The following is a 56323-nucleotide window of genomic DNA, read 5'->3' on the forward strand; positions in this document are numbered from 1 at the left end:
GGGATCGCACAGGAGTCGAATCCCTCTATGACCAGCCCCTCCCGCCGCCCGTCGCGCCGCGCCACCCGCACCGGCCGCACTCACCGCGCCTTCACCGCGGTCCTCGCGACGCTGGGGGCGACCTCGATCGCTCTGGGCGCCCTCATCGGTTCGCTCGGCAGTGCTCCCGCAGCGTCGGCCGCGGCCGATCCCGCCGCGAGCGGCGACATCGTCTTCACACTCGCGCCCGCCGCCGGGGGGATCGTGACGAGCGGATCGGCGCTGGCCCTCACCGTGTCCGCCTACAACCCGACCCTCGCGGATCTGGGCGGCGGCAGCGTGCGCGTGACGACCTCCGCCACCCCCCTCGCCGATCGCACCGCCACGCGGGCGTGGCTGGCAGGGGAGGTCACCGACGACTCCCGCACGGAGACCACGCTCGCCGAGACCACTCTCCCCGCCGTGGCCGGCCGCGCCACGACCACCGCGACGATGTCGGTGGACTCGTCACCCCTCGCCGCGTGGCCCGCGGGCGTCTACCCGATCCGCGCCGACTACTCCTCCACCGCCGGCCCGACGACATCGCGGAGCGTCCTCGTGGTCCCCGCGGCCTCCGCCGGTGGCGGCGTGGCCGTCGTCGTCCCGGTGACGGCGCCCGCCCGCACGACGGGCCTCCTCACGGCCGACGAGCTGACGAAGCTCACCGCCACCGGCGGGGAGCTCCGCGACACGCTCGACGCGGTCGCCGGCACGAACGCCGCCCTCGCCGTCGACCCCGCGATCGTCGCGGCGATCCGGGTGCTCGGCTCCTCGGCTCCGGCGAGCGCGACGCAGTGGCTCGCGGACCTCATGTCCCTTCCGAACGCCCGATTCGCCCTGCAGTTCGGTGATGCGGATCTCGCCACCCAGATCGCCGCTGGTCTCAGCGCCCCCCTCGAGCCTCTGCCCCTGACCCCGTATCTCCAGACGCGCGACTTCCCGTCCGCCACGGGGACCCCCACCCCGACACCGACGACCGGCACCACCGATGCCCCCGGCGGCACAGATCCCGCCGACGCCCCGAACACGGACACGGACACGTCGACCGAGGCGGCGACACCAGCGCCGTCGCCCTCGCTCCCGACCACGCCGACGTTCCCCACGCTCGCCGAGCTCACCGACGTCGGATCCTCACTCGGGGCGGTCTTCTGGCCCGCATCCGGCAGCGCGGGCGATGCCACCGTCGCGGCCCTCGCGGCGGCATCCGGCCTCACGCTCCTCGACTCGCGCGCCGTGAGCGACGCGCGAGCGCCCTCCTCAGCCTCGGCGAACGGCGGGCGCCTTCTCGTCTACGACGCCGACACGTCCGCCGCCCTCGGCATCGCGGCATCCAGTGCGGGCGCCCCCGCGCGGGACGCGGCGCTGGCGGCGGCATCCGCCTACGGACAGTTCGCCTCGGCCGACGCCGGCGAGGCGCCCGTCCTCGTCGCCGTCGACCGGGCGAGCAGCTTCCCGTCCCTCCGTCCGGCCCTGCAGGCGGCCTCCGCGCTCGCGGGGCGCGCGGCCGTGGGCATCGGCGCACTCACCGCAGCGGAGCCCGCCGCGGTCACCCTGAATGCCGTGCCCGACGATGCGGAGCGGACCGCTCGCCTGCACGCGCTCCTGAGCGACGAGGGCGACCTGGAGAGCTTCTCGTCGATCCTGCAGGACCCGCTCGTGCTCACCTCGCCGGAGCGGGCGGCGGTCCTCCAGCTCACCGGCAACGGATGGCGGTCGGCGACCGAGGATGCCGCGCAGAAGGCCGTCGATGATCATCGTGCGCAGACACGCGACACGCTCGGCGCGGTCTCGATCACGCCGCCGAGCGACATCACCCTCGCCGCGACGAGCGCCCCACTGGCCTTCTCGGTGCGCAACGACCTGCGCTGGCCGGTGACCGTCATCCTGTACGCCACCCGCAACGACCCTCGACTGATCGTCCAGAACACGACGACCGTCGAGGCGGGACCCGCGCAGAACACGCGGGTGCAGGTGCCGGTGCAGGCGCGGGTGGGCAGCGGTGACTCGACGCTGGACCTGCAGCTGCGCAGCATCACGGGAGTCCCGATCGGCGACCAGGTGCCGGTCAACGTCGCCGTCCGCGCCGAGTGGGAGTCGGTCGGCCTCGTGGTCATGCTCACGATCGTCGCGCTGCTGCTGATCCTCGGCGTCGTGCGCACCGTCCGGAAGCTCCGCCGCCGAGGCGCCCCGGCGCAGATTCCCGACGACCTGGAGGATGCCGATGGCTAGCCTCGGGCGCGCGAGCGCCATCATCGGCGCGGGAACGATGTTCTCGCGGGTGACCGGTCTCATCCGGTCGATCGTCCTCGTCGCGGTCATCGGCTCCTACAGCAGCCGCGCGGCGGATGCCTTCACGGTAGCGGCGACCCTCCCGACGAACGTGTACGAGCTTCTCGCCGCGGGCGTCATCACGGGCATCATCGTGCCGCAGATCGTGAAGGCCGCCGCACACACCGACGGCGGCTCGCGCTATGTCTCCAAGCTCCTGACCCTGGGAACGGTCGTCCTCATCGCCGCGACGGCGGTGATGATGGCGCTTGCGCCGGTCCTGGTCTGGATCTACGCCCCGGATTGGGAACCCGAGCAGCGCGCGCTCTCGATCGCGTTCGCCTACTGGCTGCTGCCGCAGCTGCTGTTCTACGGGATCTTCGCGCTCCTGGGCGAGGTGCTCAACGCGCGCAAGGTGTTCGGCCCCTACAGCTGGGCGCCGACCGTCAACAACCTCATCTCCATCGTCGGTTTCGGAGCGTTCCTCGCCGTTTTCGGCGGGCCGTTCACGGAACTCTCCGACTGGGATGCGCCGAAGATCGCCCTCCTCGGCGGAACGGCGACCCTCGGGATCGCGATGCAGACGGTCGTCCTGCTGTTCTTCTGGAAGCGCACGAAGCTCCACGTGCGCCCCGACTTCCGCTGGCGGGGCATCGGCCTCCGGCACATCGGGACCCTCGCCTGGTGGACCTTCCTCGCGGTGGTCGTCGGCCAGCTCGCCGGCATCGTGCAGTCCCAGGTCGTGACGCGGGCCTCCGGCGAGGCGAGCGTCACGGTCATGGTCTACGCGTGGCTCATCTTCATGCTGCCGCACTCGATCGTCGCGATGTCGATCTCGACGACCTACTTCACCCGGCTCGCCGAGGATGTCGCGGCGGGACGGCTCGACCGGGTCGGTCCGAACCTCGACGAATCGATCCGGGCGATCGCGGTGTTCGGCTTCGGCTTCACCGCCGCGATCGCCGCGGCATCCGTCCCCATCACGCGCGTCTTCACCGCCAGTGCGGAGGGCGCGGTCGCGATGGCGTGGGTGCTGTGCGCGTACCTTCTGGCCCTCGTGCCCTTCGGGGTCCTCGTGGTCCTCCGCCGCGGGTTCTTCGCGTTCCAGGACACCCGCACGCCGTTCATCTTCTCGTTCGTGCAGGCCACCCTCGCGGCGCTCGGTGCGGTCATCGCCGTCGTCGCGGTGAACCTGGGCGCCCTCCCGCTCGGATTCCTCGCCGCAGCGGTCGCCCTTGCGCAGTCCCTGTCGACCTATGTGCAGCTGCCCCTCGCACTGCGGCTGCTGCGCCGCCACACCGACACGCGCGCGCTGCACGCCACCTGGCGCGCGCTCGGCCGCTTCGCACTCGCCGCGGTGCCCGCGTTCGCCGCCGGCTGGGGCGTCTTCCTCCTCCTCGGCGGCGTGGACGGGTGGACGACGAGCGACCGGTTCCTCGGCATCGCGGGCGGAGCCCTCGTCGGCGGGGCCTCGCTCCTCGTCTACGCGGGTGCGCTCGCTCTGCTGCGCGCCCCCGAGCTGTCGATCGCCACGGGCGTCGTCCGCCGGGTCCTCGGACGCTGACGCTGACGCGGACGCCGGGCTCGCCTCCCCCCGAGGGCGCCGACGCGCAGCGCTGCGAAGAGTGCAGCCGCGCCACCGCGGAGCATGAACGCGGAATGCCCCGCGGCTAGCATGGGTTCTACGCTTCAGGGCCCGGATTCGGGCCGTGGGGAAAGCCACGAGATCGCCTCAGAAAGGCAGCGCAGTGCGACAGGTCATCATCATCGGTTCGGGACCGGCGGGTTTCACCGCCGCGATCTATGCGGCGCGCGCCAACCTCTCCCCGCTCCTCGTGGCGAGCTCGGTCGAGACCGGCGGCGAGCTCATGAACACCACCGAGGTGGAGAACTTCCCCGGCTTCCCGGAGGGTGTCATGGGCCCCGAGCTCATGGCCAAGATGCAGGAGCAGGCGGAGAAGTTCGGCACCGAGGTGCTCTACCAGGACGTGACCGAGCTCGACCTCGACGGCGATGTCAAGCGGGTGATCCTCGGCAACGGCGATGTGCACGAAGCCGAGTCGATCATCTTCGCGACGGGGTCCGCCCCGCGCAAAATGGGCATCGAGGGTGAGCAGCGGCTGTCCGGCCACGGGGTCTCCTACTGCGCGACGTGCGACGGGTTCTTCTTCCGCCAGCAGGAGATCGCGGTGATCGGCGGCGGCGACTCCGCGATGGAGGAGGCGACGTTCCTCACGAAGTTCGCCTCGAAGGTCTACATCGTGCACCGTCGCGACGAGCTGCGCGCCTCCAAGATCATGCAGGACCGCGCCTTCGCGAACGAGAAGATCGAGTTCGTCTGGAACAGCGAGGTCGCCGACGTGCTCGGCGGTGACGCCGTCACCGGGCTCCTCCTCCGCGACACGGTCGACGGATCGACGCGCGAGCTCCCCGTCACCGGCGTGTTCGTCGCGATCGGCAACGACCCGCGCACGCACCTCGTGCACGACAAGCTGCGCCTCACCGAGCACGGCACCGTGTGGGTGGACGGCCGCTCGTCGCACACCTCGGTTCCGGGCGTCTTCGCGGCGGGGGACGTCGTCGACCACATCTACCGTCAGGCCGTCACGGCCGCCGGCTCCGGCACGACGGCGGCCCTCGATGTCGAGCACTACCTCGCGGCGCGCGGCGACGCCGGCCTCCCCGAGGTGCACGCCTCCGAGATCGACGGTCTCGCCGACGTCGCTGAGGACGCCGCGTAGGCGTCGGGAACAACCGAGACGCATCCGGCGTTCTCTGCAGAGACACGAACGTGTCGTACATCTAAGGAGTTGGACATGACCGCGAAGGCCACGAGCGAGAGCACCTGGCAGCAGGACGTCATCGACGCGGAAGGCCCCGTGCTGGTGGACTTCTGGGCCGAGTGGTGCGGCCCGTGTCGCATGGTCGGGCCGATCCTCGACGAGATCCAGTCGGAGAACGGCGACAAGCTCACCGTCCTCAAGCTGAACGTCGACGAGAACCCGAACCTCGCGATGGAGTATCAGATCACCTCGATCCCCGCGATGAAGGTGTTCAAGGGGGGCCAGGTCGAGACGACCATCATCGGCGCGAAGCCGAAGGTCGCTCTCGAGAAGGATCTCGCCGCCTACATCCGGTGAGGTTCGCCGTCGGCGTCGTCAGGATGCCTCGACGCGCACCGATGCGTCCCACGTGCGGTGTGGCTCGCTGCCCAGCAGCCGCCACACCGCGCGGGTAAGGGCCGGGTAGTCCAGCGAGATCTGTCGCAGCACGCGGTAGTTGCGGGCCGCCGTCGGGCGGTTCCCTCCGTCGGCGGCGATGTTCTCCGCGCGCAGCGTCAGGACGACCAGTTCGTCCACGGACGGCAGGTCCTCCATGAAGTCCCACGGGTCTTCGCCGACGCGGATGCGCTCCTCGATCAGCACCGACAGCTCGTCGGATGCCTCGGCGCGCAGCACCTCGAGACTCGCTCGGCGCGGGAGGGGTGGGCGATCGGACACCCCTCCAGCCTACGCGCCCGTCGTGTCGCCGTACCCGGTTTCGCCGATCTCGGCCAGGACCCGGTTGAGGTCCTGGATGGTCGCGAAATCGATGATGATCTGGCCTTTTCTCGATGAGAGAGCGATCCTCACCTTGGTGTTGAGTCGATCTCCGAGGCGTTCGGCGACGTCGTCCAGGTGAGCGCGTCGCGCGCCGGCCTTCGGCGCCGGAGTGCGGTGCAGAGCTGCCTCCGCCCCCTTCGCGGCGGCCTCGGCGGCACGCACGGAGAGGTCCTCGTTGACGATCTTGTCCGAGAGGCGCTGCATGGCGTCGACATCGTCGAGCGAGAGAATCGCGCGCGCGTGGCCGGCGCTGAGCACACCCGCGGCAACGCGCTGCTGCACCGGCACCGGGAGCTTCAACAGACGGATCGTGTTGCTGATCTGCGGACGCGAGCGGCCGATGCGCGTCGCGAGCTGTTCCTGCGTGATCCCGAAGTCCTCGAGGAGCTGCTGGTAGGCGGAGGCCTCTTCGAGCGGGTTGAGCTGCGACCGGTGCAGGTTCTCGAGGAGCGCGTCGCGGAGCAGATCCTCGTCCGCGGTCTCGCGGACGATCACGGGGATCGAGCTCAGGCCGGCCTCGCGCGCCGCACGGGTGCGTCGCTCACCCATGATGAGCTCGTACGCGCCCTCCTCGTTGCGGCGCACGACCACGGGCTGGAGCACGCCGAACTCGCGGACGCTGTGGACGAGTTCCGCCAGGTCGTCGGCGTCGAAGTTGGTGCGGGGCTGTCGAGGATTCGGGACGATCTCATTCGGGTCGATGGAGATGAGCCGTGCGCCCGGGACCGCGAGCAGGTCGGGCTGGTCGGACTCCGCCGCGGCATCCGCCGGCGACGAGACCTCATCCGTCCGAGTGGCTCCAACCGCGGTGCTCTCCGCGTCGGTGGCGTCCGACGGGGACACATCCGACGGCGAGTCGGCGCCGGAGCGCGAGGGGGCGAGGGATGCCCCGGGGAAGAACACATCGACGGGTCGTGCCTCGGTGCCCTCCGTCGTCGGAATGAGTGCGCCGATCCCCCGGCCCAATCCCGTGCGCTTCGCCATCAGTTGCCTTCCTCGTTGGTCTTCGCCCGCTGTCTGAGCACCAGCTCGACCGCGGCTTCGCGGTACGAGACGGCGCCGACGGACTGGGGATCGTACGCGATCACGGTCTGACCGAAGCTCGGAGCCTCGGAGACACGGACGGTTCGTGGGATCACCGTACGGAGCACCTCCTGTGGGAAGTGCGCGCGCACCTCCTCCGCCACCTGTTGCGCCAGGCGCGTCCGGCCGTCGTACATCGTCAGCAGGATTGTGGACAGGTGCAGGGCGGGATTCAGGTGCTTCTGGATCATCCGGATGCTGCCCAAGAGCTGGCTCAGCCCCTCCAACGCGTAGTACTCGCACTGGATCGGGATCATCAACTCATTGGCGGCTGTGAACGCGTTGATCGTCAGGAGGCCCAGGGACGGCGGGCAGTCGATGAGGACGAAGTCCAGGCGCTCCTCGGATGCCGCGAGGTAGTCCTCGAGGGCGGTGCGGAGGCGGTGTTCACGTGCGACCTGGGAGACGAGCTCGATCTCTGCACCCGCCAGATGGATGGTGCTCGGAGCGCACAGCAGGTTCGGGGATTCCGGGCTCGTCTGGATGATGTCCGCGAGGGGGAACTCGTCGATGAGGACGTCGTAGATGCTGGGGATATCGGCGGTATGGGGCACACCGAGCGCGGTGGAGGCGTTTCCTTGCGGGTCCAGGTCGATGACGAGAACGCGCGCGCCGAGTGTGGCAAGCGCCGCCGCCGTGTTGACGGTGGTGGTGGTCTTGCCGACGCCGCCCTTCTGGTTGGAGATCGTCAGAATTCGGGTATCCCCGTGGAATTCCAGCGACACCGCGTCCAATGCCCGGCGACGCGACGTGAGGTCGGCCAGCTCGCGAGCGATGGGACTGTCGTCGATGGAGAAGGGGGCGGGAGCGGTCGTTTTCTCCGATTCCTGCACCTCAGACTCCGATCGTTGGGGGACTGTTCCACTGTAGTCGAGCGATCAGACACTGGAGTCCGCCGTGTTTCACGTGAAACACGATGACTTTCTCCCCGCACGCATGCCTGGGAGCCGCGACGCCACCCGTCCACGCGGGACGGTGCCCCTCTTGCGGGAGATCCACCCCCGGTACACGTGTCCCGCCGGGCCCACTTCATCACAGAGATCGGCGGCAAAGTCACGCGCTCCGGACAGCCCGTCGAGGGAGACAGCCTGTGAATGCTGATGGTCTCTTCAGTTGCTGCCGGCAGATGCGCTCCTTTCCGCGACGTTTCACGTGAAACACACGCAGCGGGACGGGGCCGATGCTCCTTGATTTGATGACGCGCCTGAAATCGTGCCGCCGTGCGCAGCTGATGCCCCTTCTTGGAGATGTTTCACGTGAAACGTCGCCGACGACGGCGAAGAGCTCGGTTCTCCGGCGTACCAGCGAAGTTGTGGAGCGGCCCCGGCTTTCACTGTCGTGGCTGGGCCTCGTGTGGGCACCAGGACATGTTTCACGTGAAACGGCCCAGACCAGGGCCGCACGCGGGTCGGTCTCTCATCGACCAGTCCAATGGTGTGGATATCTGCACCGGATCTCACCGGTCGCGCTCCAGCTCAGCGGTACCTGGATGGATGTTTCACGTGAAACACACCTCGACGGCGAGACCGCTACTCGTCATCTCGTGGGAGCGACGCCCCCGGTCGACCTCCACGGCTTGACCCGCTCTCGCACTTGCTGTTTCGGACGGGGTCATCCTGGTCTAGAGGCACCTGACGGGCGAGTTCGATCCTCGCCACGCCGGGGTCGGGTGTCCGCGGCGCGTCTCGTCGGAGCAGAGGTGAGCTGTGCCGTCGACGATGTTTCACGTGAAACACTAAGCCCGTGACCGCGGCCCCGGCTGTTGTCCGTGTGTGGATGGTCCGCGAACCAATAGTTGCTGCGATGACCGGACGCCGTGCACCTTCGACGATTCCCGAGCCCCCTGACCCTGACGTCGCGGCCCGCCCGAGGAGTGCGAGCACTCGCGCCCGGCGGCAAACGTGCGTTGTCCTCCATGCACGGAGAGACAAGCACGCCGCCCCAACGTATGTTTCACGTGAAACCTACGCAGACGACCGCATGAGTCACCACGCACACACTCCGCACGAGCCGTGCGCAGCCACGGCGATCCCGCCCTGTACGTGCCTCGCTTCGCTCGGTATGCGCGCGGACAGTGCTACACCACAAGCATCAAATGCCTGATGGGGCGCTGTTTCATACGGATCGCTTCACAATCGTGTGGGCATGAGCGTCTCTAGCGACCCAGGGGAGACCCCCGCCGGCGCCGTCCCCTCGAGGGACGAGCCACCGCGCCCGACGCGACCCGCACCACCCTGCAGCACGCCACCGCAGAGAGGCCGGAGATGTCCTCATGTCATGCGTCACACGACGCCCGGCATCGGTCTCCGCGGATGAGGCCGATCAGCACGAGTGCGTCAGTTCTTCCGCCCCCGGATCACCCAGGTCGGGTCGGAGATGACGCCGTCACCAACGACCTCCACGCGCACGTCGCGCAATCCGTGCTTCCGAATGACCTTCTCCGCGGCACCGATCTCATTCTGCGCGTTCGCCCCCTTGAGGAGGATGAGCTCGCCCCCCGGGCGCAGCAGGGGCGCGGTGATCGGGATCAGCGTGCGCAAGGCGCTCACGGCCCGAGCCGTCACCGCATCGAGGGTGGGCCCGCGATCCCAGTCCTCCGCACGCGCACGAACGATCTCCACATTCTCCAGCCGGAGCGCATCCGCCTGCTCCTGCAACCAGGCGACCCTGCGCTCCATGGGTTCGATCAGCACCCACTGCACATCCGGGCGCGCGATTGCGAGCACGATCCCGGGCAGGCCGGCTCCGGACCCCACGTCCCCCACGACGGCGCTGGGGGGGAACAACGGAGCTGCGACAGCAGAGTTCAGGATGTGTCGCGTCCACAGACGGGCCGGTTCGAGCGGGCCGATCAGCCCCCGCTCCTCGCCATGAACGCCCAGCGCTTCCGCGAAGCCGCGCGCGCGATCGATCTGCGCACCGAAAAGGGGCGCCGCCTCAGCGGGTTCGGTCTCGACCATGGTGATGTTTCACGTGAAACGCGCGCGTCAGCCGCGGCGGATCACCGTGTGACGATCGGCGCCGTCACCGTAGGACTCCGACACGAGTCCGCGTTCGGCGACGATGTCGTGGATCAGCTTGCGTTCGTAGCTCGACATCGCCGGCAAGGACGCCTGAGACGCCCCCTCATCCAGCCGTGCGATCGCCCGGTCGACGAGCTTCGCGAGCTGGCGCTGCCGGGCGTCGCGGGAACCGCCGACATCGAGGATCAAGCGCGAGAAGCGACCGGTCTGCGTCTGCACGGCGATGCGGGTGAGCTCCTGGAGAGCCTGCACGGTGTCCGGGTCGGAGATGAGCGCGAGCGCGGCGTCATCCTCGTTCTCCACAGACACGTAGGCGCGGCCGCTACGGACGTCCAGCGCGAGGTCTCCGTCGATATCGGCGATGTCGAGCAGGCCTTCGAGATAGTCCGCGGCGATGTCGCCCTCCTGCTCCAGCTGCTCGGTGCTGGGCGCAACGCCGGTGGTCGTGTGGTCAGCGGTGTTCGTCATCATCGTCTCCGGGCTTCCTCAGGACTCGCCGTTCGGGCTTTTCTTCTGCGCCTGCTTCTTGGCGCGCTGCTTGTTGACCGGCTGCTGACGCTTCGGGGTCTCGGCCTTCGCCTTCTGAGCCTCCTCGAAGAGACGCTGCTGCTCGGCCTGGTACTTCTCCATCGGGATCACCTTGCCCGTGGCATCCAGCGCCTTGCCCTTGCGAGCGAGGCGCTCTTCGCGTGCCTTGGCCGCGTCCGACCCCGGTGTGGGCAGGTTCCGGATGACGAGGAACTGCTGCACCATCGTCCAGATGTTGGACGTGAACCAGTACAGGACGACGCCAAGGGGGAAGAAGACACCCGAGAAGATGAATGCCAGCGGCAGGATGTAGAGCATGATGCGCTGCATCTGGTACGCCTGGCCGGTCTTGGCCTCGGGGGAGAGGTTCTTCGAGATGCTCTGCAGCTGGGTGATGAACTGCGACGCGATCATGAGGACCACGAGGATCACGAGGATCGTGACCGTCGCCTCCCACCCGTCCGGCTTCGTGCTGACCGCCTCGGTGAGGCTCGTGTGCAGCGGCGCGACGCCGAAGAGCTTCGCCTCATAGAACTGGAACGTCAGCTCCTTGTTCAGCAGGCCCACGCCGCCCATGCCCCACTCGGCATGCTTCTTGACGTCGGAGAGCGTGTAGAACATGCCGAGAAGGATCGGCATCTGCACAAGGAGAGGGAGACAGCTCGAAACCGGGGTTGTCCCGTGCTTCTTATACAGCGCCATCGTCTCGCGACTCATCGCCTCGCGGGAGAGCTGATCCTTCTTCCCTCGATACTTCTCCTGGACTTTTCGCAGTTCAGGCGCGATTTCCATCATCTTGCGCTGGCTCTTGATCTGCCGCACGAAGAGGGGGATGAGAGCGGAGCGGACGACGATGACGAGGCCCATGATCGAGAGCACCCAGGTGAGGCCCGCATCGGCCGGAAGTCCCACCGCGGTGAAGATCCAGTGCCAGAAGACCAGGATCGCCTCGACGATCCACTTGAACGGCCACATGATCGCGCTGAAGAAGTCCAGGCTGGTGCCCGGCATCGGCGTCGTCGGCGTCGGCACCACCGGAGTCGGCGTGGCGGCGGCAGCACGGTACAGAAGATCCAGCACGGATCAGTCCTTTCTGGGCGACGGGCTCGAAAGCTCGTCGTCGGTGGATGGCACGACGAAGCCGTGCCGGGTCAGCTCATGGCGGAAGCTCCGGTGCAGCGGAACGTCATCGACGCCGCCTCGGGCCCACGGGTGACAGCGGGCGAGTCGCGCGGCCGTCAACGCGGACCCCTTGACGAGCCCGTGCTGCTGGACGGCACCGACGGCATATGCCGAGCACGACGGATAGTACTTGCAGACGTCGCCGTAGAGATGCGAGATCGTGGCCCGATATCCGTGCAGAAGAGTCAGCCCCGCGTTGCGCGGAAGAAGCGGGATCGCGGCGGAGAGCTGTCGTGCGGAGAGGCTGCCGGTCCCGAGGGAATACGAGGGCAGTGTCGTCACGCTCACGCGGCCGCTCGCCGTTCGAGGCAGCGGACGACATCCGAGCGCAGTTGCGAGGAATCGGCGGTCGCTGCGGACGGGAGCGCGCGGATGACGACATCGGCGCCCGAGCGGACGCCGGGCAGAGCCTCCGCGCACGCGGCCTTGAGCCGGCGTCGCACGGTGTTGCGGGTCACGGCGGTCCCCACCTGCTTGCTCACGATGAACCCGAATCGGGCCGGACGGTCCTCTGTCGTGGTGACGACGTACGTCACCGTGTGTGCACTGGCACAGCGAGAGCCCCCGCGGACGACGGCTCTGTACTCCGCCCCGCGCGTGATGCGATTCCCGCGCGCCAGCACCGTGAGAGGATCAGGCCGAGAGCTCGGTGCGACCCTTGGCGCGGCGCGCCGACAGGATCGAACGACCGGCACGCGTACGCATGCGGGCGCGGAAGCCGTGCTTCTTGGCGCGGCGGCGGTTGTTGGGCTGGAACGTGCGCTTGCTCATGTGGATCACTCCGGATCGGCGGGGTCACCCGAACGCTCTAGACCGGGGACTCAGGTACAGGGACTGCCCAAGTGGGCATAAGTCAACCTACTGAGGATACGTCGAGTAGCCCCAGACCTCAAACCGAGGTACACGGATCGATTATTATCCACCGCCTGTGGATGATCACTGGCAGGGACACGCGGGCCGGATCTACAGTGGATTTTGCCCTCGACGGGGTCGCTGGCTACCGTGGCACGGTTAGTTATCCACAGGGGGTTCCATGTCTCAGCACGACGTTCCGGATGTTCCGGTCTGGACCGCCGTGCTCGCACAGCTGGACGCCGACGAGCGGGTGACGCCGCAGATGCAGGGCTTCCTGAACCTCGCCGTCGCGCAGGGCGTGATGAGCGGAACCCTCTACCTCGACGTTCCCAACGATCTCACCGCAGCGCAGCTGAACAAGCGGCTGCGGGCTCCGATCATGGAGGCACTGGCGGTGGTGGATGCCGAGCCCGGCGCGATCTCGTTCCGGGTGGTCGTCAACCCCGAGCTCGCCGACGCGCACCTCACCGCGCCGATCCCCGTCCAATCGGCCGGCGCTCCGCTGTCGAGCCCGCCGATCTCACGACCGCCGATCGACGACGTCCCCGATGTCGCCCCCGGCGCCTCGCGCAGCGACACCCGCCTGAACCCGAAGTACTCCTTCGACAACTTCGTCATCGGGCAGTCCAACCGCTTCGCGCATGCGGCGGCGGTCGCCGTCGCCGAAGCGCCGGCGAAGGCCTACAACCCGCTGTTCATCTACGGCGACTCGGGTCTCGGCAAGACGCACCTCCTGCACGCCATCGGCGACTACGCGCTGAGTCTCTACGGCGGCATCCGCGTGCGATACGTGTCCAGCGAGGAATTCACCAACGACTTCATCAACTCGATCGCGAACAACCGGGGGTCCGCCTTCCAGGCGCGCTACCGCGACGTCGACATCCTGATGATCGATGACATCCAGTTCCTCCAGGGCAAGGCGGAGACGCAGGAGGCGTTCTTCCACACCTTCAACACGCTCCACGATCACGACAAGCAGGTCGTGATCACGAGCGATGTCCCACCGCGCCACCTCACCGGCTTCGAGGACCGCATGCGCAGCCGCTTCGAGTGGGGCCTCATCACCGATGTCCAGGCGCCAGACCTCGAGACCCGCATCGCGATCCTCCGCAAGAAGGCGCAGTCCGAGCGCCTGCTGGTCCCCGACGAGGTGCTCGAGTACATCGCGACGAAGGTCTCGAGCAACATCCGCGAACTCGAGGGCGCTCTCATCCGGGTCTCCGCGTTCGCGAGTCTCAACCGCTCCACCCTCGACATCGCCCTCGCGCAGACGGTCCTGCGCGACATCGTCGACACCGACGACGCCAACGTCATCCTCCCGACCGACATCATCGCTGCGACAGCGCAGTACTTCCGGCTCTCCGTCGACGATCTGTACGGCTCGAGCCGCTCGCAGTCGGTCGCCACGGCGCGCCAGATCGCGATGTACCTGTGCCGCGAGCGCACGAATCTCTCGCTGCCGAAGATCGGCCAGCTCTTCGGCAACCGCGATCACACCACGGTCATGTACGCGTGCAAGAAGATCGCGGAGCTCATGAAGGAGCGCCGCTCGATCTACAACCAGGTCTCGGAGATCACGACGCAGCTCGGCCGCGTCTCGCGCTGACGTCGCGCTCGACCCTTCCATACGACGCACCCGCTTGACAGCGGGTGCCGGTTTCCCCCATCATGCGCGTTCTGCACAGTGTGGAGAGCCTGTGGATAACTGTGCAGTGAAACACCTTCGCTGTGGGCGGATCCGGCGCTCCTGTGGATGACGGCCGACGCAGGGGCGTCGCCCCCGAGGCGCGTCATCACAGGCATCCGCAGCTCGCTCACAACTTACAACCGTGTGGTTCTCGCTCCACGAGCGGGATCGGCCGAGTTATCCACAGTTTCCACAGCTGTTAACACCATGACAGAGATACACCTCAGAGAATCCGATTCGATCACCAGAGCGGGGACCGGCTGGGATCGGGGGGCCCTGCGAGAATCACACGACCGGGCACTAGCATGGAGACGCCCAAGCCGACCTCTAGGGAGCCCCAGTGAAGTTCCACGTGAATCGCGACGTGTTCAGCGAGGCCGTGTCATTCGTCGTCAAGCTCCTGCCGCAGCGCAACCCGCAGCCGATCCTGGCCGGTGTGCTGATCGAGGCATCCGATGAAGGACTCTCGCTGGCGGCGTTCGACTACGAGGCGTCGGCGCGCACGACGATCGAGGCCACGGTCGACGAGCCGGGCACGATCCTCGTCCACGGACGACTGCTCTCCGAGATCGCGAGCCGCCTCCCGAACGCTCCCATCCAGATCGAGGTCACCGACGACGGTGGCATCCTCCTCACCTGCGGCTCCGCGCGGTTCACCCTCGCATCGATGCCGGTGCAGGAATATCCCGCGATCCCCGAGGTGTCGGGCGAGTCCGGCCTCGTCCCGGCCGACGATTTCGCCACGGCCATCGCTCAGGTGGCGTTCGCCGCCTCGCGCGACGACGTGACACCCGTCCTCACCGGCGTCCAGCTCGAAGTGGCCGGCACATCCCTGAGCCTCGTGGCCACCGACCGCTACCGGGTCGCGCTGCGCGACGTGCCGTGGGATGGCGGGTCGGTCGCCGGCGACGAGTCCACCACGGCGCTCGTCCCCGCCCGCACCCTGACCGAAGTCGGCAAGACCTTCGCCCACACCGGCGACATCCAGGTGTCGTTCTCCGGCTCGGGCGACCGCGAGATCATCGCCTTCACCTCGGGGAACAAGACCGTCACCTCGCTCCTGATCAAGGGCAACTTCCCGCCCGTGCGCCGCCTGTTCCCCGAGCAGACCGACCACTACGCCGTCGTGAACACCGCCGATCTGCAGGAGGCCGTCCGCCGCGTCGCGCTCGTGCTCGACCGGTCCGCGCCGCTGCGGTTCACCTTCACAGAGGACGGCGTATCGATGGATGCCGCCGGCACCGAGCAGGCGCGCGCCACCGAGTCGGTGGATGCGACCCTCGCCGGCGATGACGTGACCCTCGGACTCAACCCGCAGTACCTCCTCGAGGCGCTCGGCGCGGTCAAGAGCGAGTTCGCCCGCATCACCTTCACGTCGAGCGACAACGCGAACAAGCTGAGCCCCGTGCTCATCACGCCGCAGACCTCGGGCACTCCCGAGAGCTTCAAGTACCTCCTGCAGCCCAACCTCCTGCTGCGCTGACCTCGGCATCCCGCGCGCCCCGGCCCGCGCCGGTGGTCTCGTCTCCACCCCGCCGAGTGTCCAGGACACGCGGAGTGAGAAGCCCCGGCATCCGCGTGTCCTGGACACTCGCGGGCGGGTCGGTGGCGCGACGTAGGGTGGAGCGGTGATCGTGGAGCAGCTGAGCCTCGTCGACTTCCGCAATTATGCGGTCGCCGATGTGAGCCTCGCGGCGGGCGCGAACGTCTTCGTCGGCCGGAACGGTCAAGGCAAGACGAACCTCGCCGAAGCGATCGGCTACTTCGCGACCCTCGGCTCGCACCGGGTGTCGCAGGACGCGCCGATGGTGCGCGATGGGGCGGATGCCGCGATCGTGCGCATGCGTCTCGCTTACGGCGACCGCCGGGTGCAGCTCGAGTCGCAGCTCAACCGGTCGGGCAGCAACAAGGCGCGCGTCAACGGGGCGCCGGTGAAGACGACGGAGCTACCGCGCTACGCGCAGGTCGTGCTCTTCGCACCGGAGGACCTGCAGATCGTGCGGGCGGACCCGTTGTCGCGGCGCAGGTTCGCCGATCAGCTGCTCATACAGCGCGCGCCCCGCATGGCCGGCGTCCTCGCCGACTACGACCGCGTGCTTAAGCAGCGCACGGCGCTCCTCAAATCCGCGCGCGCCCGCGGCATCCGCGGGGACGCGCTCTCGACGCTTGAGGTCTGGGACGACAAGCTCGTCGCCCTGGGCACCGACATCATCCGTGCGCGCCTCGTCCTGGCGAACGATCTGGCCGGGCCGGTCACCGACGCCTACGCCGCGATCGCGGGCGAGGATCACCGTCCCGAGATCTCGTGGGCCCTGTCGATCGGCGGATCCGACCCCGAGGACGACCGCGACGCACCTTCACCCGCGACGCCGCCGCTCGGCTCCACCGCCGCCGCTCGGCTCGACGAAGGGGTGCCCGTTCCCCCCTCGGAGGTGGTCCAGCAGCAGTTCCGCGCCGCCCTCGCTGCCCGTCGTACGCAGGAGCTCGACCGCGGCCTCACGCTCGTCGGGCCGCATCGCGACGACCTCGTCCTGCGTGTGCGTGGACTCCCCGTGAAGGGCTACGCCTCGCACGGGGAGTCGTGGTCGGTCGCACTGTCGCTCCGCCTGGCATCCGCTGAGCTGCTGCGTGCCCAGTCTCAGCTGGGAGATCCGATCCTGATCCTCGACGACGTGTTCGCCGAGCTCGACGCCGACAGACGCGCACGCCTCGCGCTGCTCGTCGAGGGCTACGAGCAGGTGGTGGTCACGGCCGCTGTGGAGGAGGATGTGCCGACGGCGCTCCGTGCGCGGACGGTCCGCGTCGTCGCCGGCACGATCGTCCCGGAGCCGAAGCCCGAGCCCCAGCGCGAATCCGAGCCCGGGCCCAGTGAGGAAGACGCGACGCATGGCTGATGATGCCTCGACGGAACCGGTCCCCGAGACCGTCGGCACGTACCTGCGCCTGCGCGGCCTCGCCCCGTCGGCACGTGCCGCGCGCAGACGTCGGCGACGCGCGGTCGATGACGAGGACAAGCAGCCGTTCGCCCCCGGACGCGACCCCAAGGGACTCGGCGACGCACTGGCCGACCTCACGCGACAGGCCGGCTGGGAGCCTCAGCTGGCCCGCGAGGACCTCGTCCTGCAGTGGGAGGAGGTGACGGGGGCCGAGACCGCGCGCCACGCAGATCCGGTCGCGCTGGAGGGCGGCATCCTCACCGTGCAGTGCGACTCGACGGCATGGGCGAAGAACCTGCAGCTCATGCGTGCGGAGATCGTCACGCAGCTCATGCGCCGCTTCCCGGAGGCGGGGGTCCAGAACGTCCGTTTCGTCGGGCCGGACGTCCCCTCATGGAAATGGGGCCCCAGAGCCGTTCCAGGGCGGGGCCCTCGCGATACCTACGGGTGAGGGACGTCCATCGCCCTCCGGATCGATTTCGCGGCGCCACAGGGCCGTCCAGCGACGAAACACCGCGCGGACCCGATAGAATGGAGCATCCCCTGATTCCCGACCGGATGTGATCCAGGAGCGCTCGAAACCTATGACATCAGATACTCCCGACAGCGTTCCCGAGGACCTTCCCGCGAAGCTTCCCCAGCCGGCCAGAAGGGTCGAGAACGAGTACGGGGCCGATGCCATCCAGGTGCTCGAAGGCCTCGAGGCCGTCCGCAAGCGCCCCGGCATGTACATCGGCTCGACCGGTGAGCGCGGCCTGCACCACCTCGTCTACGAGATCGTCGACAACTCCGTCGACGAAGCCCTCGCCGGCCACAACGATCTCGTCGATGTCACGATCCTCGAGGACGGTGCCGTCCGCGTGATCGACCGCGGGCGCGGCATCCCGGTCGATCCACACGCCTCCGACCCGACGAAGTCGACCGTCGAGGTCGTCCTCACCGTCCTCCACGCCGGCGGCAAGTTCGGCGGCGGCGGCTACGCCGTGTCCGGCGGTCTGCACGGTGTCGGCTCGTCGGTCGTCAACGCTCTCTCGACCCGCTTCGAGGTCGAGATCCGCCGCCAGGGCTACGTCTGGCGTCAGACGTTTGCCGGCGGCGGCAAGCCCCAGGGTGCGCTGCAGAAGGGCGAGACGACGGAGGAGACCGGCACGGTCATCACCTTCTGGCCGGATGACACGATCTTCGAGACCGTCGACTTCGACTACGACACGCTCCGGACCCGCTTCCAGCAGACCGCCTTCCTGAACAAGGGTCTGCGGATCACGCTGAGGGATCTGCGTCCGGCATCCGCCTACATCGCCGACGGCGAGGACGGCCAGTCGGTCGAGAAGCAGCCGTTCGACGATTTCCACTACGAGCGCGGTCTCGTCGACTACGTCGAGTACCTCAACAAGATCCGCAAGGCCGAGGTCGTCAACGACGACATCATCGAGGTCGAGTCGGAGGACACCGAGCGGCACATCTCGCTCGAGCTCGCGATGCAGTGGACGACCAGCTACACCGAGAACGTCTTCACCTTCGCGAACACGATCAACACGCACGAGGGCGGAACGCACGAAGAGGGGTTCCGCGCTGCGCTCACGACCTTGATCAACAAGTACGCGCGCTCGAACAACCTCCTCAAGGAGAAGGACGACAACCTCACCGGCGAGGACATCCGCGAAGGTCTCACCGCGGTCATCTCGGTGAAGCTGTCGGAACCCCAGTTCGAGGGTCAGACGAAGACAAAGCTCGGCAACACCGAGGCGAAGGCGTTCGTCCAGAAGATCGTCGGCGACCAGCTCACCGACTGGCTCGACCGCAACCCGGGCCAGGCCAAGCGCGTCATCACGAAGGCGATCGATGCGGCCACCGCGCGCCTCGCGGCGCGCAAGGCGCGCGAGACCGCCCGCCGCAAGAGTGTCTTCGAATCCTTCTCGATGCCCGAGAAGCTCAAGGACTGCACGAGCAAGGATCCCTCGATCTCCGAGATCTTCCTCGTCGAGGGTGACTCCGCCGGCGGCTCGGCCGTCTCCGGTCGCGACCCCGAGCGCCAGGCGATCCTGTCGCTGCGCGGCAAGATCCTCAACGTCGAGAAGGCGCGCCTGGACCGGGCCCTCGGCAACGCGGAGATCCAGGCGATGATCTCCGCATTCGGCACGGGCATCGGCGAGGACTTCGATGTGTCGAAGGCCCGCTATCACAAGATCGTCCTGATGGCGGATGCCGACGTGGATGGCCAGCACATCACGACGCTGCTGCTGACGCTGCTCTTCCGCTACATGCGCGGTCTCATCGAGGCGGGATACGTCTACCTCGCGATGCCGCCGCTGTTCCGCCTGAAGTGGTCGAACTCGCCCCACGAATACGTGTACAGCGATCGGGAGCGCGACGCGCTCCTTCAGGCGGGCCTCGCGGAGGGCAAGCGCATCCCGAAGGACAACGGCGTGCAGCGCTACAAGGGCCTCGGCGAGATGAACGCCAAGGAGCTCTGGGAGACCACGATGGACCCCGACACCCGGACGCTCCGCCAGGTCACGATCGACGACGCGGCCGCCGCCGATGAGATCTTCTCCATCCTCATGGGCGAGGACGTCGAATCGCGGCGCGGGTTCATCCAGCGCAATGCCAAAGACGTCCGCTTCCTCGACATCTAATCCGGTGCACACCGCACCCGCGCCCCCGCGCGCTCTGTAGCACCGGAACGAAGGACTGAAATGACTGACGAAGAACGCCCCGACCCGAACGCCGGATACAACCACGGCAACATCGACCAGGTCGACCTTCAGGTCGAGATGCAGCGCAGCTACCTCGACTATGCGATGAGCGTCATCGTGGGGCGCGCGCTGCCCGACGTGCGCGATGGCCTCAAGCCGGTGCACCGCCGCGTCATCTACGGCATGTACGACGGCGGCTACCGCCCCGACAAGGGGTTCAACAAGTGCGCCCGCATCGTCGGCGATGTGATGGGTCAGTACCACCCGCACGGCGACTCGGCGATCTACGATGCGCTCGTCCGCCTCGTGCAGCCCTGGTCCCTGCGCTACCCGCTCGCCGACGGTCAGGGCAACTTCGGCACGCCCGGCAACATGGGCGCCGCCGCGTCCCGCTACACCGAGACCAAGATGTCGCCCCTGGCGATGGAGATGGTCCGCGACATCGACGAGGACACCGTCGACTTCGAGGACAACTACGACGGCAAGACGCAGGAGCCGCGGGTCCTTCCGGCCCGATTCCCGAACCTCCTGGTGAACGGATCGGTGGGCATCGCGGTCGGCATGGCCACGAACATCCCGCCGCACAACATGCGCGAGGTCGCCGAAGGTGCGCTGTGGGCCCTCGAGCACCCGGATGCCACGCGCGAGGAGCTCCTCGAGGCGCTGATGAGCCGCATCCACGGCCCCGACTTCCCCACCGGCGCGCAGATCCTCGGGACGAAGGGCATCCGCGAGGCCCAGCGCACGGGGCGCGGCTCGATCACGATGCGCGCGGTCGTGAACGTCGAGGAGATCCACGGGCGTACGTGCCTCGTGGTCACCGAGCTGCCCTACCAGGTGAACCCCGACAACGTCGCCGCGAAGATCCGCGACCTCGCCCGAGACGGCAAGCTGCAGGGCATCGCCGACATCCGTGACGAGACGAGCGACCGGACGGGTCAGCGTCTCGTGATCGTCCTCAAGCGCGATGCCGTCGCGAAGGTCGTCCTGAACAATCTGTACAAGCACACGCAGCTGCAGGAGAACTTCGGCGCGAACATGCTCGCGATCGTCGACGGGGTGCCGCGCACGCTCGCCCTCGACGGCTTCGTCTCGTACTGGGTCGAGCACCAGGTCGAGGTCATCGTCCGCCGCACGCAGTACCGCCTGCGCAAGGCCGAGGAGGATGCGCACATCCAGCGCGGCTACGCGCTCGCGCTCGACGCCCTCGATGAGGTCATCGCGCTCATCCGCCGCTCCCCCGATGTGGATGCGGCCCGCCAGGGCCTCATGGAGCTGCTCGGCGTCGACGAGGTCCAGGCTGACGCGATCCTCGCGATGCAGCTGCGCCGGCTCGCGGCCCTCGAGCGTCAGAAGATCCTCGACAAGCTCGCCGAGCTCGAGCGTCAGATCGCCGAGTACCAGGCGATCCTCGCCGACCCGGCCCGCCAGCGCACGATCATCGCCGAGGAGCTCACCGGGATCGTCGAGAAGTTCGGCGATGAGCGTCGCACGCACATCCTGCACGGCTTCGACGGGGACATGTCGATGGAGGACCTCATCCCCGAGGAGGAGGTCGTCGTCACGGTCACCCGCGACGGCTACATCAAGCGCACCCGCAGCGATAACTACCGCTCGCAGCACCGCGGCGGCAAGGGCGTCAAGGGCGCGCAGCTGCGCGCCGACGACGTCGTCGAGCATTTCTTCGTCACGACGACGCACCACTGGCTGCTGTTCTTCACCTCGAAGGGGCGCGTGTACCGCGCGAAGGGGTACGAGCTGCCCGAGGCGGGTCGGGATGCCAAGGGCCAGCACGTCGCGAACCTCCTCGCCCTCCAGCCCGGCGAGGAGATCGCCCAGATCCTCGACATCCGCGACTACCGTGTGGCGACCCACCTCGTGCTCGCGACCCGCGACGGCAAGGTCAAGAAGACCTTCCTGAGCGAGTACGACACGAACCGTCAGGGCGGCATCATCGCGATCCGCCTGCGCGGGCAGGATGAGGAGGACGGGGACGAGGTCGTGAGCGCGCTGCTCGTCAACGACACCGACGACGTCCTCCTGATCTCGCGGGGCGGGATGTCCCTGCGCTTCACCGCCACCGACGAGTCGCTGCGCCCGATGGGCCGTGCGACCGAGGGTGTGAAGGGCATGAGCTTCCGCGACGATGACAGTCTGCTCTCGGCATCCGTCGCTCGCGACGACGCCTACGTCTTCGTCGTGACCGAAGGCGGGTACGCGAAGCGCACCGCGGTGAGCGAATACCGCCTGCAGGGCCGAGGCGGTCTGGGCATCAAGGTGGCCAAGCTCAACGACGATCGGGGGCGTCTGGCGGGCGGTCTGATCGTCTCCGAGGACGACGAGGTCTTGGTGGTTCTTGCCAGCGGCAAGGTGGTACGCTCTGCCGTGGCCGAGGTCCCCGCGAAGGGTCGCGACACCATGGGTGTCGTGTTCGCCCGCCCCGACGACGACGATCGCATCCTTGCGATCGCACGCAACTCGGAGCGCACCCTGGGCACCGCCGAGGAGGCTGAGAGCCCCGCGGACGAGACCACGCCCTCGACCCCTGAAGAGAGTGACACTGACGTATGAGCACGGTAGCCGACAAGCTGGCGAAGAAGTCCTCCAGCAAGACCAGCGCGAAGCAGGTGCGTCTGCGCCTCGTCTACGTCGACTTCTGGTCGGCTGTGAAGCTGTCGTTCCTCGCATCGGTCGCGCTCGCGATCATCACCATCGTGGGGGCGTTCCTCATCTTCATGGTGCTGCAGACGACGACGATGCTCACGAAGCTCGACGACCTGTTCAAGGCGTTCGACGACAGCTTCGTGCTGAGCGACTACGTCGGTCTGCCGCAGGTGATGGCGTTCGCCGCGATCGTCGCCATCCTCAACCTGATCGTGTTCACCGTGCTCGGCGCCGTCGTCGCGGGGATCTACAACCTGATGGTGAAGGTGACCGGCGGCCTGCTCGTCGGCTTCACCTCGAACTGATCCGATTTTCGGATTGCCCGCGAGTCGGGTAAAGTCTTGGAGGTTGACGGCGGCGACGCCGGTCTCCAGACGGGGCTATAGCTCAGGCGGTTAGAGCGCTTCACTGATAATGAAGAGGTCCCAGGTTCAAGTCCTGGTAGCCCCACCACCCCGTTGTTTTTCCCGGGGGCCTTAGCTCAGTTGGTAGAGCGCCTGCTTTGCAAGCAGGATGTCGGGAGTTCGAATCTCCCAGGCTCCACACTTCCCTCCGCCGGAGCCCTCTCGGGCTCGTCAGACCCCCGCCGTAGTCTGACGGCATGGACACCGCAGATGCCGCACAGACCCTCCGCCGGCTCGCCACGGTCATCGACGCGCACCGCTGGGACGCCATCGCAGAACTCCTCGCCGAGGACTTCGTCTGCCGGCTCGTGCACACCGGTGAGGAGTTCGACGGACCGTCGTGGATCCGCTTCAACGCCGACTACCCCGGGTTCCAGTCGATGACCCTCGAAGACCTCGTCGGGGACGGTGAGCGGGCGGCGGCTCGAGCTCACGTCGTCGGGGTCACCGACGGGCGAGAGGAGCACTTCGCGCTCGCGCAGTTCGCGACGTCGCGCGGTGCACGACTCGTCGAGCTGGTCGAGATCTGGACCGGACTCGACCAGGCGGCACCGGCGGGAACGCGCGCACCGGGAGTGATCGTCGGCTGAGCCCGCCTGGGTAGGGTGAGCAGATGGACCTGCGTGTCGCGGCGTACGCCGTGATCTTCGATGAGCGGCGGGGTGGGTTGCTGCTCGCACACTGGCACGAGGCACGACGCGGCGCGTGGACGCTGCCGGGGGGCGGGCTGGAGCCCGGCGAGGACCCCGAAGACGCCGTCCGGCGCGAGGTCCAGGAGGAGACCGGGTATCGAGCTGAGGTGGACGAGCTGCTCGGCATCCATTCACGTGTCATCCCGGCGCGTCAGCGGCTGCGCGGCGACGGGAAGACACCCCTGCACACCCTGCGCATCGTGTACCGCGCGCACATCGTCGCGGGCGACCTCACCGACGAGCAGGATGGATCGACGGATCGCGCAGCGTGGTTCCCCCGTCCACAGGTCGAGACCCTGCACCGGGTCACCCTGGTCGATGTCGCGCTGGAGATGGCCGACCGGCACACCGCTGCGTGAGGTCAGCGCGGCGACGCCGGCTGGGAGATGTCGGCGACCGTCGCGCCGTAGGCGTCGATGAGGGCGTCGGCGTCGACGAACAGGCTGTAGCCGTGCGCGCCGGCGCCCATCGCGATCCGCCGACCGACGATCGAGGCATCCGCGTAGACGGGCCAGTCCGTCGTCGAACCGATCGGGACGATCGTCCCCCGCTCGTAGCCGGTCGCGGCGAGAGCCAGCTCGGGTTCGGGCAGACGCAGCTTGTTCACGCCGACCAGGGCGCGCAGCTTCGGCCAGGAGATGGCCAGATCACCCGGGATCAGGGCGAACAGGTAGGTGTCATCGGCGCGCTTGACGACCAGAGTCTTGACGATGTCCTCGGGCCCGAGCCCGAGCAGGGACGCCGCCTCGGCGAGACTGCTCGCCGCCGGCCGCTCGCGGAGCTCGATGTCGAGCCCGCGGGCGGCCGCAGCGGAGCGGACCCGATCGAGGGGATCAGGCATCCGGTGCGCGCAGCGGGTCGTCCGCGACCCACAGCTCGTCATCCGCGCGCAGCGTCTGCCACGCCGCGTAGAGCACGCCGGCCGCGGCGGCGACGCCGAGGAGGATCGCGATGACCCCTCCCGCGCTGACGCCCTTCTTGGCGGGGGCCGTGTTCACGACGAGGTGCTTGGATGCCTTCTTGCCGTACTTCTCGGCGTTCTTCTGCAGCGTGTGAAGGTCGAGCGACCCGAAACCGCGGCCGGCGGCGAGATCGCTGCGCTTCTCGTTCGCGGCATCCCACACCGACAGTGCGGAGCCGATGACGGCGCCCGCAGCGGGCACGATGTTCTTGTTGTAGACCTTCTTCGAGGTCTGCACGCCCTGATTCACGTACGGCGCGGCGTACTTCTCGTACGAGTGCTGCACGGTCGGGACGACCTGCTCGCGGTTGTAGTGGCCGAGCTGGCGACCGGCTTCACGGGCGACATCACCGGCCTGGCCCAGCAGCACCTGCTGCGACTCCCACAGCGTGCTCGCCTGGTCCTGAAGCTTGCGAAGTTCCTTCTTGCGCTTACGGCTGAGGCTCATGGGGCCCTCCTGATCCGGGGACGTTTCCCCCCATCTTGCCAGACGCGCTCGGCCGCGGAAGGGCTTGACAGGTGGGAGAATGACAAGCATGACGATCCACACCGCCGTAGCGACCATCCACACCAACCACGGCGACATCGTCGTCAACCTCTTCGGTGACCACGCGCCTCGGACGGTGCAGAACTTCACCGGGCTGGCGGACGGCTCGCAGGCCTGGACCGACCCGGCGACCGGCAAGCCGGGTGAGGGTCCGCTGTACAAGGACGTCATCTTCCACCGCATCATCCCGAACTTCATGATCCAGGGCGGCGACCCGCTCGGTCAGGGTGTCGGCGGCCCGGGCTACAACTTCAACGACGAGATCAGCCCGGAGCTGAACTTCAACGAGCCTTACATCCTCGCGATGGCCAACGCGGGTCTGCGCCGCAACGCGATCACCGGCAAGGCCGAGGGCACCAACGGCTCGCAGTTCTTCATCACGACCGACCCCACGCCGTGGCTGCAGGGCAAGCACACGATCTTCGGCGAGGTCGCCGATGACGCCTCGCGCGCTGTCGTCGACGAGATCGCCGCCGTGCGCACCGGCGCGGGCGACCGCCCGATCGAGCCGGTGGTCGTCAGCTCGATCGACGTCGCGACGGTCTGACGTGCGACCCCTCGACAGGCTCGGGGACCGGATGGTGGCCGGGGACCGGAGTTCGCTCGGGGACCGGATGGTTGCCGAGGACCGGATGGTTGCCGGGGACCGGGCTGCGCGCGGGGGACGCGGAGCGTGACGGAGACGGGATACCAGGCGAATCCGGATAACTTCTGCTATCGGCACCCCGACCGTCAGAGCTTCGTGCTCTGTCAGCGGTGCCTGCGCACCATCTGCCCCGAATGCCAGACGCCGCTGCCCGTGGGGGTGATCTGTCCCGAGTGCCTCGCCGAACAGCAGAAGCAGCAGAGTGCGCAGCACAAGGCGACGGTGACTCGGATGCCGCGTCGCCGCGCATCGGGTCGCGCCGCGACCAGCGGCACACCGGTCGTGACCTACGCGATCATGGGCGTGACGGTGTTCAGCTACCTGCTGGGGCTCATCCCCGGCGGGTTCGGGAACCTGGTCCAGGTGTGGCTCGCGTTCAACGGGCAACTGGCGTACACCCAGCCCTGGCGCCTGGTCACGGTGACACTCGTACACGCCAGCATCTGGCACATCGCGCTCAATATGCTGGCGCTGTGGGCGCTCGGCCGCAGCCTGGAGCCCCTCCTGGGGCGCGGCCGCTTCCTCGCGCTCTACCTGTTGAGCGCCGTCGGCGGGTCGGTGCTCACCGCTCTCCTCGCACCGAATCAGTGGGTCGTGGGTGCCTCGGGCGCCGTCTGGGGTCTGCTCGGCGCGATGTTCGTGATCGGTCGGCATATCGGCGCGAACGTGACGGCGATCGCGGTGCTCCTCGGGCTCAACCTGCTCATCACATTCCTGCCCGGGTCGGGCATCGCGTGGCAGGCGCACATCGGCGGAGGCCTCGTCGGCGCGCTGATCGGCTTCATCTTCGCGCGCACCAGAGCCATCCGTCAGCAGCGGACGCAGTTCTGGCTTCTCGTCGCCGTGGCCGCCGGGCTCCTCGCCCTCCTGGCGCTCCCGGTGTTCCTGTACCGCTAGTTATCCACAGGTTCATCCACAAATGGGGATGAATGACACCGGTGTAATTCACAGCCGTGGACGGGCTGTGGATGGACTCAGCGCCAGCGTGTCGTCATGAGGAACCCGACGAAGGCGATGCCGAATCCGATCACCAGATTCCAGCCGCCGATGCCGGGGATGGGCAGCGCCTGCGCGCTGAGGTAGAACACGATCACCCAGAGGAGCCCGAGGATCATGAGGCCCAGCATGATGGGCTTGAACCACACCGGGTTGGGGGCGGCGTCGCCCTCCGGGCGCTCGGTGAGCTGCTCGTCATCCTTGCCAGATCGTGCCATGCGGCGATTCTACCTGCAGGCCGGGCACAGCCGTGCTGTGGGAGAATCCGATCATGGGGGACACCGGGACGAACTCGCGTCGTGAGCTCCGCGCGCGCCGTGCGCGCGGGAGCAGTCGACCGCGCCGCCGCGCGACCTTCCTCGGCGTCGTCGGGGAGATCCTCATCACCGTCGGTGTGGTGGCCCTTCTCTTCGTCTCCTGGCAGATGTGGATCGGCGACCGGATCATCGGCGCCGAGAAGCACCGTGAAGCCAGCGCCCTGTCGCAGAGCTGGATGACACCCGCGCCCGCGGCATCCGCGTCACCGACGCCGACGCCCGCCGAAGAGGCAGCGGAAGCCACCGTCCCCGTGCAGACACAGCCCGACCACGGGACGCAGTTCGGCGTCATGTTCATCCCGCGCTTCGGGCCTCAGTGGCAGTTCACCATCGCGGCGGGCACCTCGCGCTCCGACATCCTCGACGCGGGCGAGATCGGCCACTATGCCGACACGGCCATGCCCGGCGGCGTCGGCAACACCGTCTACGCCGCGCACCGCTGGACCTCGGGGGCGCCCTTCGACCCCATCGACCAGCTGGTGATCGGCGATGCCATCGTCGTCCAGACGCCCGACGGCTGGTACACCTATCGGTTCCGCACTCTCGAGTACGTTCAGGACACCCAGGTCGAGGTCCTCCTGCCCGTGCCGCAGCAGGTCGGCGTCGAGGCCAACGGACGTTACCTGACGCTCACCTCCTGCGCCCCCAAGCTCAACATGCTCGAGCGGATCATCGCGTACGCGGTCTTCGACAGCTTCACCCCCGCCGCCGCCGGGCCGCCCGCCTCGCTCGCCGCCCCGACCGTAGGAGCCACGTCCTGATGTACGCCGCACTCTGGCGCCTGCTCCCCGGCCCGGCCTGGGTCCGCGTGGTGATCCTCCTCATCCTCGCGGCCGCTGTCCTGTACGGACTGTTCTGGTACGTGTTCCCGTGGGTCTCGCAGCTCATCACCCCCCAGGAGTCCACGATCGGTGGCTGACGTCCTCGTCGTCGACAACCACGACAGTTTCGTCCACACCCTCGTCGGATATCTGCGTGAGCTCGGCGCGACCACGCGCCTGATCGAAGCGGATGCCATCGGCGACCCGCGCGCGGAGATCGGCGATGCGATCGGTGTCCTCGTCTCCCCGGGCCCGGGTACCCCCGAGGAGGCCGGCGGCTCGATCGAGGTCATCCGGGTGGCCGCGCGCCAAGGCATCCCCCTCCTCGGCGTCTGTCTCGGCCACCAGGCGCTCGCAGTCGCGTTCGGGGCTCGCGTGTCAGAGGCGCCCGAGCTGCGGCATGGGATCACGAGTGGCGTGCACCACGACGGCGGAGCGCTGTTCGCGGGCCTCTCCTCCCCCTTCTCCGCGACGCGCTACCACTCGCTCGCTGTGGAGGAGGTGACTCTCCCGCCCGAACTCACGGTCACGGCTCGGACGTCCGCGGGCGTCGTGATGGGCCTCGCCCACCGCACGCTGCCGCTGCACGGCGTCCAGTTCCACCCCGAGGCGGTGCTCACAGACGGCGGCTACCGCCTGCTCGGCAATTGGCTCGCGCTGACGGGAGCGCCGCACCTCGCAGGGGCGGCGGCTCGCGGCGCGACCCTGTCCCCGCACCGCGTCATCAGCTGAGGCCGGCGCGGCTCAGGCAGGGCTCAGGGCTTCCCGGTGCAGACCGTCAGTTCCACCGTCGAGTGGATCGGGACGTCGCCGGGTGCGAGCGACTGGCGTGCGACGATCTGATCGCCGCGCGGCGCCGGGCAGCTCGGGTCCTCGACGATGACAGGTGTGAGCTTGACGTCGTCGGCGCTGAGCGCGCGCTGGGCGGCGTCCGCGGTGTAGCCGACGACATCCACGAGCGTCACGTGGCCGCTCGAGACGACGAGACTGACCGCCTTCCCCACGGAGACCTGCGCCCCCTCGGTCTCGCCGGCCGAGATCACCGTTCCGGCGCTGAGATCCGGATCGTTGCGCGTCGTCACGGACCCGAGGGAGAGCTTCGCGGCGCTGAGCGCCGCCGTCGCCTCCTCGGTCGTCATCCCCGCGAGAGCCGGAACGGTCGCCATCTCCTGCCCGGTCGACACGTAGACCTTGACGGTCTGACCGGGGGCGACGGTGATACCGGATCCGGGCTCGGTGCGCACGACATTCCCGGCTGCGATCTTGTCGCTGCTCTCCTCGAGGCGGTCGGCCTGGAGATCCTGTGTGAAGAGGGTCTCGTTCGCGCGATCCCAGGACATGTCGATCACGTCGGGCACGACGCGGGCGTTGTCGGGGATGTTCGTGCCCGGCTTGCTCGTGAGCACCCAGAACAGCACCGAGATCAGGACCACGGCGAGGACGGTGATACCGGCCCAGATCCACGCGGCCGGAGGCCCTGCCTGCGTGCGCTTCATGGTGGTGTCGGTGGAGAGCTGGCGCAGCGACCTGGCTGTCTCGGCGGCGTGCCGCGGGCTGTCGCCGTACAGCTCGCTCGTCAGCGCCCCGACCTGCTTCTTGCTCGGGACGTGCCCCTCGCTCGTGGCGTCCAGCGCGGCGCGGAATGCCGCGGCGTCCTGGTACCGCTGGAACGGGTCCTTCGCGAGCGCGCGCAGCGCGACGGCGTCGAGCGAGCGCGGGACGGTCTCGACGAGCTCGGAGGGCGCCACCGGGGTCTCGCTCACGTGCTGGTAGGCGACGGCGACCGGGGTGTCGCCGCGGAAGGGCGGGCGGCCGGTGAGCAGCTCGTACAGGACGACACCGGTCGAATAGACGTCGGCGCGAGAGTCGACGGGCTCACCCTTGGCCTGCTCGGGCGAGAAGTACGCGGCGGTGCCGATGATCGCGGTCGTCTCGGCGACCGTCGACGACGAGTCGGAGACGGCCCGGGCGATGCCGAAATCCATCACCTTGACCTGGCCGGAGTCGGTGACCATCACGTTGCCGGGCTTGATGTCGCGGTGGACGACACCGGCGCGGTGCGAGTACTCCAGCGCCTCGAGGATGCCGTCGGTGTAGTGCAGCGCCTCGGGGATGGGCACCGGGCCCTCGTCGACGATGTCCTTCAGCAGACGGCCGGAGACGAGCTCCATGACGATGTAGGGCACTGGGTGAGTCGTGCCGTCGGCATCCGTCGCGAGGTCTTCTCCCGCGTCGAACACGCGGACGATCGTCGGGTGCGACATGCGCGACGCGGACTGCGCCTCGAGCCGGAACCGGGTGCGGAAGGTGGCGTCGGCGGCGAGCTCGCGCTTGAGGATCTTGATCGCGACGTCACGACCGAGCGTGATGTCCTGACCGCGGTACACGCTGGCCATCCCGCCGCGTCCGATCAGCTCATCGACCCGATAGCGGTCGGATAGCACGCGCTGACCCACAGACACCTCTCCCCCTGGCATGACTCTGCCGCCAGCCTAACCGACGGGCCTGTCAGGGCGCCGTGGTCGAGGTGGGCGAGGGTGCCGGCGTGATCGTCGCGACCGACTGCGCCGACGTCGGCGACTGGCGCACGCTCCCCGATCCGTTCTCGCACTCGACCAGGTAGTCGACGACGACCGTGCCGGACTCTCCCGCGATGATCACGCCCGGCTGCTGACCGATGAGGAAGGACGCCTCGGTCCCGCCACCCGCCTCGAACGTGCCGCCCGAGACGGTGAACACGTAGTTGGTCGGCGTGAAGCCCGCGGGGCACGAATAGCCCTGCCACGTGACGCCCAGCTGGCCGCCGGCGGCCACCGACGCGGCGCTCAGCGTCGGGGATCCCGGCGCGCTCATCGGGGTCTGCTCGGCGTAGACCGTCAGGGCGACGACCGTGCTCGGCGGAACGTTGCCGCCGCTGGGGCTCGACTTGTAGACCTTGCCGATCTGATCCTCGGAGGTCGCGGCGTCGCCGTCGGTGCAGGTGGCCATGGCGGTGAAGCCCGCCTCGGTCAGCGCCGCCTGCGCCTCCTCGCACGTCTTTCCGGTGAGGGTGATGGCGCTGAGGTTGATGTCCGTGGCGGTGGGAGTCGCCGACGGTGTCTTGGACGGCGTCTGACTCGGCGTCGCGGAGGAGCTGCTCGGCTCGGGAGCCGGGTTCTGGTTCGTCAGCAGGGCGAAGACCGTGCCGCCGAGCACCAGCAGGAGCAGGACGATCAGGGCGATGAGCGGCCACGTCCACGCGCTGCGCTTCTTCGTCTTCTGGGCCTGCTCGTTCTCGCCGGCGAGGGGGGCGGCCGCGGCTGCGGCCGCGGGAGCGGCGCTGGAGGTCGGCAGGATGCGCGTCGTGTCCTCCCCGCCGGGGGTGAGCAGGCGCGTCGCCTCGTCCAGGCGACCGCCGCCGGCGATGGCCGGGACGATCGCGATGGCGCCCGCGATGTCGCCGCGGCGCAGGGCCGTCGCCGCGCGCGCGACCGCGGAGGCGGTGGCAGGCCGGTCGTCGGGCTTTTTCGCGATCATGCTCATGACGAAGTTGCGGACGGGCTCCGCGATCGTCTCGGGAAGGGGCGGCGGCGCGTCGTTGATCTGCGCCATGGCGATCGCGACCTGCGATTCGCCCGTGAACGGACGCTTTCCGGCGAGGCATTCGTACGCGACGATGCCCAGCGAGTAGATGTCCGTCGACGGGGATGCCGGGTGGCCGGAGGCCTGCTCGGGAGAGAGGTACTGGACCGTTCCCATCACCTGACCGGTCGCCGTCAGCGGCACCTGGTCGGCGATGCGCGCGATGCCGAAGTCGGTGATCTTCACACGACCGTCGGGCGTGATCAGCAGGTTGCCCGGCTTGATGTCGCGGTGGACGAGACCGGCGGCGTGGGCGGCCTGCAGCGCGGCGGCCGTCTGCGCGACGATGTCGAGGGTCTTGTCGGTCGACAGGGAGCCATCGCGCTCGAGGATGGTCGAGAGAGCCTCCCCGGGAACGAGTTCCATCACGAGGAAGGCGGAGCCGTTCTCCTCGCCGTAGTCGAAGACGCTCGCGATGCCCTCGTGGTTGACGAGCGCGGCGTGGCGGGCCTCGGCGCGGAAGCGCTCCAGGAAGCCCGGGTCGCCCATGTACTCGTCTTTGAGGATCTTGATGGCGACGGTGCGTCCGATCACGTGATCGGTGGCCTCCCAGACCTCGCCCATCCCGCCGATCGCGATCCGTGAATCCAGTTCGTAGCGTCCCCCGAAGCTCACACCCTGTGTCGGTCTCATCTGCTCAGCACCGCCTCTAGTACTTTCTTCGCGATGGGGGCCGCGATCCCGTTGCTCGTCCCGGACTGTCCGAGTCCTCCGCCGTTCTCGATCATGACCGCGACGGCGACCTGGGGGTCGTCCGCCGGGGCGAAACCTGTGAACCAAAGGGTGTACGGATCGCCTGGTCCGTGCTCGGCCGTGCCGGTCTTCCCGGCGACGTCGACGCCGTCTATTCTTGCACCGCTCGCTGCGCCGTTGCTGACATTGGCGATCATGAGCGAGGTCATGGTGGCCGCATCGGCCTCCGACAGCGCACGTCCGAACTGCGTGTCCTCGACCGTCTGCTGCACCGTCAGATCCGGTGCGACGACGCGGTCGACCATGCGGGGGTTCATGACGATGCCCTTGTCGGCGATGCCGGCCGCCACGAGGGCCATCTGCAGCGGCGTCGCCTGCACGTCCTGCTGGCCGAACCCGGTGAGGCCGGTCTGCGCGTCATCCAGCGGGCCGGGCGGGTAGACCGAGGCCTCCGTCGTCAGCGGGATCTGGAAGCTCTTGTTGAAGCCGTACTTCTCCGCCTCGTCGCGGATCGCGTCGTCGCCGAGGGCGATCGCGAGCTGCGCCATCGGGATGTTGCAGCTGAGCCGCAGAGCCGTCGCGAGGCTCACCGTGTCACCCGGGCCGCACGCAGCGCCGTCGAAGTTGTGGATCGTCTGCGAAGTTCCCGGGAGCACGTAGCTGGAGGGGTTCGCGAAGGTCGAATCGGGCGTGAATCTGCCCGAGGCGAGGGCCGCGGATGCCACGACGAGCTTGAACGTCGACCCGGGCGGGTTCAGACTGCCGCCGATCGCCCGGTTCCAGAGCGGATTGACCGCGCTGGAGAGGAGGTCGTCGTAGGTCGCGTTGACCGCTTCTGCGTCGTGCACCGCGAGGGCGTTGGTGTCGTAGCTCGGACTCGTGACCATCGCGAGGATGCGGCCGGTCTTGGGCTCGATGGCGACGACGGCGCCCTCGTAGTCGCCGAGAGCCTCGAAGGCCGCACGCTGGATGGCGGGGTCGAGGGTGAGGAGCACGTTCGACCCGCGCGGGGGCTGCCCCGTGATGATCCGGTCGATGCGGGAGAGGAACTGGGAGCCGGCGGTGCCGGAGAGCTCGCTGTTCATCGCGCGCTCGATGCCCGTCGCGGAGTTCAGCACGGGATTGATGTACCCGGTCACCGGCGCCCACATCGCGGCATCCGCATACTGGCGCTGCCAGCTGTACAGGTCGTCGCTGGGCACGGAATCGGCGATGACCTGGTCGCCGGCGATGATCGAGCCCCGCTGCACCTCGAACGAGTCGTACAGGGCGCGGCGGTTGTGCTCGTTGTCCGCCAGGTCGCTCGCCTGGACGACCTGGATCCAGCTCGTGGCCCCGAACAGGGCGACGAACATCGCGAGCATGATGAGGCTCAGCCGGCGCAGCTCCTTGGTCATGCGATCGCCCCCTTCCCTTCGATCATCAGCGAGGTCATCCGATCACCACGCGCGGGCGGGAGCGGACGGCGTCGGAGATGCGCAGCAGGAGCGCGACGATGATCCAGTTCGCGATCAGCGACGAGCCGCCCGCGGCGAGGAAGGGCGTGGTGAGGCCCGTCAGCGGGATGATGCGCGTCACACCGCCGACCATGATGAACACCTGCAGCGCGATGGTGAAGGACAGGCCGGTCGCGAGGAGCTTGCCGAAGTCGTCCTGGCCGGCGAGGCCCACGCGGATGCCGCGGCTCGTGAACACCATGTAGAGGCACAGGATCGCGAACACGCCGACGAGGCCGAGCTCCTCGCCGAGGCTCGGGAAGATGTAGTCGCTCTGCGACAGCGGGGTCAGGCCCGGGCGACCCTGACCGAGGCCCGTGCCGATGAGTCCGCCGTGCGCGAGGCCGAAGATGCCGCTCACGAGCTGGAAGCTCGATCCGTCGACGGTGTCGGGGTCGAAGGGGTGCAGCCAGTTGGTGAAACGCGCCTGTACGTACGGGAGCACGGCGGTGGCGGCGGCGACCCCGATCGCGGCGAGGGTCAGACCGATGACGACCCAGCTCGTCTTGCCGGTCGCGACGTAGAGCATCGCGACGAACATGCCGAAGATGAGCATTCCCGTGCCGAGGTCGCGCTGGAGCACGATGATCGCGAGAGCGCCGGCCCACAGGAGCAGGAGCGGGCCGAGTTCGCGGGGGCGCGGCCAGGTCATGCCCAGGAACCGTGTGCCGACGGAGGTCAGCGCCTCGCGCGTGCGCACGAGGTAGCCGGCGAAGAAGATCGCGAGGCAGATCTTCGCGAGCTCGCCGGGCTGGAAGGAGAAGAAGCCGCCGATGGAGATCCAGACGTCGGCGTTCTGGTCCGTGCCGAGGCCCGGAACGAAGGGCAGCAGCAGCAGCGCGATGCCGACGAAGCCGAACACGTAGGTGTAGCGCAGCAGCACGCGGTAGTTCCGCAGGGCGATCACGATGGCCACGGCCGCGGCGATCGAGATCGCGAGCCAGGCCAGCTGGCGGGTCGAATAGGCGGCCCAGCCCGCATCACCGTCCTCGATGTCGATGCGGTAGATCATCGCGAGACCGAGACCGGAGAGCACCGTCGCGATCGGGACGACGAAGGGGTCGGCCTGCGGCGCGCGGTACCGCAGGACGACGTGCAGACCGAGGACGAGCACGGTCAGGGCGCCGCAGTAGTAGAGGAAGGTCCAGTCGATGTGGCCTGTCGCGCCGAGCTGGACGAGAGCGACCGCGCCCGCGTTGATGACGAACGCGAACAGGAGCAGTCCGAGCTCGCGGTTGCGCTGGGTCTGCGGCATCCGGATGCGGCGCAGCGCCTTGACGATCGTGGTGTCCGTGGTCACGGCGGAGGTGTCGGTCACGGGGGGCTCCCCTGCGTCGCCCGCATCGTCTGGACGATCTGCTGGGCGTCGGCGAGGGACCGGGCGGAGATCGTCTGCTGAACCGCCAGCCGCTGGTAGAAGGGCAGATTCGCCAGCAGGATGCCGGTGTCTTCGTAGGGCGTCGACAGTGAGATCGGGCCGAGATCCTGCTGGATGCCGCGGTAGATCACGACGGAGTCCGCGTCCGACCCGACGAAGTAGCGGGTCTGCGTCCACGAGTACGCACCGATCAGGCTCACGATCAGCGCTCCGATCACGATGATCAGGCCGGCGATCCACCACACGCGGCGTCGACGTGAGCGGCGACGGTCCTCCTCGATGAGCTCCTCGAGGAATTCGGGCGCCGGCTCGAAGTGGGTCGGCTCGTTGGCCGCCTGACGGTTCGGGTGCAGCCAGCTCGAGCGTCCCGGACGTGCCGCCGGCACGTCGATGCCCTGCGGGTTGGATGCCGAGCCGACGATCGTCGCCGTGCCGCTGAAGATCGGATGGCTGCCGCCAACGTCGACGATGACGACGGTGACGTTGTCGGGGGCTCCGCCGTCGAGCGCCTGCTTCAGCAGCAGGTCCGCGGTCCGCCCCGGGGGCAGATGCTGCGCGAACGTCCTGGCGGTGTGCGTGTCGTCGACGACCCCGGACAGCCCGTCGGAGCACAGCAGCCAGCGGTCGCCCGGCTGGGTCGGCATGATGAACGTGTCGACCTCAGGGTCGGGGTCCATGTCGCCCAGAACCCGCATGAGCACCGAGCGGCGCGGGTGGTAGCGCGCTTCCTCCGGGGTGATGCGACCCGAATCGACGAGACGCTGCACGAAGGTGTGGTCGGTCGTGATCTGGGTGAGCGCCTCATCGCGGAAGAGATAGATGCGCGAGTCGCCGATGTGGGCGATCACGGCGTAGTCGTCGACGAACGCGAGGGCGCTGACCGTCGTCCCCATGCCGGAGAGCTCCGGGCGGTCGGCGACGGTGTCGATGAGCACCGTCGCCGTGGACGCGATGGCCTCCTGCAGCGCCTGCTCGGCCTCGGTCGGGGTGGGGAAGGGGTGATCGAGATCCTTCAGCCGGTGAACGGCGATGCTCGAGGCGACATCCCCGCCCGCGTGACCGCCCATTCCGTCGGCGACGACGAACAGGTTGGAGCCGCTGTAGCCCGAATCCTGGTTGTTGGAGCGCACCTTCCCCGTGTGGGAGATGGCGGCACTCGACCCCTCGAAGACCATGATCGGGTCCGGCTACTTCCGCAGCTCGAAGGTGGTGGCGCCCACCTTGATCGGCGCCCCGACGCGCACGGGGACCGGATTGGCGACGCGCTCGCCGTCGTGCCAGGTGCCGTTGGTCGAGTCGAGGTCCTGGATCATCCACTGCTCTCCCCACAGGAGCAGCCGCGCATGGTGGCTCGAGGTGTAATCGTCGCGGATCACGAGACCCGACTCGCTGGAGCGACCGATCGTGAGGGGCTCACCGGTGAGGGGCAGTTCGAGGCCGGTCTTGGGCCCGCTGGTGATGAGGATGCGCGACACGGAATCCCGCGTGGCCTTCTGCGGCCCGGCGGGGGCGGTGGGGGCGGAGGGCTTCGCCGCGGCCGGGCGTGCCACCGGTGCGATGGGCGCCGTAGCCCCCGCGCCTCCGACGGCCGCCGCGCCCCCGACGGTCCCCGAGCTTGTCGAGGGGTCGGGGAGCTTGCGCACCTTGACGCCGAACAGGTCGGCGCGCAGGGAGTAGACGACGGCGAACACGAACGCCCACAGCACGATCAGGAATCCGACCTGCAGCAGGAGCAGGGTGAGCTGGCTCACGCGGAGCCGCCGATCCCGAATGCCCGCGTCGCGTCGGCGGCCGACGTCGTGGGGCGCGGCGGGGTGGCCTGCGCGATCACGCGGAAGGTGATGTCGGTGCGCCCGATGGTGATGATCGAATCGGGCGGGAGGGGAGCTTCGCCGACCTTGCGGCCGTCGAGCTGCGTGCCGTTCGTCGAGCCGAGGTCGCGGACCATCGCCTTCTCGCCGTCCCAGAGGATCTCGACGTGGCGGCGGCTCGTGCCGGCATCGGTGATCGTGATGTCGGCGTCGCTGCCGCGCCCGATCACGGTGCGTCCCTTGGTGAGCGGATGGCGCTTCCCCTCCACGTCCACGACGCCCCGCCATGCGACCTGGCCGGCGGCGGTCTGCGAGGCGATGCGGAGGGTTCCGGTCGGCAGCTGCGCGTCGGCGGCGACCGCGATCGACACGGGGCCGGCGAAGGAGAAGCCCTGCGACTCCGCGTGCTTCTTCACCAGGGCGTGCAGCTCGTCGTCGAGGGTCGTGCCGAGGGAGGCCATCCGCTCGGCATCAGCGGGGGCGAGGCGGACCTCGAAGGAGTTGGGCGCCAGGATGCGGTCGCGGCTGACGACCGCGGCCTTGGCATCCAATTCGGTCCGCAGGGCCGCGGCGATCTCCACCGGCTGGATGCCACTGCGGAAGGACTTCGCGAACGCACCGTTGACGGCGCGTTCGAGTCCCTTCTCGAAGCTGTCAAGTAGTCCCACGGGGCTCCTCTGGCTGGCTGGCCGGTGCGTACATGCTAGTTGCACAGTCTGAATGACCGCGCATCCGGCGATTCTGCCGCCGCCAGAGCGCGTGATATCCTCGGGAAGTTGATCCGGTGGATGCACCGGTTCGCGCGAGTGGCGGAATAGGTAGACGCGCTGGCTTCAGGTGCCAGTGCCCGCAAGGGCGTGGGGGTTCAAGTCCCCCCTCGCGCACGCAACGGATGTCTGAGGACATCGAAAACGGATGAACCCCCGGATTCGGGGGTCATCCGTTTTCTGCGTCAGCTGCTCGGCGGCACGGCTCCCGGGGTGAGTCCGTAGAGCCGGCGCACGGCATCCTCCGCCCCCTCCGCGTCCCGCGCCGCGATCCGCTCGCGCAGGAGATGCCAGTTCTCGCGGCGCGGGCCGGCCTCGGCCCGGACGCCCGACCACCCCCGGAGGTTGCGTGCGACGACGATCGACGTCTCGTGGATGATGGTGGTGAACACGCCGTTGCGGGCTCCGCGGGTCGCGAGGTCGCCGAGTGTGGATGCCGCGGCGAACACCGCCGCAGCGTCGCCGGCAGAGATGCCCTCGAGTGCGGAATCGGCTGCTGCGACGAGCGCGGCCAGTTGCTCGTCGGTGCACCGCGACACGGCCAGGTTGAGCGCGTTGCCCAGGAAGAAGGCGGCGAACTCCGCCGTGTCGCGCCGCAGTTCATCGTCGGGAGCGGTGACACGGGTGTAGCGGCCCACCACGATCTCGACCAGACCGAACCGCTCCAGGCGCTGCAGTGCTTCGCGCACGGGGGTACGCGAGACGCCCAGTTGTCGGGCGAGCTCGACGTCGCGCAGCCGGTGCCCCGGGGGGAAGCGGCCGTCGGCGATCGCTGCGCCGATCCGTGCGTAGATCTCGTCGCTGAGGATCATCCCGCTGACCAGCTCGATCGGGGCGAGGGTGTCGTTCGTGTGCATCGGGCCGGGTCTTCAGACGATGCCGTGGAGGTAGCGCAGCAGCTGCTCGGCGTTGTCGCCGTCGCGCGCGACGATGTGCTCGCGCAGCTGCGCGTAGCCGTCGCCGCGGCTGATCGGCCCGACGAGGAACGGCTGCCACCCGCGCAGGTTCCGCTGGATCGCCAGGGCCGTCTCGCGCACGACGCCGATGAAGACGGTGTTGCCGGTGGCCTTCGTCACCTCCTCGAACATCGTCGAGGCTGCCTCGAACAGGCGCAGCGGGTCGGCACGCTCGGCGCCGTCGACGACGGCATCCATCTTCGCGACGATCGCCGCGTGCTGGTCGGCGGTGCAGCGCTGGAGGGCGATCCGCAGGGCGTTGCCCATGAAGTACGCCGTGAACTCACCCGTCTCGTCGCGCAGACGGTCGTTGGGCTCGGACACGCGGGTGTAGCGGCCGACGGCGATCTCGACGAGCCCGAATCGCTCGAGGCGCTGCAGTGCTTCGCGAACGGGGGTGCGCGAGACGCCGAGCTGCTGGGCGAGGTCGACATCACGCAGGCGCTGGCCGGCGGGCAGGGTGCCGTCGAGGATGGCGGCACCGATGCGCGCGTAGACCTCATCGCCGAGGATCATGCCGCCGGTGAGTTCTATGGGGGGGAGGATGACGGTCATCGACCAGAATTGTACGAGGGTCCCGGCTGGAACGCGGATTCACGGGCCGTGAATCTCCGTCGCGCGACGCGGCGACCCAGCTCCCGGCCGCGGATTTCTCTCGGCCAATTCCTAAGGCGTCCCGCTCCCGTTCGGGTCGATATATCAGTACAGTGGGCGCTGTCACGCTCAGCGTGACCTATCCGGGGGGATCCGTCGACGCCCGGGCGACGCGCTTTCGCGCGATGCGCCCGGGCGTCGAATGGTTTACGCAACGTTTATGTCACCATCACCGTCACAGTCGTGCGCGAACGGCCATACACCACTAGCGTGGGTCACGTCGGCGCGCCTGCGTCGGCATCGCACGTCAGTAAGGCAGTTCATGGCAACGCAGGGCACCGTCAAGTGGTTCAACTCGGAGAAGGGCTTCGGGTTCATCGCTCCCGATGAGGGCGGCGCAGACGTCTTCGCTCACTACTCCGCCATCGAGTCGAGCGGCTACCGCTCCCTCGAGGAGAACCAGCGCGTCGAGTTCGAGATCGCTCAGGGCCCCAAGGGCCTGCAGGCGGAGAACATCCGACCCATCTGATTGATCTAGTTGACGGCCCGCGTTCGCGCGGGCCGTCACTGTTCGATCAAGAGAAGCGCACGCAGTTGATCGGCCGTGTCGACGGCTGCTGCCGCTCCCTCTGACTCGTGCGGCCAGCTGAAGCCCCACCGTACGAAGATCACGGGGACGCCGTGCGCTGCGCCACCCTCGACATCGTGGTGGCGATCGCCGATGAGGACCGGCCGACTCGTGTCGGCGCCCGCGGCCTGAAGGCGCCTCAGCGCCTCGGCCACGATGTCGGCCTTCGTCGCGAGCGTCTTCTCGTCGGCCGTGGCGCCGACGACCGCCTGCAGATAGGGCGCCAGGTCGAAGTGCTCGACGAGAGCTGCGACCTGGATCTCCGGCTTGGAGCTCGCCGTCGCCTGTGGGATGCCCGCGGCATGCAGCTCGGCCATCAGATCGGCGATGCCGGGGTACAGCTTCGCGCCCGTCGTGTAGCCGTCCGCCTTCCCGATGGTCCGGTAGAAGGCGACCGCCTCGGAGGCCTGCTCCGGCGTCATCCCGACGTTCGCCTGGAAGGAGTCGAACATCGGAGGTCCGATCCAGTGGACCAGCTCCTCACGCGTGGCGGCAGGCTTGCCGAAGTGATCGAGGGCGATCGCCAGGCGGCGCAGGATGCCGTCCGAGGCATCCACCACCGTGCCGTCGACATCCCAGAGAACGCAGGAGAACGGCGAACGCGGTGTCATCCCGCCAGCCTATCCGCGCGGCGACGCGGGTCGGGCGACGGGCGGCTGTCCCGGCTCAGAACAGGCGAGGGGCGCCGGACTCGGTGCCCTTCATGCCGTCGTAGTCGAGGGTGACGCAGCGGATGCCGCGGTCCCCGGCGAGCGTCTTCGCCTGCGGCTTGATCTCCTGCGCCGCGAAGACGCCGGCGACCGGTGCGAGGTGGGGATCACGATTGAGCAGCTCCAGGTAGCGCGTGAGCTGCTCCACGCCGTCGATGTCACCGCGCCGCTTCACTTCGACGGCGATCGTGCCGCCCCGGGGATCGCGCAGGAGCAGATCGACCGGTCCGATGGCCGTCGGGAACTCGCGACGCACGAGCGTCAGTCCGTCGCCGATGACGTCGACCTGCTCGGCCAGCAGCCGCTGGAGGTCGGCCTCCACGCCGTCCTTCTGCAGGCCTGGATCCACGCCGAGCTCGTGGGCCGAGTCGTGCAGCACCTCGTAGATGCGCACGAGCAGCGCGTCGCCGGTCTTGGCGTGCGTCACCCGCCAGTGCTCGAGCACCCCCGCTGAGGCGGACTCGGCATCCGGCACCTCCACTGTCAGCGAGCAGGGCGGGCTCATCCAGTTCAGGGGCGCGTGCTGGATGTCGCGGTGGAAGGCGACCGTCCCGTCGGCCTTGATCATGATGAGCCGCGTGGCGAGCGGAAGGTGGGTGTTCAGCCGCCCGGAGTAGTCGACGGAGCAGCGGGCGATGATGAGACGCACCCGTCCAGTCTCGCAGGCCCCGGCAAGGGCGAGCCGCCGTCGCGCGTCCGGCCCGTCTCTGTGCGCCGGCTGTCTGGCACGATGAGCGGGTGGAGTCCTCCCTCGATGCGCTCGCCGCCCGCGTGCGAGCGACCCGCCCGCCGTCGGGCAGCGGCAGATCCCTCGTCGGCATCGCGGGCAGTCCGGGCAGCGGCAAGACGACTCTCGCGCAGGGCCTGGTGGCGCGGCTGAACGAGGCGGAGCCCGGATGCGCCGTGCACCTGCCTCTGGACGGCTTCCACCTGGCGAACGCGACGCTCGACCGGCTCGGCGTCCACGACCGCAAAGGCGCGATCGACACCTTCGACGGCTGGGGGTTCCTCGCCCTGCTCGACCGGGTGCGGAACGAACGCGACCACACGGTCTACGCCCCGAGCTTCCGCCGGGAGGTCGATGAAGGCGTGGCCGGGGAGGTCGCGATCGAGCCGGGCGCCCGCTACATCGTCGTCGAGGGCAACTACCTCCTCGTCGATGCGCCGCCGTGGTCGGGGGTGCGGCCCCGGCTCGATGCCGCCTGGTTCTGCGCGACTCCCGACGATGTCCGCGAGGCGCGGCTCATCGACCGCCACACCCGTCACGGTCGCAGCCTCGCGGCGGCGACGGCCTGGGCGCGGGAGGTCGACGGCGCGAACGCCGTCCTCATCGAGGCATCCGCGGGGCGCGCCGACCTCGTCGTCTCGGGCGTCATCGCGGAGGTACCCCGCTGAGGCGGCCGTAACGCAGGACGGAAGGTGCCGCCGCGGTCCACCGCCCGCGGAATTCCACGGCCCGGCCGGGCCCGCCCGCGCAGATGTCCTGCAATCGGTACGCGTCGACGCCGCCACGCCACAGCGGCGTCGACCCGTCAGTGGTGCCCCGCGCCGACCTTCGACCCGGCGATCGGCTTCGCGGCGCCGGAGGCGAGGCCGCTCATGACGATCAGGCCGACGATGATCCAGAGGGTGTTCAGGATGCCGATCTGGTGGCTGATCCAGCCGAGGACGGGCGGTCCGCACAGGAACGCGACGTAGCCGATGGTGGCCGCCGCCGAGACGGACGCCGCGGCCTTGGCCGGGTCGTCGGCCGCCGCCGACATCCCCAGCGGGAAGCCCAGCGAGGCTCCGGCGCCCCACAGCGCCACCCCGACGAACGCCAGGGGCAGGGTGGGGGCGAGGATGAACACGATGAGCCCCACGCCCGCGGTCACCGCGAGGCCACGCAGAGCCCACACCCGGCCGATCCGATCGACGATCGGACCTCCCGCGGCGCGGAACACGGTCATCGAGATCGAGAAGACGGTGAGGAAGATCGCGCCCGTGGCCTCGGACTCGCCGTGTCCGTCCACGACCGCGATCGTGAGCCAGTCGTTCGCGCTGCCCTCGGCGAAGGCCATGCCCAGGATGATGGCGCCGATGGCGTACGTGCGGGGATCGCGCCACACCGCGAGAGCCGCGTGGAGACGCTCGCCGCGGATCGAGGGCGCGTCGGATGCCGCGTGCGCGCGCTCATGGGCGGGAACGAACCGCAGGGCGAACGTCGTGACCACGAGCCAGATGACCGCGACGGTGCCGAGGTGCCACGAGGCGCCGACACGCCACGCGGCCATCGCGACCCCGACTCCTGCGCCGGCGACCGTGCCGAGGCTGAAGAAGGCGTGGAAGAGCGGCATGAGGGTGCGCCCGGTCGCCTGCTCCACAGCGGCGGCCTCGACGTTGATCATGACGTCGGTCGCTCCGAAGCAGAGCCCCATCAGTGCGAGTCCCGCGGTGGCGACCGCATAGGAGCCGAGCGCATCGACCCCGAGGCCCGCCAGCAGCAGGCCGAGGGCGACGCCCACCACCGTGACCGAGAGCCCCCGCCTCGCACCCCATCGCGCGACGATGACGTTTGCCGACATGACACCCAGGAGCGAGCCGGCGCCCATCGCGAACAGGAGGACACCGACCTCGAAGTCGTCGATCCCGAGGTTCTGCTTCACGGCGGGAAGGCGCGATGCCCACGAGGCGAAGGTGACGCCGCACAGGAGGAACATCGCGAAGACGGCGAGACGCCACCGGGAGAGGCGCTGACCCTCCGGGCGCCCGGAGGCGGGTGCGGAGAGGGGTCCAGGGATGGGGGAGGCGTTCACCACAACACTCTACCGAATCGATTCGACGCTTCTCGACCCCCCGAGTACGATGAGGAGGTGACGACACGACGCGCGACCATCTCCGACGTCGCCCGCGAAGCGGGCGTCTCGCCGTCCACCGCATCCGTCGTCTTCAGCGGCAAGACTCCCGTGTCCGATCTGACGCGGCAGCGCGTCCAGGCCGCCGCCGCGGAGCTCGGATACACCGGCCCCGACCCGCGCGCCGCGTCGCTGCGCCGCGGTCGCAGCGGGATCGTCGGCGTCGTGGTCGGATCGAGCCTGCAGGACCTGTTCCTCGACCCCGTCCAGCGCCTCCTGATGGATGGCCTCTCCGAGGCGGTCGCCCCCCTGGGGGCGGGTCTGCTGCTCCTCCGGCGGAACTCCGGCGTCGAGAACGCCCCGACCCTCACGACCGCTCCGGTCGACGCGGCCGTCCTTCTCAGCTGCGACAGCGCCACCCGTGCCACGCTGACCGAGGTCCAGGCCCGCGGCATCCCCGTCGTCGTCATCGAGGGCGATGCCGGCTACGGCGTGCCGCGCATCGCGCTCGACAACCGGGAGGCGGAGCGCCAGGCGGCCGAGCATCTGCGCGCGCTCGGCCACACGCGGGTGGCGACGGTCACGCTGTGGCAGGACGAGCACGGCACCCGCGGATTCATCCCCGCGGGCATGGTCATCGGCGTCGAGGTGACGCGGGAGCGCCTCGACGGAGCCCGCGACGTGTACCCCGACGCCCCGGCGTACGCGACGGCCGCCAGCTCGATCGACGAGGGCCTGGCCGCGGGGCGCGTGCTCTTCGCCGGGCCGGAGGGCGATCGCCCCACCGCCGTGCTGGCGCAGAGCGACCTCCTCGCGGCCGGCGTCATCCGCGCTGCGGAGGAGGCGGGCCTGCGCGTTCCCGCCGACGTCAGCGTCACGGGGTTCGACGGAGTGCCTGTCGACGGCCTGGCGCCCTACGAGCTGACGACGCTCGTTCAGGATGCCGCCGGCAAGGGCCGCGCAGCGGGGCTCGCGGTCGCCCGGCTGCTCGAGGGGGAGGCGCCCGGGTCCGTCCTCCTCACCTGCCGGTTCCGGCCCGGGAACACCACCGGCCCTGCGCCCCGGTAGACTGGAGATCCGACCCCCGAACCCGTCTGGAGGCCAGAATGCTGCTGCTTCTGGCCGCGTTCGCGGTCGTACCGCTGGCGTTGCCGTGGCTGTTCGGCCGGATCGGTCCCCGCGCCTTCCTCGTCGCCGCGCTCGTCCCCCTGGCGGGCTTCGTGCAGGCCGCCGCGATGACCCCGCGCGTCGTCTCCGGAGAGGTCCTCACCGAGTCGTACACGTGGATCGAACCGCTCGGACTCGAGCTCTCGATGCGGATGGACACCCTCGGGTGGCTGATGGCGCTCATCGTCACCGGCGTCGGCGCCCTCGTGCTGATCTACTGCCGCTGGTACTTCGACGGCAAGAAGGCGGGCGTCGGACAGTTCGGCGCCGTCCTCCTCGCCTTCGCCGGCGCGATGTACGGCCTCGTGCTCACCGACGACCTGATCATGCTCGTGATGTTCTGGGAGATCACGAGCATCCTGTCCTACCTGCTCATCGGCTTCTACCACGCGCGCGGCGCGAGCCGACGCGCCGCGCTGCAGGCGCTCCTCGTGACGACCCTGGGCGGGCTCGTGATGTTCGTCGGCGCCGTCATCCTCGTGGTGCAGGCCGGCACGAACAGCCTCTCCGGCATCCTCGCCGCGTACTCCGCCCCGGGGTCGACCCTCGCCGGCTCGCCGCTCATCGACGGCGCGATCGTCATGCTGCTCGTCGGAGCACTGAGCAAGTCCGCGATCTTCCCCTTCCACTTCTGGCTGCCCGGCGCCATGGCCGCCCCGACGCCGGTGAGCGCCTACCTGCACGCCGCCGCCATGGTGAAGGCCGGGATCTACCTCATCGCGCGGTGCGCACCGGCCTTCGCGGTCGCGGCCCCGTGGCGGCCGATCATCATCACGCTCGGCATCTTCACGATGCTCCTCGGCGGCATCCAGGCGCTGCGTGAATCCGACCTCAAGCGCATCCTCGCCTTCGGCACGGTGAGCCAGCTCGGCATGCTCACCGTCGTGCTGGGGTACGGGGAGCGCAACTCCGCGCTCGCGGGGCTCGCCCTGCTCATCGGCCACGCGCTGTTCAAGTCGTCGCTGTTCCTCGTCGTCGGCGTGATCGACCGCCAGCTGTCCACCCGCGACATCGGCGAACTCTCCGGCGTCGGCCGGCAAGCGCCCACCCTCGCGACGTTCTCGATCATCGCGATCGCGTCGATGGTCGGGCTCGCTCCGACGGTCGGCTTCGTCGCGAAGGAGGCGGCCCTCACCTCGCTCATCGAGGGCGGCGGTCGGCCCGACGCCCTCATCCCCCTCATCGGCATCGTGCTCGGCTCCGTGCTCACCACCGCCTACGGTCTGCGGTTCATCTGGGGCGCGTTCTGGACGAAGAAGGATGCCACGGGCGCGCCCCGACCCGTCACCGAGTGGCCCGACCCGCCGATCGGCTTCCTCGCGGCGCCCGTCATCCTCTCCGGCCTGACGGTGGTCGGCGGATTCGCCGCGCCGTTCCTCGACGTCGCCTTCTCCGGATACGCCGATACGCTGCCGAGTGCCGGCGAGGGCGATCATCCGTACCATCTCGCGCTCTGGCACGGGCTCGAACCCGCCCTCTTCCTCTCGATCGGGTCCATCGCGCTCGGAGCGGTGCTCTTCTGGGCGACGTACCGCCGCGCGCCGCTGCGCCGCGTCCTCCCGTTCGGCGCCGCCGACGCCTACAACGCGACCCTGCGCGTCATCGCCCGCGTCGCCGTGTGGACGACGACCTTCACCCAGCGCGGCTCGCTGCCGGTCTACGTCGGCACGATCTTCGTGGTCTTCGTCGCCGCGCAGGGCACGGCCTTCCTCGCCGGTCTCCTCGGCGGGGCGGACTGGAAGATCTCCGTGGACGCCTGGCAGAACCCGATGCAGCTCGTCGTCGCGCCGATCATGATCATCGCGGGGATCATCGCCGTGCGCGCGCGCAAGCGCTACACCGGCGTCGTTCTCGTTTCGGTGACGGGGCTCGGGATGGTGGCGCTGTTCGCCACGAGCGGCGCGCCCGACCTCGCCCTGACGCAGATCCTCATCGAGACGGTCACGCTCGTGGCCTTCGCCCTCGTGCTGCGCCGGATCCCGGCGCGCATGGGGGAGCACAACGCATCGGTGTGGCCGGTCGCCCGCGCCGTCCTCGCGCTCGCCGCGGGCGGCACGATGGCCCTCGTCGCGCTGGTGGCGACCGGCGCCCGCGTCGCCGAGCCGATCTCCACGGCGTTCCCCGACCTCGCGTACGAACTCGGCCACGGCAAGAACGTCGTCAACGTCGCGCTCGTGGACCTGCGCGGCTGGGACACGATGGGCGAGCTGTCGGTGCTCATCCTCGCCGCGACCGGCGTCGCGTCGCTCGTGTTCGTGACGCACCGCTCCGACCTGCTCTCGGACGCGATCTCCTCGCTGCCCACCGCCGCGACCTGGACGCGGCGGCCGCTCGTCGAGACGGCGGAGGGCCCCCGTCCGCGCGGGACGCAGCCCGGCAGCACGCGCCAGGCGTGGCTCGTCGGCGGACAGCGGGTGCGCCCGGAGAACCGCTCGCTCCTGCTCGAAGTGATCGTCCGCGTCCTCTTCCACACGATCATCGTCGTGTCGATCTACCTCCTCTTCGCCGGTCACAACCTGCCCGGCGGCGGCTTCGCCGGTGGCCTCGTCGCCGGCATGGCCCTCGTCATGCGCTACGTCGCGGGCGGGCGGTACGAGCTGGGCGCCGCGGCGCCCACCGACGCCGGTCGCCTCCTCGGCGCGGGCATGATCATCGCCGTCGGCACCGCGGTCGTCCCGCTGCTGTTCGGTGCGCCGCCGCTCACGAGCGCCGTCTGGGAGGCGGAGGTGCCCGTCCTCGGACATATCGAGTTCGTCTCGTCCACCTTCTTCGACATCGGGGTCTACCTCGTCGTCATCGGACTCGTCCTGGACGTGCTCCGCTCGCTCGGCGGCGAGGTCGACCGCCAGGCGCAGGAGCTGCGCGACGGCCCGGGCACCCCGCGCATCCCGGTGGTGAACCCGTCATGACCGTCTCCGCCGTCCTCATCGTGATCATGGCGATCCTCTTCGCCGCCGGCGTCTACGCGATGCTCGAGCGCAGCCTCACGCGCGTGCTCATCGGCTTCCTCCTGCTCGGCAACGCGGTGAACCTGTTCCTTCTCATCGTCATGGGACGCCCCGGCGCCGCACCGTTCTTCGGGGCGGCGGACCCGGAGGAGATGAGCGACCCGCTGCCGCAGGCGCTGACCCTCACCGCGATCGTCATCACCTTCGCGGTCTCCGCCTTCCTCCTCGCCCTCATCTACCGGTCGTGGCAGCTGGGCCAGGCCGACACGGTCCACGACGACGCCGAGGATGTCGCGCTCCGCGACCGCGGCAGCATCGACGAGGACGAGATGGACGACGAGACATCCATCGAGGACGAGGACGACGACGCGACCACCGACTTCATCGGGACGGAGACCGCCCCCATCACCGTGCTGCACCACCGCGACTTCGAGGCCATCCGCGACGACGCCCCCTCCGACCACCCCCGCGGCGCCGAGCCGCGGGCGGGCGAGGACCGCGACGGGGGTGAGGCCCGATGAGCTCGCTCGTCCCGCTCCTCGTCACCCTCCCGCTCATCGGGGCCGGCATCGCGCTCGTCTTCGGACGCCGCCGCCGCGTGCAGGTCGGGGTCTCGATCGTCACCCTCACGCTGACGCTCGTGATCGCGTCGGTGCTGCTGTACGCGGTGGATTCCTCGGGCGAGGCCATCGCGGTGTCCGTGGGCGGGTGGCCGATCCCGTTCGGCATCATCCTCTACGTCGACCGGCTGGCGGCGCTCCTCGTCGTCATCTCGAGCATCGTGCTCCTCGCCGTCCTCCTCTTCTCGGTCGGCCAGGGCGCCGCCGACGGCGACGACGACACCCCCGTCACGATCTTCCACCCCTCGTACCTCATCCTCGCCGCGGGCATCTTCAACGCGTTCATCGCGGGCGACCTCTTCAACCTCTACGTCGGGTTCGAGATCCTCCTCGTCGCGTCCTACGTGCTCATCACCCTCGGATCGACCGAGTCCCGCATCCGCACGGGCGTCGTCTACATCGTCGTCTCGCTCGTCTCGTCGATCCTCTTCCTCGCCGCGATCGCCGCGATCTACGGGGCGCTCGGGACGGTCAACATCGCCCAGCTCGCCGAGCGGATGACGGAGCTCCCGGATTCCACGCAGCTCGTGCTGCACCTCATGCTGCTCCTCGCGTTCAGCATCAAGGCGGCCGTCTTCCCGCTGTCCTTCTGGCTCCCGGACTCCTACCCGACCGCTCCGGCGCCGGTGACCGCCGTGTTCGCGGGCCTGCTCACCAAGGTCGGCGTGTACGCGATGATCCGGACCGAGACCCAGATCTTCCGCGACAACGACGTGAACACGCTGCTGCTCATCGTCGCCCTCGCGACGATGATCGTGGGCGTCCTCGGCGCGCTCGCACAGGCCGAACTCAAACGCATCCTGTCGTTCACGCTCGTCAGCCACGTCGGCTACCTGGTCTTCGGGCTCGCGATCGCGACGCCCGTCGCCCTCGGGGCGACGATCTACTACATGGTCCACCACATCATCGTGCAGACCACGCTGTTCCTCGCCGTCGGCCTCATCGAGCGCCGGGCCGGATCGACGTCGATCCTCAAGGTCAAGGGCCTCATGCGGGCCGCACCGGTCATCGCCGTGCTCTACTTCATCCCCGCGATCAACCTCGGCGGCCTGCCGCCGTTCTCGGGCTTCATCGGCAAGTTCGCGCTGTTCGACGCGGCGGCCCAGGTCGGCACGCCGCTGATGTACGTGCTCATCGTCGGCGGCATCGTCACCTCGCTGCTCACTCTCTACACGCTGATGCGCGCGTGGAACCTCGCGTTCTGGCGCGAGGAGGAGGACCACAGCGAGGAGACCGGTGTCGTCGAGCGCATCGAGTACCTCGGGGACGCCCCGGCGGCCGACGATCAGAGCGCCCGGCGGGTGATCCCCCGCATCATGACGGCGACGACCGCGGGGATGGTGGCGGTGACGGTGGCGCTGACCCTCTTCGCCGGCCCGCTGTACCAGCTGTGCGCGAGCATCGGCGACGCCCTGCTCACACCCGTCACCCTCGTGCAGCTGGAACAGGAGGTGCAGCAGTGAGCCCGACCCCGAAGGCCGTGGCGGCATCCGTCTGGCGCCAGCTGCCGTTCTTCCTGTGGCTCATCGCCCTGTGGATGCTGCTGTGGGGGCAGGTCACGGTGCTCGCGGCCCTCACCGGCCTGATCGTCGCGATCTTCGTCACCCGTGTCTTCCGCCTGCCCCCCGTCGAACTGTCCGGTCGGGTGAACCTCTGGTACGGCGCGGTTTTCGTCGTCATGTTCTGCCTGGCCCTCGTGCGCGGCTCGCTGCTGGTCGCCTGGCAGACCCTGAACCCCGTGCGCTACCCCGGCACCGCGGTCATCGCGGTCCCGCTGCGCACCGACGACGACCTCATCATGGCGCACGTCGGCGTGACCGCCTCGCTGATCCCCGGATCGCTGATCATCGACGTCGACCGCGACCGTCGCATCCTGTACCTGCACGTCATCGGCGTCTCCTCGGAGCGCGATGTCGAGAACCAGCGGCGGGCCGTGCAGGGGTGGGAGGCGCGGATCGTCCGCGCCGTCGGCTCGCGCGCCCAGCTCGACGCGATCCGGAGCCACGGCGCGATGTCGCCGCGCGAAGGAGGTGCGGGCTGGTGAGCATCCTCATCGTCGCGATCTACGTGATCCTCGCCATCGCGGGGCTCTTGACGCTCTGGCGCATCATCGCCGGCCCGTCGATCCTCGACCGCGCCGTCGCCTCGGATGTGCTCCTGACGCTCGTGATGTGCACGCTCGGCGCGGACATGGTCATCGGCCACCACACGCGCAGCCTCCCCGCGCTCCTCGTGATCGCGGCGGTCGGCGTCTTCGGGTCGATCGCGATCGCGCGCTTCGTCGCGAGAAGGGACAACTCGGACCGATGAACGAGATCCTCGACATCGTCGCGCTCGTGCTCGTGCTGATCGGCGCGCTGCTGTGCCTCACGGCCGCCATCGGTCTGCTGCGCTTCCACGACGTCCCCACCCGCCTGCACGCGGCCACGAAGCCGCAGGTCCTCGGGTTCATCCTCATCTGCATCGCGGTCGCCCTGGCCCTGCGCGCCTGGCCGGTGGTCGCGTTCCTCGTTCCGGTCGTCGTCATCCAGCTCGCGACGGCACCGCTGTCGGCGCACATGGTCGGTCGCCAGGCCTACCGCAACGGGACGATCGACGAGCGTTCGCTCCTCGTCGACGAACTCGCCGAAGCCCGCCGCACCCCGCCCGCCGCCGGCGGCTGAGCCGGGCTTCGAGGCGCCGGCTCCGCAGCAGAATCGGTGAACGACGCCCGAGTCGGATGCCGCGGGGCCGTGCGTCCGATTCTGGTGCGATTCCCCGGTTCTGTTGCGGGCCGGGTCACGGCGCGAGGGAGGGGGTGCGGCTGATGCCGAACTCGTGCTGCAGCACGCTGCGCGCCGCGAACCACCCCGACTGGCCGTGCACGCCCGGCCCGGGCACCGTCGATGCGCCGCAGAGGTAGACGCCCGCCATGGGGGTCCGCCACGGGTCGAGGCTGAGGACCGGCCGCGCCAGCAGCTGGCCGAGAGTCGCAGCTCCCGCCGCGATGTCCCCTCCGATGTAGTTCGGGTTGTCCGACTGCAGGTCGGCGGCGCTCCAGGACCGTGACGCGATGATCACATCGCGGAAGCCGGGCGCGACGGCCTCGATCGCCCGCGTCACCGCCTCCGTGCGGTCGAGCGTCGACCCCGTGGGCACATGTGTGTAGGTCCACAGGGCGTGCGCTCCGGCCGGTGCTCGCGACGGGTCGAACCGGGAGGGCTGCGAGATGAGCACATAGGGGGACTCCGGGTGCCTCCCCGCCAGCACCTCGCCCTCCGCGGCCGCGATCTGGGCGCGGGTGCCGCCGAGATGCACCGTCCCGGCATCCGCGAGGCGGGGATCCGCCCACGGCACCGGGCCCGAGAGCGCGAATTGGACCTTCGCCGAGCCGCTGCCGTAGCGGAAGCGCTCGAGCCGTCGCCGGTACCGCGCGCTCATGCGGCTGCCGGCGAGACGGATCAGCGCCCGCGGCGTGACGTCGAGCACGACGGCGGGCGCGGTCAGCTCATCGAGGCTCGTGATCTCGTGATCGGTCACGATCTCGCCGCCGTGTGCGCGCAGATCGTCGGCCAGGGCGTCGGAGATCGCCTGGGAGCCGCCGAGAGGGATGGGCCAGCCGCCTGCGTGGGCGTGCGTCTGCAGCGCGAGCCCCGCTGCCGCGGCGACGGGGCTCGGCTGACGCACGATCGCGTGCGCGGCCACCCCCGTGATCATGGCCGGGGCGACGTCCCCCGTGAACCCCGCGTTCCAGGCGGCGCTGCCCTGCGCGAGTGCGCGGAGGCCAAATCTGGCGGTGACGACGGGATGCGGCGGCACCCGCAGGAGCGCGGAGCCGGTGAACCGGGCGACCTCCGCCGCGTGATCGGAGAGCGGGCCGATGAGTCGTCGGTAGGCCGCGCCGTCGCGACCGAGAGCGTCGGCGGTCCGCTCCAGGTCTCGGTAGGCGATGCCCGCTCCGCCCCGTCGCTCGGGCAGCGGATGGGCGAAGGAGATCTCCGGGGTCGCGAAGGCGATCCGCCGGGACAACCCGAACGCGCGGAAGAACGGCGAGGCGATCGCGAGGGGATGCACCGCGGAGCATGTGTCGTGGCGGAAGCCGGGGGCGACCGACTCGGCGGTCGACGCGCCGCCACCGGCATGCGACATCCGCTCGTACACCCGCACCCGCAGGCCCGCACGCGCAAGGGTGACGGCGGCGGCGAGCCCGTTGGGGCCCGAGCCGACGATCTCGACGTCGGTCATCCGGGCGCATCCATGCCGACGACGGCACGTTCGGCGGCCGTGGCCCGCGCGACCTCCGCGGCGGCGTGAGGGTCGGGAGTGCCGCCGGAGGGGCGGGGCACCTCCGGCCGCGCCGTGGCGCCGCCCGCATCCTGCTCGCGCTTGCGTCCCTCGCTCAGGAATCGCAGCCGTCGCAGGGTCTCCTCGTTGCGCAGATGCAGGGCCGGTGCCCAGACGAAGCGGGGAAGGCGGCGGGCGAGCCCGGCGACGGGCTCCTCGCCGATCCGCACGACGCAGCCCTCGCCGCGGGGCTTCACGTCGATCACGACGACGGCGCGCCCGAGCGGGCCGGCCTTCGCGCGCAGACGCATACGGCGGGGCGGATCCCACTCGACCACCTGGGTGTCGTCGTCGAACAGGATCGGCCACGTTCCCAGCGAGTGGTGCAGGTGGGACCCCGGGGCGGGCCAGCTGGGGTCCACCGCACGCATCCGCGAGGCCCCCACGACCCAGGCCGGGTAGAGCCATCCGTCGCCGAGGACGGCGAACACGTCATCGGGGGTGCAGTCGAACACGCGCACACTGGCCGTCGCCATGGGGCCTCCTTCGCCGGGGTCCCTTCCGATCGTAAGCGAGTCGCCGAGCGTCCGCGGGGGCTTGACTCCGTGGCCGGCGCCGTCCCGCGAGGACCGGCGACGACCCGCCTCAGGATGCCGGGGCGAGCACCAGGGTGTCCGTCGCGGCGGCCCGCACCCGGTCGAGGCTGAACAGCCAGGGCGTCTGTCGTGTGTGCTGCCAGGCGTCGAACTGGTCGTGGTAGTTCGGGTGGAAGGCGTGCCCGCTCGACCCGGTGAGATGGTTCCACCGCGACGCATCCAGGTCGGCGAGATCGACGGTCATGCGCATCGACGGGACGGTGGTCGTCGCGAAGCTGCCGGTTCCGAGACCCCAGCCGGTCGCGTCGACGACCGACGAGCCGCCGCCGACGGGGAACGGCCCACGGTTGAAGAGGGCCTCGATGGGCGCGATGCCGCTCTCGCCGAACGTGCCGCTCGTGAGAGTGATCGCGTGCAGCGATCCCCAGTTCCAGCGCGCGGGGTCATCGCCCTGCAGCCCGACGAGGCGGGTGGAGGCATCGGTCGCCGCGCGCTCGAGCATCTCCCGCTGCCCGGCCACGCCGATCTTCTCGTTCGTCCACCACGCGGAGGACTCATCGCCGAGAAGGTTGTCGACGACGGAGTACAGGCGCCCCTGACCGCCGAGCGGTGCGGGCTGGTCGCGACGGCTGAAGAGGTCCTGCGCGAGTTCGTCCCAGAGGACGTTGGCGTATGCGGCCGCCGCGGAGTCGGGATCGTTCTGCCCGTCCCATTCCGCCAGCAGGTCGAGGCCGCGCTGGGCCCCGGCGTCGGTGAGCGTGATGCCGGAATAGGCATCGGCGAGCCGTGTGCCCATCCAGAACTGCTTGTCGGCCTGGATGGCGCTCATATCGTCGGCGGACACCGGGCCCTTCGCGATGGCCTGCTCGAGGAGCTCGGTGATGCGGGCCGCACGCCAGCCGTAGTCGAAGTCGGATCCGAGGAAGTACGGGTAGTCCTGCGGCACGACGGCGTTGTTCGCGGTCACGATGAACCCGCTCTCGGGGTTGTAGACCACCGGCAGCTCGTCGAACGGGATGAAGCCCCGCCAGTCGTAGGCGGAGTCCCAGCCGGGCTGGGGCATCGTGCCGTCGCCCGCTCCCCGGATGGGGAGCTTCCCGGGCGACTGGTAGCCGATGTTGCCCGACCGGTCGGCGTAGACGAGGTTCTGCGCGGGAACGTCGAAGACGGCCGCGGCGGCCCGGAAGCCGGCGAAGTCGGTGGCCTCGTTGAGGGCGAAGATCGCCGATGCGGTGCTCCCCGCATCCAGCGCCGTCCACCGCAGAGCGACGGCGTATTCCCCGGGCGGAATGTCGGTGGGGGGCGAGACGGCCTCCGTCGTCCCCGCGAACGGCTCACCCGCGATGGTGGCGTAGTCGCCGGGAAGGTCGGAGAGGATCGGGCCGTGGACGGTGGAGCGGACCTCGATGGTCTCGTCCTCGCCCCCGGCGACGTGGAACGTCTCGCTGCGCGTCTCGAGGGGGACGAGGGCCCCGTCTCGCCAGTAGCTGTCGCCGTCGAGGCGCTCGAGGTAGAGATCTGTGACGTCAGCGGTGAGGTTCGTGAATCCCCAGGCGATGTCGGCATTGTGCCCGATGACGACGCCCGGTACGCCGGAGAATCCGAACCCCGCGACGTCGAAGCGGCAGGCGTCGGAGACCTCCCGGCAGCGCAGGCCGATCTGATGCCACACGCTCGGGAGCGAGGCGCCGAGGTGCGGATCATTGCTGAGGAGGGGGAGTCCGCTCTCGGTGTGCGCGCCGGACACGACCCACGAGTTCGACCCGACGCCCTCGCCGACGCCGCCGAGCAGCGCGCCCGCGGCCTCGATCACCGATCCGACCTCGCGCCAGCGCAGGGAGGCGGGGGCTGCCGTCGCCGCGGCGGCGCCCGTCGTCGGCGACGTGCCCTCGATTCCGGTCGTGATCTCCGGAACGATCACCGGGTGGTCGGCGTAGGGGTATCCGGGGTAGAGCTCTCCGATCTGGGTCGGAGAGAGCGTCTGCGCGAGGACCGCGCGGTCGACCTCGTCCTCGATGTTGCTGCGGAGGTCCCAGGCCATCGCCTTCAGCCATGCCACCGAGTCGGCGGGCGACCACGGCTCGATCTCGTAGTCGGGGTTCTGCAGCCCGAGGACGGCGTACTCGAGGGAGGCGTCGGCGCCACGGTGGTCGGCGAGATAGGCGTTCACGCCGTCGGCATAGGCCTCGTAGTAGGCGAGGGTCGTGGCATCCAGCGCGGCGACCTCCTTCTCGGCGACGTGACGCCAGCCGAGAGTGCGCAGGAACCGGTCAGTGGGCAGCTGGGAGGCGCCGAACAGCTCGGACAGGCGGCCGCTCGTGACGTGGCGGCGGAAGTCCATCTCCCAGAACCGATCCTGCGCCTGCACGTAGCCCTGCGCGTAGAACAGGTCGTGGGTCGAATCCGCGACGATCGTGGGGATGCCGAGGTCGTCACGGTACACGGTGGCCTGCGCCTCCAGGCCCGGTGCGGACACGGTGCCGTCGAGTTGCGGGAACGAGCGCTGGATGGTCCAGACCACGACCCCCGCGGCGATGAGGGCGATGACCGTCAGTCCGGCGACGATGCCGAAGACGATCTTTCCGATCGTGCGCCCACGACGGCGCTTCGCCGTCCGGGGCGGTGCCGCGGCGGCGAGGCCGTCGGTCGCCGTGGATGGGTCGATCCCGTCGGTCGTGGAGGATGCGTCGGATGAGGGGGATTCGGACATCGTCGTCGTGGAGCCTTCCGGGGGCATGCGTCGGGCCCCACGGGAGCGAGGCCACAAGGAAGCGGTCCGCGCCCCAGTCCGGCGTACCGCTCTGGAATCCTATCCCGCGCCCTCCCGCCGCGCGCCGGGCGCGACGGGAGCATCCCCCGCGAGGATCTCGGGGTGGGTGTCGAGCAGGGCGACCTGCTCCGTCCACGAGAGCCCCGCGATGCTGAGCACCACGCGCACGACCGCGGCGTCGGCATCCGCGGTCGTCAAGCGCAGCTCACGCAGGGTGGCCCGCGCGGTCTCTTCGATGAGGAAGGCGAGGAGCTCGGGCGGGACATCGCCGCGGAAGGCGCCGGCCACGACGCCCGCGCGGGTGATCGTGCGGATGCGCTGGCGCAGCGGCGCGAGGGCGCGGACGGTGTCGGCGACGTGCGCGTCGTCGAGGGCGATGTTGGCCGAGGCGCGGACCGCGGATGCCTCGCGCCACAGCCGGGCGGCCAGCTGCGCGAGAGCGACCCGCGGGTCGGGGTCGTCGACCTGCTCGGCGATCGCGTTGAAGCGACCGGCGCCGATCGCGATGACCTCCCGCAGGAGGCTGTCGCGGTCGGCGAAGTGGC

55 protein-coding genes and 3 tRNA genes (1 of these 58 only partly in view) are annotated in these 56323 nt (G+C 69.4%); 30 read left to right on the forward strand and 28 right to left on the reverse strand.

Features of this window, described 5'->3' with window-relative positions:
* Positions 1 to 27: 27 nt before the first annotated feature.
* The 4 genes from J0P97_RS06555 to trxA all read left to right on the forward strand — a co-directional run bounded on the left by J0P97_RS06555 (position 28) and on the right by trxA (position 5426).
* The gene (locus tag J0P97_RS06555; RefSeq protein ID WP_215486979.1) at positions 28 to 2247 is read left to right on the forward strand and encodes a DUF6049 family protein; all 2220 of its coding nucleotides are present in this window, start codon (positions 28 to 30) and stop codon (positions 2245 to 2247) included.
* Complete coding sequence (gene murJ / locus J0P97_RS06560) at positions 2240 to 3850, forward strand: murein biosynthesis integral membrane protein MurJ (protein ID WP_215486980.1); 1611 nt, start codon at positions 2240 to 2242, stop codon at positions 3848 to 3850. The genes J0P97_RS06555 and murJ overlap by 8 nt, the downstream gene beginning before the upstream one ends.
* Before the next feature lie 184 nt (positions 3851 to 4034).
* A complete protein-coding gene (trxB, locus tag J0P97_RS06565) occupies positions 4035 to 5027 on the forward strand; it encodes a thioredoxin-disulfide reductase (protein WP_215486981.1) in 993 nt (330 codons plus the stop codon).
* A 75-nt stretch (positions 5028 to 5102) separates the two neighbouring features.
* Positions 5103 to 5426 carry a thioredoxin gene (gene trxA, locus J0P97_RS06570; RefSeq protein WP_215486982.1) on the forward strand — a complete coding sequence of 108 codons (324 nt, stop codon included), beginning with the start codon at positions 5103 to 5105 and terminating at the stop codon, positions 5424 to 5426.
* A gap of 18 nt (positions 5427 to 5444) precedes the next feature.
* On the opposite strand, the gene J0P97_RS06575 is transcribed toward trxA, so the two are convergent.
* The 9 genes from J0P97_RS06575 to rpmH form a co-directional block, all read right to left on the reverse strand.
* Entirely contained in the window at positions 5445 to 5786 is a 342-nt protein-coding gene (locus tag J0P97_RS06575; protein WP_215486983.1) for a tryptophan synthase subunit alpha, read from the reverse strand.
* Positions 5787 to 5795: 9 nt separating this feature from the next.
* On the reverse strand, positions 5796 to 6872 hold the full coding sequence (locus tag J0P97_RS06580) for a ParB/RepB/Spo0J family partition protein (RefSeq protein WP_215486984.1): 1077 nt from the start codon (positions 6870 to 6872) through the stop codon (positions 5796 to 5798).
* Entirely contained in the window at positions 6872 to 7804 is a 933-nt protein-coding gene (locus J0P97_RS06585; protein WP_215486985.1) for a ParA family protein, read from the reverse strand. Before J0P97_RS06585 ends, J0P97_RS06580 begins: the two co-directional genes overlap by 1 nt.
* Positions 7805 to 9307: 1503 nt before the next feature.
* On the reverse strand, positions 9308 to 9931 hold the full coding sequence (gene rsmG, locus J0P97_RS06590) for a 16S rRNA (guanine(527)-N(7))-methyltransferase RsmG (protein WP_215486986.1): 624 nt from the start codon (positions 9929 to 9931) through the stop codon (positions 9308 to 9310).
* A 27-nt stretch (positions 9932 to 9958) separates the two neighbouring features.
* Positions 9959 to 10462, reverse strand: coding sequence for a Jag family protein (locus J0P97_RS06595; RefSeq protein ID WP_215486987.1), 504 nt, complete (start codon positions 10460 to 10462; stop codon positions 9959 to 9961).
* An 18-nt stretch (positions 10463 to 10480) separates the two neighbouring features.
* Positions 10481 to 11602 carry a membrane protein insertase YidC gene (gene yidC, locus J0P97_RS06600; RefSeq protein ID WP_215486988.1) on the reverse strand — a complete coding sequence of 374 codons (1122 nt, stop codon included), beginning with the start codon at positions 11600 to 11602 and terminating at the stop codon, positions 10481 to 10483.
* A gap of 3 nt (positions 11603 to 11605) precedes the next feature.
* On the reverse strand, positions 11606 to 11986 hold the full coding sequence (gene yidD / locus J0P97_RS06605) for a membrane protein insertion efficiency factor YidD (RefSeq protein WP_215487150.1): 381 nt from the start codon (positions 11984 to 11986) through the stop codon (positions 11606 to 11608).
* Positions 11987 to 11988: 2 nt separating this feature from the next.
* Positions 11989 to 12399: a ribonuclease P protein component gene (gene rnpA, locus J0P97_RS06610; protein WP_308163473.1), complete on the reverse strand. Its 411-nt coding sequence runs from the start codon at positions 12397 to 12399 to the stop codon at positions 11989 to 11991.
* The gene (gene rpmH, locus J0P97_RS06615; RefSeq protein WP_005054680.1) at positions 12338 to 12475 is read right to left on the reverse strand and encodes a 50S ribosomal protein L34; all 138 of its coding nucleotides are present in this window, start codon (positions 12473 to 12475) and stop codon (positions 12338 to 12340) included. The genes rnpA and rpmH overlap by 62 nt, the downstream gene beginning before the upstream one ends.
* A gap of 262 nt (positions 12476 to 12737) precedes the next feature.
* On the opposite strand from rpmH, the gene dnaA reads away from it, so the two are divergent.
* The 11 genes from dnaA (at position 12738) to J0P97_RS06670 (ending at position 23997) form a co-directional block, all read left to right on the forward strand.
* Positions 12738 to 14165: a chromosomal replication initiator protein DnaA gene (gene dnaA / locus J0P97_RS06620; RefSeq protein WP_215486990.1), complete on the forward strand. Its 1428-nt coding sequence runs from the start codon at positions 12738 to 12740 to the stop codon at positions 14163 to 14165.
* 421 nt (positions 14166 to 14586) lie between these two features.
* Positions 14587 to 15729, forward strand: coding sequence for a DNA polymerase III subunit beta (gene dnaN, locus J0P97_RS06625; protein WP_215486991.1), 1143 nt, complete (start codon positions 14587 to 14589; stop codon positions 15727 to 15729).
* 145 nt (positions 15730 to 15874) lie between these two features.
* Positions 15875 to 17140 carry a DNA replication/repair protein RecF gene (gene recF, locus J0P97_RS06630; RefSeq protein ID WP_215486992.1) on the forward strand — a complete coding sequence of 422 codons (1266 nt, stop codon included), beginning with the start codon at positions 15875 to 15877 and terminating at the stop codon, positions 17138 to 17140.
* A complete protein-coding gene (locus J0P97_RS06635; RefSeq protein ID WP_215486993.1) occupies positions 17133 to 17633 on the forward strand; it encodes a DciA family protein in 501 nt (166 codons plus the stop codon). Before recF ends, J0P97_RS06635 begins: the two co-directional genes overlap by 8 nt.
* A gap of 133 nt (positions 17634 to 17766) precedes the next feature.
* On the forward strand, positions 17767 to 19818 hold the full coding sequence (gene gyrB / locus J0P97_RS06640; RefSeq protein ID WP_215486994.1) for a DNA topoisomerase (ATP-hydrolyzing) subunit B: 2052 nt from the start codon (positions 17767 to 17769) through the stop codon (positions 19816 to 19818).
* A gap of 60 nt (positions 19819 to 19878) precedes the next feature.
* A complete protein-coding gene (gene gyrA / locus J0P97_RS06645) occupies positions 19879 to 22449 on the forward strand; it encodes a DNA gyrase subunit A (RefSeq protein ID WP_215486995.1) in 2571 nt (856 codons plus the stop codon).
* Positions 22446 to 22847: a DUF3566 domain-containing protein gene (locus J0P97_RS06650; RefSeq protein ID WP_215486996.1), complete on the forward strand. Its 402-nt coding sequence runs from the start codon at positions 22446 to 22448 to the stop codon at positions 22845 to 22847. The genes gyrA and J0P97_RS06650 overlap by 4 nt, the downstream gene beginning before the upstream one ends.
* A 71-nt stretch (positions 22848 to 22918) precedes the next feature.
* Positions 22919 to 22995, forward strand: a tRNA-Ile gene (locus tag J0P97_RS06655).
* 17 nt (positions 22996 to 23012) lie between these two features.
* Positions 23013 to 23085, forward strand: a tRNA-Ala gene (locus J0P97_RS06660).
* A gap of 58 nt (positions 23086 to 23143) precedes the next feature.
* Positions 23144 to 23536 carry a nuclear transport factor 2 family protein gene (locus tag J0P97_RS06665; protein ID WP_215486997.1) on the forward strand — a complete coding sequence of 131 codons (393 nt, stop codon included), beginning with the start codon at positions 23144 to 23146 and terminating at the stop codon, positions 23534 to 23536.
* 23 nt (positions 23537 to 23559) lie between these two features.
* The gene (locus J0P97_RS06670) at positions 23560 to 23997 is read left to right on the forward strand and encodes an NUDIX hydrolase (RefSeq protein ID WP_215486998.1); all 438 of its coding nucleotides are present in this window, start codon (positions 23560 to 23562) and stop codon (positions 23995 to 23997) included.
* A gap of 2 nt (positions 23998 to 23999) precedes the next feature.
* Here J0P97_RS06670 and J0P97_RS06675 read toward each other — a convergent pair whose 3' ends face one another.
* Positions 24000 to 24479 carry an aminoacyl-tRNA deacylase gene (locus J0P97_RS06675; RefSeq protein WP_215486999.1) on the reverse strand — a complete coding sequence of 160 codons (480 nt, stop codon included), beginning with the start codon at positions 24477 to 24479 and terminating at the stop codon, positions 24000 to 24002.
* Complete coding sequence (locus J0P97_RS06680; protein WP_215487000.1) at positions 24472 to 25047, reverse strand: DNA helicase; 576 nt, start codon at positions 25045 to 25047, stop codon at positions 24472 to 24474. Before J0P97_RS06680 ends, J0P97_RS06675 begins: the two co-directional genes overlap by 8 nt.
* A gap of 79 nt (positions 25048 to 25126) precedes the next feature.
* Here J0P97_RS06680 and J0P97_RS06685 point away from each other — a divergent pair, with 79 nt between their 5' ends.
* The gene (locus J0P97_RS06685; protein ID WP_215487001.1) at positions 25127 to 25693 is read left to right on the forward strand and encodes a peptidylprolyl isomerase; all 567 of its coding nucleotides are present in this window, start codon (positions 25127 to 25129) and stop codon (positions 25691 to 25693) included.
* A 126-nt stretch (positions 25694 to 25819) separates the two neighbouring features.
* Positions 25820 to 26689, forward strand: a complete 870-nt coding sequence (locus tag J0P97_RS06690; protein WP_215487002.1) for a rhomboid family intramembrane serine protease — start codon at positions 25820 to 25822, stop codon at positions 26687 to 26689.
* Between the two features lie 77 nt (positions 26690 to 26766).
* Here the strand turns inward: J0P97_RS06690 and J0P97_RS06695 are convergent, their stop codons facing one another.
* On the reverse strand, positions 26767 to 27006 hold the full coding sequence (locus J0P97_RS06695) for a cell division protein CrgA (protein WP_215487003.1): 240 nt from the start codon (positions 27004 to 27006) through the stop codon (positions 26767 to 26769).
* Between the two features lie 53 nt (positions 27007 to 27059).
* Here J0P97_RS06695 and J0P97_RS06700 point away from each other — a divergent pair, with 53 nt between their 5' ends.
* From J0P97_RS06700 to J0P97_RS06710, 3 genes are read left to right on the forward strand one after another with little or no spacing between them, the layout of a single operon-like run.
* On the forward strand, positions 27060 to 27866 hold the full coding sequence (locus J0P97_RS06700; protein WP_215487004.1) for a class E sortase: 807 nt from the start codon (positions 27060 to 27062) through the stop codon (positions 27864 to 27866).
* Complete coding sequence (locus J0P97_RS06705; RefSeq protein WP_215487005.1) at positions 27866 to 28024, forward strand: hypothetical protein; 159 nt, start codon at positions 27866 to 27868, stop codon at positions 28022 to 28024. Before J0P97_RS06700 ends, J0P97_RS06705 begins: the two co-directional genes overlap by 1 nt.
* Entirely contained in the window at positions 28017 to 28658 is a 642-nt protein-coding gene (locus tag J0P97_RS06710; protein WP_215487006.1) for an anthranilate synthase component II, read from the forward strand. Before J0P97_RS06705 ends, J0P97_RS06710 begins: the two co-directional genes overlap by 8 nt.
* 23 nt (positions 28659 to 28681) lie before the next feature.
* Here J0P97_RS06710 and pknB read toward each other — a convergent pair whose 3' ends face one another.
* Genes pknB through J0P97_RS06745 form a run of 7 tightly spaced genes read right to left on the reverse strand, consistent with a single transcriptional unit; the run spans position 28682 to position 37593 of the window.
* Positions 28682 to 30403 (reverse strand): Stk1 family PASTA domain-containing Ser/Thr kinase, encoded by a 1722-nt coding sequence (pknB, locus tag J0P97_RS06715; RefSeq protein ID WP_215487007.1) that lies wholly within the window; start codon positions 30401 to 30403, stop codon positions 28682 to 28684.
* 31 nt (positions 30404 to 30434) lie between these two features.
* Positions 30435 to 32180: a serine/threonine protein kinase gene (locus tag J0P97_RS06720; protein WP_215487008.1), complete on the reverse strand. Its 1746-nt coding sequence runs from the start codon at positions 32178 to 32180 to the stop codon at positions 30435 to 30437.
* Positions 32177 to 33637 (reverse strand): peptidoglycan D,D-transpeptidase FtsI family protein, encoded by a 1461-nt coding sequence (locus J0P97_RS06725; protein WP_215487009.1) that lies wholly within the window; start codon positions 33635 to 33637, stop codon positions 32177 to 32179. Before J0P97_RS06725 ends, J0P97_RS06720 begins: the two co-directional genes overlap by 4 nt.
* Positions 33638 to 33671: 34 nt before the next feature.
* A complete protein-coding gene (locus tag J0P97_RS06730; protein WP_215487151.1) occupies positions 33672 to 34991 on the reverse strand; it encodes an FtsW/RodA/SpoVE family cell cycle protein in 1320 nt (439 codons plus the stop codon).
* Between the two features lie 59 nt (positions 34992 to 35050).
* Complete coding sequence (locus J0P97_RS06735; RefSeq protein WP_215487010.1) at positions 35051 to 36289, reverse strand: PP2C family protein-serine/threonine phosphatase; 1239 nt, start codon at positions 36287 to 36289, stop codon at positions 35051 to 35053.
* A 12-nt stretch (positions 36290 to 36301) separates the two neighbouring features.
* Positions 36302 to 36865, reverse strand: a complete 564-nt coding sequence (locus tag J0P97_RS06740) for an FHA domain-containing protein FhaB/FipA (RefSeq protein ID WP_215487011.1) — start codon at positions 36863 to 36865, stop codon at positions 36302 to 36304.
* Positions 36862 to 37593 (reverse strand): FHA domain-containing protein, encoded by a 732-nt coding sequence (locus tag J0P97_RS06745; protein WP_215487012.1) that lies wholly within the window; start codon positions 37591 to 37593, stop codon positions 36862 to 36864. Before J0P97_RS06745 ends, J0P97_RS06740 begins: the two co-directional genes overlap by 4 nt.
* A gap of 132 nt (positions 37594 to 37725) precedes the next feature.
* On the opposite strand from J0P97_RS06745, the gene J0P97_RS06750 reads away from it, so the two are divergent.
* Positions 37726 to 37809: transfer RNA gene (locus tag J0P97_RS06750), tRNA-Leu, on the forward strand.
* Positions 37810 to 37877: 68 nt separating this feature from the next.
* Here the strand turns inward: J0P97_RS06750 and J0P97_RS06755 are convergent.
* Both J0P97_RS06755 and J0P97_RS06760 read right to left on the reverse strand, forming a co-directional pair.
* Positions 37878 to 38549: a GntR family transcriptional regulator gene (locus J0P97_RS06755; RefSeq protein WP_215487013.1), complete on the reverse strand. Its 672-nt coding sequence runs from the start codon at positions 38547 to 38549 to the stop codon at positions 37878 to 37880.
* Between the two features lie 12 nt (positions 38550 to 38561).
* Entirely contained in the window at positions 38562 to 39203 is a 642-nt protein-coding gene (locus tag J0P97_RS06760; RefSeq protein WP_215487014.1) for a GntR family transcriptional regulator, read from the reverse strand.
* A gap of 361 nt (positions 39204 to 39564) precedes the next feature.
* Here J0P97_RS06760 and J0P97_RS06765 point away from each other — a divergent pair, with 361 nt between their 5' ends.
* Positions 39565 to 39771 (forward strand): cold-shock protein, encoded by a 207-nt coding sequence (locus tag J0P97_RS06765; RefSeq protein WP_215487015.1) that lies wholly within the window; start codon positions 39565 to 39567, stop codon positions 39769 to 39771.
* A gap of 35 nt (positions 39772 to 39806) precedes the next feature.
* On the opposite strand, the gene J0P97_RS06770 is transcribed toward J0P97_RS06765, so the two are convergent.
* Both J0P97_RS06770 and nucS read right to left on the reverse strand, forming a co-directional pair.
* A complete protein-coding gene (locus J0P97_RS06770; RefSeq protein WP_215487016.1) occupies positions 39807 to 40481 on the reverse strand; it encodes an HAD hydrolase-like protein in 675 nt (224 codons plus the stop codon).
* 55 nt (positions 40482 to 40536) lie between these two features.
* Entirely contained in the window at positions 40537 to 41229 is a 693-nt protein-coding gene (gene nucS, locus J0P97_RS06775; protein WP_215487017.1) for an endonuclease NucS, read from the reverse strand.
* An 89-nt stretch (positions 41230 to 41318) separates the two neighbouring features.
* Between nucS and J0P97_RS06780 the strand changes: the two genes are divergently transcribed.
* Positions 41319 to 41975, forward strand: coding sequence for a nucleoside/nucleotide kinase family protein (locus tag J0P97_RS06780; RefSeq protein ID WP_215487018.1), 657 nt, complete (start codon positions 41319 to 41321; stop codon positions 41973 to 41975).
* Positions 41976 to 42112: 137 nt separating this feature from the next.
* Here J0P97_RS06780 and J0P97_RS06785 read toward each other — a convergent pair whose 3' ends face one another.
* A complete protein-coding gene (locus J0P97_RS06785; RefSeq protein WP_215487152.1) occupies positions 42113 to 43279 on the reverse strand; it encodes an MFS transporter in 1167 nt (388 codons plus the stop codon).
* 153 nt (positions 43280 to 43432) lie between these two features.
* Here J0P97_RS06785 and J0P97_RS06790 point away from each other — a divergent pair, with 153 nt between their 5' ends.
* Genes J0P97_RS06790 through mnhG form a run of 7 tightly spaced genes read left to right on the forward strand, consistent with a single transcriptional unit; the run spans position 43433 to position 50812 of the window.
* On the forward strand, positions 43433 to 44482 hold the full coding sequence (locus J0P97_RS06790) for a LacI family DNA-binding transcriptional regulator (protein ID WP_215487019.1): 1050 nt from the start codon (positions 43433 to 43435) through the stop codon (positions 44480 to 44482).
* 38 nt (positions 44483 to 44520) lie between these two features.
* Positions 44521 to 47490 (forward strand): Na+/H+ antiporter subunit A, encoded by a 2970-nt coding sequence (locus J0P97_RS06795; protein ID WP_215487020.1) that lies wholly within the window; start codon positions 44521 to 44523, stop codon positions 47488 to 47490.
* Entirely contained in the window at positions 47487 to 48050 is a 564-nt protein-coding gene (locus J0P97_RS06800) for a Na(+)/H(+) antiporter subunit C (protein ID WP_215487021.1), read from the forward strand. Before J0P97_RS06795 ends, J0P97_RS06800 begins: the two co-directional genes overlap by 4 nt.
* Positions 48047 to 49612: a Na+/H+ antiporter subunit D gene (locus tag J0P97_RS06805; RefSeq protein ID WP_215487022.1), complete on the forward strand. Its 1566-nt coding sequence runs from the start codon at positions 48047 to 48049 to the stop codon at positions 49610 to 49612. Before J0P97_RS06800 ends, J0P97_RS06805 begins: the two co-directional genes overlap by 4 nt.
* Positions 49609 to 50193 carry a Na+/H+ antiporter subunit E gene (locus tag J0P97_RS06810; protein ID WP_215487023.1) on the forward strand — a complete coding sequence of 195 codons (585 nt, stop codon included), beginning with the start codon at positions 49609 to 49611 and terminating at the stop codon, positions 50191 to 50193. The genes J0P97_RS06805 and J0P97_RS06810 overlap by 4 nt, the downstream gene beginning before the upstream one ends.
* Complete coding sequence (locus tag J0P97_RS06815) at positions 50190 to 50459, forward strand: MrpF/PhaF family protein (protein WP_215487024.1); 270 nt, start codon at positions 50190 to 50192, stop codon at positions 50457 to 50459. The genes J0P97_RS06810 and J0P97_RS06815 overlap by 4 nt, the downstream gene beginning before the upstream one ends.
* On the forward strand, positions 50456 to 50812 hold the full coding sequence (gene mnhG / locus J0P97_RS06820; RefSeq protein ID WP_215487025.1) for a monovalent cation/H(+) antiporter subunit G: 357 nt from the start codon (positions 50456 to 50458) through the stop codon (positions 50810 to 50812). Before J0P97_RS06815 ends, mnhG begins: the two co-directional genes overlap by 4 nt.
* A 115-nt stretch (positions 50813 to 50927) precedes the next feature.
* Here mnhG and J0P97_RS06825 read toward each other — a convergent pair whose 3' ends face one another.
* From J0P97_RS06825 to J0P97_RS06840, 4 genes are all read right to left on the reverse strand, one after another.
* On the reverse strand, positions 50928 to 52373 hold the full coding sequence (locus J0P97_RS06825; protein ID WP_215487026.1) for a phytoene desaturase family protein: 1446 nt from the start codon (positions 52371 to 52373) through the stop codon (positions 50928 to 50930).
* On the reverse strand, positions 52370 to 52948 hold the full coding sequence (locus J0P97_RS06830) for an SRPBCC family protein (protein ID WP_215487027.1): 579 nt from the start codon (positions 52946 to 52948) through the stop codon (positions 52370 to 52372). The genes J0P97_RS06825 and J0P97_RS06830 overlap by 4 nt, the downstream gene beginning before the upstream one ends.
* A gap of 109 nt (positions 52949 to 53057) precedes the next feature.
* Positions 53058 to 55718, reverse strand: coding sequence for a penicillin acylase family protein (locus tag J0P97_RS06835; protein WP_215487028.1), 2661 nt, complete (start codon positions 55716 to 55718; stop codon positions 53058 to 53060).
* A gap of 99 nt (positions 55719 to 55817) precedes the next feature.
* Positions 55818 to 56323, reverse strand: partial view of a TetR/AcrR family transcriptional regulator gene (locus J0P97_RS06840; RefSeq protein WP_215487029.1) — the 3' portion only. The gene runs 172 nt beyond the window's last position; the window shows 506 of its 678 coding nt (coding positions 173-678); its start codon lies beyond the right edge, outside the window; its stop codon occupies positions 55818 to 55820.

It is taken from the genome of Microbacterium flavum (assembly GCF_018717645.1).
Classification (GTDB): domain Bacteria; phylum Actinomycetota; class Actinomycetes; order Actinomycetales; family Microbacteriaceae; genus Microbacterium; species Microbacterium flavum.

What these genes read in the sequence shown, in the direction of transcription:
- J0P97_RS06555 (WP_215486979.1), top strand. Translation starts at nt 28, where the DNA reads ATGACCAGCCCCTCCCGCCGCCCGTCGCGCCGCGCCACCCGCACCGGC.
- murJ (WP_215486980.1), top strand. Translation starts at nt 2,240, where the DNA reads ATGGCTAGCCTCGGGCGCGCGAGCGCCATCATCGGCGCGGGAACGATG.
- trxA (WP_215486982.1), top strand. Translation starts at nt 5,103, where the DNA reads ATGACCGCGAAGGCCACGAGCGAGAGCACCTGGCAGCAGGACGTCATC.
- J0P97_RS06580 (WP_215486984.1), bottom strand. Translation starts at nt 6,872, where the DNA reads ATGGCGAAGCGCACGGGATTGGGCCGGGGGATCGGCGCACTCATTCCG.
- rsmG (WP_215486986.1), bottom strand. Translation starts at nt 9,931, where the DNA reads ATGGTCGAGACCGAACCCGCTGAGGCGGCGCCCCTTTTCGGTGCGCAG.
- J0P97_RS06595 (WP_215486987.1), bottom strand. Translation starts at nt 10,462, where the DNA reads ATGACGAACACCGCTGACCACACGACCACCGGCGTTGCGCCCAGCACC.
- rpmH (WP_005054680.1), bottom strand. Translation starts at nt 12,475, where the DNA reads ATGAGCAAGCGCACGTTCCAGCCCAACAACCGCCGCCGCGCCAAGAAG.
- dnaA (WP_215486990.1), top strand. Translation starts at nt 12,738, where the DNA reads ATGTCTCAGCACGACGTTCCGGATGTTCCGGTCTGGACCGCCGTGCTC.
- J0P97_RS06635 (WP_215486993.1), top strand. Translation starts at nt 17,133, where the DNA reads ATGGCTGATGATGCCTCGACGGAACCGGTCCCCGAGACCGTCGGCACG.
- gyrB (WP_215486994.1), top strand. Translation starts at nt 17,767, where the DNA reads ATGACATCAGATACTCCCGACAGCGTTCCCGAGGACCTTCCCGCGAAG.
- gyrA (WP_215486995.1), top strand. Translation starts at nt 19,879, where the DNA reads ATGACTGACGAAGAACGCCCCGACCCGAACGCCGGATACAACCACGGC.
- J0P97_RS06650 (WP_215486996.1), top strand. Translation starts at nt 22,446, where the DNA reads ATGAGCACGGTAGCCGACAAGCTGGCGAAGAAGTCCTCCAGCAAGACC.
- J0P97_RS06665 (WP_215486997.1), top strand. Translation starts at nt 23,144, where the DNA reads ATGGACACCGCAGATGCCGCACAGACCCTCCGCCGGCTCGCCACGGTC.
- J0P97_RS06670 (WP_215486998.1), top strand. Translation starts at nt 23,560, where the DNA reads ATGGACCTGCGTGTCGCGGCGTACGCCGTGATCTTCGATGAGCGGCGG.
- J0P97_RS06675 (WP_215486999.1), bottom strand. Translation starts at nt 24,479, where the DNA reads ATGCCTGATCCCCTCGATCGGGTCCGCTCCGCTGCGGCCGCCCGCGGG.
- J0P97_RS06680 (WP_215487000.1), bottom strand. Translation starts at nt 25,047, where the DNA reads ATGAGCCTCAGCCGTAAGCGCAAGAAGGAACTTCGCAAGCTTCAGGAC.
- J0P97_RS06685 (WP_215487001.1), top strand. Translation starts at nt 25,127, where the DNA reads ATGACAAGCATGACGATCCACACCGCCGTAGCGACCATCCACACCAAC.
- J0P97_RS06695 (WP_215487003.1), bottom strand. Translation starts at nt 27,006, where the DNA reads ATGGCACGATCTGGCAAGGATGACGAGCAGCTCACCGAGCGCCCGGAG.
- J0P97_RS06700 (WP_215487004.1), top strand. Translation starts at nt 27,060, where the DNA reads ATGGGGGACACCGGGACGAACTCGCGTCGTGAGCTCCGCGCGCGCCGT.
- J0P97_RS06705 (WP_215487005.1), top strand. Translation starts at nt 27,866, where the DNA reads ATGTACGCCGCACTCTGGCGCCTGCTCCCCGGCCCGGCCTGGGTCCGC.
- pknB (WP_215487007.1), bottom strand. Translation starts at nt 30,403, where the DNA reads ATGCCAGGGGGAGAGGTGTCTGTGGGTCAGCGCGTGCTATCCGACCGC.
- J0P97_RS06720 (WP_215487008.1), bottom strand. Translation starts at nt 32,180, where the DNA reads ATGAGACCGACACAGGGTGTGAGCTTCGGGGGACGCTACGAACTGGAT.
- J0P97_RS06725 (WP_215487009.1), bottom strand. Translation starts at nt 33,637, where the DNA reads ATGACCAAGGAGCTGCGCCGGCTGAGCCTCATCATGCTCGCGATGTTC.
- J0P97_RS06730 (WP_215487151.1), bottom strand. Translation starts at nt 34,991, where the DNA reads ATGCCGCAGACCCAGCGCAACCGCGAGCTCGGACTGCTCCTGTTCGCG.
- J0P97_RS06735 (WP_215487010.1), bottom strand. Translation starts at nt 36,289, where the DNA reads ATGGTCTTCGAGGGGTCGAGTGCCGCCATCTCCCACACGGGGAAGGTG.
- J0P97_RS06755 (WP_215487013.1), bottom strand. Translation starts at nt 38,549, where the DNA reads ATGCACACGAACGACACCCTCGCCCCGATCGAGCTGGTCAGCGGGATG.
- J0P97_RS06760 (WP_215487014.1), bottom strand. Translation starts at nt 39,203, where the DNA reads ATGACCGTCATCCTCCCCCCCATAGAACTCACCGGCGGCATGATCCTC.
- J0P97_RS06765 (WP_215487015.1), top strand. Translation starts at nt 39,565, where the DNA reads ATGGCAACGCAGGGCACCGTCAAGTGGTTCAACTCGGAGAAGGGCTTC.
- J0P97_RS06770 (WP_215487016.1), bottom strand. Translation starts at nt 40,481, where the DNA reads ATGACACCGCGTTCGCCGTTCTCCTGCGTTCTCTGGGATGTCGACGGC.
- J0P97_RS06785 (WP_215487152.1), bottom strand. Translation starts at nt 43,279, where the DNA reads ATGTTCCTCCTGTGCGGCGTCACCTTCGCCTCGTGGGCATCGCGCCTT.
- J0P97_RS06795 (WP_215487020.1), top strand. Translation starts at nt 44,521, where the DNA reads ATGCTGCTGCTTCTGGCCGCGTTCGCGGTCGTACCGCTGGCGTTGCCG.
- J0P97_RS06800 (WP_215487021.1), top strand. Translation starts at nt 47,487, where the DNA reads ATGACCGTCTCCGCCGTCCTCATCGTGATCATGGCGATCCTCTTCGCC.
- J0P97_RS06805 (WP_215487022.1), top strand. Translation starts at nt 48,047, where the DNA reads ATGAGCTCGCTCGTCCCGCTCCTCGTCACCCTCCCGCTCATCGGGGCC.
- mnhG (WP_215487025.1), top strand. Translation starts at nt 50,456, where the DNA reads ATGAACGAGATCCTCGACATCGTCGCGCTCGTGCTCGTGCTGATCGGC.
- J0P97_RS06825 (WP_215487026.1), bottom strand. Translation starts at nt 52,373, where the DNA reads ATGACCGACGTCGAGATCGTCGGCTCGGGCCCCAACGGGCTCGCCGCC.
- J0P97_RS06830 (WP_215487027.1), bottom strand. Translation starts at nt 52,948, where the DNA reads ATGGCGACGGCCAGTGTGCGCGTGTTCGACTGCACCCCCGATGACGTG.
- J0P97_RS06835 (WP_215487028.1), bottom strand. Translation starts at nt 55,718, where the DNA reads ATGTCCGAATCCCCCTCATCCGACGCATCCTCCACGACCGACGGGATC.